Source organism: Mucilaginibacter mallensis (assembly GCF_900105165.1).
Taxonomy (GTDB): domain Bacteria; phylum Bacteroidota; class Bacteroidia; order Sphingobacteriales; family Sphingobacteriaceae; genus Mucilaginibacter; species Mucilaginibacter mallensis.
This window is the reverse complement of the sequence record NZ_LT629740.1, coordinates 5,767,149-5,824,819: the sequence shown is the minus strand read 5'-3', so window position 1 is coordinate 5,824,819 and position 57,671 is coordinate 5,767,149. Positions and strand designations below refer to the sequence as shown.

At 41.8% G+C, this 57,671-nt stretch carries 56 protein-coding genes, 1 tRNA gene and 1 pseudogene (1 of these 58 only partly in view); 31 read left to right on the top strand and 27 right to left on the bottom strand.

Annotated features, from left to right (window positions below):
- The 6 genes from BLU33_RS24035 to BLU33_RS24005 form a co-directional block, all read left to right on the top strand.
- On the top strand, nt 1-845 hold the 3' portion of the coding sequence (locus BLU33_RS24035; protein ID WP_091379528.1) for an alkene reductase. 235 nt of this gene lie to the left of the window's left edge; the window shows 845 of its 1,080 coding nt (coding positions 236-1,080); its start codon lies beyond the left edge, outside the window; its stop codon occupies nt 843-845.
- A 71-nt stretch (nt 846-916) separates the two neighbouring features.
- Entirely contained in the window at nt 917-1,891 is a 975-nt protein-coding gene (locus BLU33_RS24030; protein WP_091379524.1) for a helix-turn-helix domain-containing protein, read from the top strand.
- Nucleotides 1,892-1,914: 23 nt separating this feature from the next.
- Nucleotides 1,915-2,820 carry an alpha/beta hydrolase gene (locus BLU33_RS24025; protein ID WP_091379521.1) on the top strand — a complete coding sequence of 302 codons (906 nt, stop codon included), beginning with the start codon at nt 1,915-1,917 and terminating at the stop codon, nt 2,818-2,820.
- A gap of 2 nt (nt 2,821-2,822) precedes the next feature.
- Complete coding sequence (locus BLU33_RS24020; RefSeq protein WP_232009350.1) at nt 2,823-3,239, top strand: pirin family protein; 417 nt, start codon at nt 2,823-2,825, stop codon at nt 3,237-3,239.
- Nucleotides 3,240-3,549: 310 nt separating this feature from the next.
- Entirely contained in the window at nt 3,550-4,416 is an 867-nt protein-coding gene (locus BLU33_RS24010; protein WP_091379518.1) for an SDR family oxidoreductase, read from the top strand.
- Nucleotides 4,417-4,435: 19 nt separating this feature from the next.
- On the top strand, nt 4,436-5,356 hold the full coding sequence (locus tag BLU33_RS24005) for a helix-turn-helix domain-containing protein (protein WP_091379515.1): 921 nt from the start codon (nt 4,436-4,438) through the stop codon (nt 5,354-5,356).
- Between the two features lie 243 nt (nt 5,357-5,599).
- On the opposite strand, the gene BLU33_RS25255 is transcribed toward BLU33_RS24005, so the two are convergent.
- Entirely contained in the window at nt 5,600-5,833 is a 234-nt protein-coding gene (locus BLU33_RS25255; RefSeq protein ID WP_394331787.1) for a hypothetical protein, read from the bottom strand.
- Between the two features lie 197 nt (nt 5,834-6,030).
- Here BLU33_RS25255 and BLU33_RS25250 point away from each other — a divergent pair, with 197 nt between their 5' ends.
- On the top strand, nt 6,031-6,168 hold the full coding sequence (locus BLU33_RS25250; RefSeq protein WP_157682358.1) for a hypothetical protein: 138 nt from the start codon (nt 6,031-6,033) through the stop codon (nt 6,166-6,168).
- A gap of 111 nt (nt 6,169-6,279) precedes the next feature.
- Here BLU33_RS25250 and BLU33_RS24000 read toward each other — a convergent pair whose 3' ends face one another.
- Entirely contained in the window at nt 6,280-6,855 is a 576-nt protein-coding gene (locus BLU33_RS24000; protein ID WP_157682356.1) for an RNA polymerase sigma-70 factor, read from the bottom strand.
- A 127-nt stretch (nt 6,856-6,982) separates the two neighbouring features.
- Between BLU33_RS24000 and BLU33_RS23995 the strand changes: the two genes are divergently transcribed.
- The 9 genes from BLU33_RS23995 (at nt 6,983) to BLU33_RS23955 (ending at nt 18,795) form a co-directional block, all read left to right on the top strand.
- Nucleotides 6,983-8,158: a FecR family protein gene (locus tag BLU33_RS23995; protein ID WP_091379509.1), complete on the top strand. Its 1,176-nt coding sequence runs from the start codon at nt 6,983-6,985 to the stop codon at nt 8,156-8,158.
- Between the two features lie 207 nt (nt 8,159-8,365).
- Nucleotides 8,366-11,791 carry a TonB-dependent receptor gene (locus BLU33_RS23990; RefSeq protein ID WP_172829292.1) on the top strand — a complete coding sequence of 1,142 codons (3,426 nt, stop codon included), beginning with the start codon at nt 8,366-8,368 and terminating at the stop codon, nt 11,789-11,791.
- An 11-nt stretch (nt 11,792-11,802) separates the two neighbouring features.
- Nucleotides 11,803-13,521, top strand: a complete 1,719-nt coding sequence (locus BLU33_RS23985) for a RagB/SusD family nutrient uptake outer membrane protein (RefSeq protein WP_091379502.1) — start codon at nt 11,803-11,805, stop codon at nt 13,519-13,521.
- A 61-nt stretch (nt 13,522-13,582) separates the two neighbouring features.
- On the top strand, nt 13,583-15,205 hold the full coding sequence (locus tag BLU33_RS23980; RefSeq protein ID WP_091379499.1) for a hypothetical protein: 1,623 nt from the start codon (nt 13,583-13,585) through the stop codon (nt 15,203-15,205).
- Between the two features lie 294 nt (nt 15,206-15,499).
- Complete coding sequence (locus BLU33_RS23975) at nt 15,500-15,694, top strand: DUF2188 domain-containing protein (protein WP_091379495.1); 195 nt, start codon at nt 15,500-15,502, stop codon at nt 15,692-15,694.
- A gap of 2 nt (nt 15,695-15,696) precedes the next feature.
- A complete protein-coding gene (locus tag BLU33_RS25730; protein ID WP_091379492.1) occupies nt 15,697-15,897 on the top strand; it encodes a KTSC domain-containing protein in 201 nt (66 codons plus the stop codon).
- Nucleotides 15,898-16,293: 396 nt separating this feature from the next.
- The gene (locus BLU33_RS23965; protein WP_091379489.1) at nt 16,294-17,532 is read left to right on the top strand and encodes a tyrosine-type recombinase/integrase; all 1,239 of its coding nucleotides are present in this window, start codon (nt 16,294-16,296) and stop codon (nt 17,530-17,532) included.
- A gap of 110 nt (nt 17,533-17,642) precedes the next feature.
- Entirely contained in the window at nt 17,643-18,149 is a 507-nt protein-coding gene (locus tag BLU33_RS23960) for a helix-turn-helix transcriptional regulator (RefSeq protein WP_091379485.1), read from the top strand.
- 1 nt (nt 18,150) lies between these two features.
- Nucleotides 18,151-18,795 (top strand): nucleotidyl transferase AbiEii/AbiGii toxin family protein, encoded by a 645-nt coding sequence (locus BLU33_RS23955; protein WP_091379483.1) that lies wholly within the window; start codon nt 18,151-18,153, stop codon nt 18,793-18,795.
- 69 nt (nt 18,796-18,864) lie between these two features.
- Here BLU33_RS23955 and BLU33_RS23950 read toward each other — a convergent pair whose 3' ends face one another.
- The 6 genes from BLU33_RS23950 to BLU33_RS23925 all read right to left on the bottom strand — a co-directional run bounded on the left by BLU33_RS23950 (nt 18,865) and on the right by BLU33_RS23925 (nt 23,307).
- Nucleotides 18,865-20,244: a phage integrase SAM-like domain-containing protein gene (locus BLU33_RS23950; protein WP_157682354.1), complete on the bottom strand. Its 1,380-nt coding sequence runs from the start codon at nt 20,242-20,244 to the stop codon at nt 18,865-18,867.
- A 178-nt stretch (nt 20,245-20,422) separates the two neighbouring features.
- Nucleotides 20,423-20,497: transfer RNA gene (locus BLU33_RS23945), tRNA-Val, on the bottom strand.
- A gap of 116 nt (nt 20,498-20,613) precedes the next feature.
- Entirely contained in the window at nt 20,614-20,925 is a 312-nt protein-coding gene (locus BLU33_RS23940; RefSeq protein WP_091379477.1) for a hypothetical protein, read from the bottom strand.
- A gap of 128 nt (nt 20,926-21,053) precedes the next feature.
- Nucleotides 21,054-21,557: a shikimate kinase gene (locus BLU33_RS23935; RefSeq protein ID WP_091379474.1), complete on the bottom strand. Its 504-nt coding sequence runs from the start codon at nt 21,555-21,557 to the stop codon at nt 21,054-21,056.
- A gap of 1 nt (nt 21,558) precedes the next feature.
- Nucleotides 21,559-22,743 carry a BT_3928 family protein gene (locus BLU33_RS23930; RefSeq protein ID WP_091379472.1) on the bottom strand — a complete coding sequence of 395 codons (1,185 nt, stop codon included), beginning with the start codon at nt 22,741-22,743 and terminating at the stop codon, nt 21,559-21,561.
- 24 nt (nt 22,744-22,767) lie between these two features.
- Nucleotides 22,768-23,307: a DUF1599 domain-containing protein gene (locus tag BLU33_RS23925; RefSeq protein WP_091379468.1), complete on the bottom strand. Its 540-nt coding sequence runs from the start codon at nt 23,305-23,307 to the stop codon at nt 22,768-22,770.
- Between the two features lie 97 nt (nt 23,308-23,404).
- Here BLU33_RS23925 and folP point away from each other — a divergent pair, with 97 nt between their 5' ends.
- Entirely contained in the window at nt 23,405-24,256 is an 852-nt protein-coding gene (gene folP, locus BLU33_RS23920; protein WP_091379465.1) for a dihydropteroate synthase, read from the top strand.
- Nucleotides 24,257-24,506: 250 nt separating this feature from the next.
- Nucleotides 24,507-25,121, top strand: coding sequence for a hypothetical protein (locus tag BLU33_RS23915; protein WP_157682350.1), 615 nt, complete (start codon nt 24,507-24,509; stop codon nt 25,119-25,121).
- Nucleotides 25,122-25,123: 2 nt separating this feature from the next.
- Here BLU33_RS23915 and BLU33_RS23910 read toward each other — a convergent pair whose 3' ends face one another.
- Nucleotides 25,124-26,869: a PAS domain-containing protein gene (locus tag BLU33_RS23910; RefSeq protein WP_091379460.1), complete on the bottom strand. Its 1,746-nt coding sequence runs from the start codon at nt 26,867-26,869 to the stop codon at nt 25,124-25,126.
- A gap of 54 nt (nt 26,870-26,923) precedes the next feature.
- Nucleotides 26,924-27,454, bottom strand: coding sequence for a 5' nucleotidase, NT5C type (locus tag BLU33_RS23905; RefSeq protein WP_232009349.1), 531 nt, complete (start codon nt 27,452-27,454; stop codon nt 26,924-26,926).
- A gap of 159 nt (nt 27,455-27,613) precedes the next feature.
- Between BLU33_RS23905 and BLU33_RS23900 the strand changes: the two genes are divergently transcribed.
- Together BLU33_RS23900 and rimM are read left to right on the top strand one after the other, a co-directional pair.
- Nucleotides 27,614-28,150, top strand: coding sequence for a 30S ribosomal protein S16 (locus BLU33_RS23900; RefSeq protein ID WP_091379457.1), 537 nt, complete (start codon nt 27,614-27,616; stop codon nt 28,148-28,150).
- A 173-nt stretch (nt 28,151-28,323) separates the two neighbouring features.
- Nucleotides 28,324-28,848, top strand: a complete 525-nt coding sequence (rimM, locus tag BLU33_RS23895; protein ID WP_091379453.1) for a ribosome maturation factor RimM — start codon at nt 28,324-28,326, stop codon at nt 28,846-28,848.
- Nucleotides 28,849-28,967: 119 nt separating this feature from the next.
- Here the strand turns inward: rimM and BLU33_RS23890 are convergent, their stop codons facing one another.
- On the bottom strand, nt 28,968-29,711 hold the full coding sequence (locus tag BLU33_RS23890; protein WP_157682348.1) for a hypothetical protein: 744 nt from the start codon (nt 29,709-29,711) through the stop codon (nt 28,968-28,970).
- A gap of 498 nt (nt 29,712-30,209) precedes the next feature.
- Between BLU33_RS23890 and BLU33_RS23885 the strand changes: the two genes are divergently transcribed.
- The 5 genes from BLU33_RS23885 (at nt 30,210) to rplS (ending at nt 32,533) form a co-directional block, all read left to right on the top strand.
- A complete protein-coding gene (locus tag BLU33_RS23885; protein ID WP_091379447.1) occupies nt 30,210-30,641 on the top strand; it encodes a hypothetical protein in 432 nt (143 codons plus the stop codon).
- Nucleotides 30,638-30,838, top strand: coding sequence for a helix-turn-helix transcriptional regulator (locus BLU33_RS23880; protein WP_091379444.1), 201 nt, complete (start codon nt 30,638-30,640; stop codon nt 30,836-30,838). Before BLU33_RS23885 ends, BLU33_RS23880 begins: the two co-directional genes overlap by 4 nt.
- A gap of 28 nt (nt 30,839-30,866) precedes the next feature.
- A complete protein-coding gene (locus BLU33_RS23875) occupies nt 30,867-31,277 on the top strand; it encodes a VOC family protein (RefSeq protein ID WP_091380953.1) in 411 nt (136 codons plus the stop codon).
- Nucleotides 31,278-31,337: 60 nt separating this feature from the next.
- The gene (gene trmD, locus BLU33_RS23870; RefSeq protein ID WP_091379441.1) at nt 31,338-32,015 is read left to right on the top strand and encodes a tRNA (guanosine(37)-N1)-methyltransferase TrmD; all 678 of its coding nucleotides are present in this window, start codon (nt 31,338-31,340) and stop codon (nt 32,013-32,015) included.
- Between the two features lie 170 nt (nt 32,016-32,185).
- A complete protein-coding gene (gene rplS, locus BLU33_RS23865; protein WP_091379438.1) occupies nt 32,186-32,533 on the top strand; it encodes a 50S ribosomal protein L19 in 348 nt (115 codons plus the stop codon).
- A gap of 500 nt (nt 32,534-33,033) precedes the next feature.
- Here rplS and BLU33_RS23860 read toward each other — a convergent pair.
- The 4 genes and pseudogenes from BLU33_RS23860 to BLU33_RS23845 form a co-directional block, all read right to left on the bottom strand.
- Nucleotides 33,034-33,687: pseudogene (locus tag BLU33_RS23860) on the bottom strand (phosphatidylserine decarboxylase family protein); the annotation flags it as partial.
- A 57-nt stretch (nt 33,688-33,744) separates the two neighbouring features.
- Nucleotides 33,745-34,587: a phosphatidate cytidylyltransferase gene (locus BLU33_RS23855; protein ID WP_091379432.1), complete on the bottom strand. Its 843-nt coding sequence runs from the start codon at nt 34,585-34,587 to the stop codon at nt 33,745-33,747.
- Nucleotides 34,584-34,796 carry a putative signal transducing protein gene (locus BLU33_RS23850; protein ID WP_091379429.1) on the bottom strand — a complete coding sequence of 71 codons (213 nt, stop codon included), beginning with the start codon at nt 34,794-34,796 and terminating at the stop codon, nt 34,584-34,586. Before BLU33_RS23850 ends, BLU33_RS23855 begins: the two co-directional genes overlap by 4 nt.
- Nucleotides 34,796-35,728: a CPBP family intramembrane glutamic endopeptidase gene (locus tag BLU33_RS23845; protein ID WP_091379426.1), complete on the bottom strand. Its 933-nt coding sequence runs from the start codon at nt 35,726-35,728 to the stop codon at nt 34,796-34,798. The genes BLU33_RS23850 and BLU33_RS23845 overlap by 1 nt, the downstream gene beginning before the upstream one ends.
- 38 nt (nt 35,729-35,766) lie before the next feature.
- On the opposite strand from BLU33_RS23845, the gene dusB reads away from it, so the two are divergent.
- Both dusB and apaG read left to right on the top strand, forming a co-directional pair.
- Nucleotides 35,767-36,759: a tRNA dihydrouridine synthase DusB gene (gene dusB / locus BLU33_RS23840; protein ID WP_091379423.1), complete on the top strand. Its 993-nt coding sequence runs from the start codon at nt 35,767-35,769 to the stop codon at nt 36,757-36,759.
- Nucleotides 36,760-36,804: 45 nt separating this feature from the next.
- Entirely contained in the window at nt 36,805-37,191 is a 387-nt protein-coding gene (gene apaG, locus BLU33_RS23835) for a Co2+/Mg2+ efflux protein ApaG (RefSeq protein ID WP_091379419.1), read from the top strand.
- A gap of 180 nt (nt 37,192-37,371) precedes the next feature.
- On the opposite strand, the gene BLU33_RS23830 is transcribed toward apaG, so the two are convergent.
- From BLU33_RS23830 to BLU33_RS23820, 3 genes are all read right to left on the bottom strand, one after another.
- Complete coding sequence (locus BLU33_RS23830) at nt 37,372-38,526, bottom strand: acyltransferase family protein (protein ID WP_091379416.1); 1,155 nt, start codon at nt 38,524-38,526, stop codon at nt 37,372-37,374.
- A 164-nt stretch (nt 38,527-38,690) separates the two neighbouring features.
- Nucleotides 38,691-39,773 carry a YXWGXW repeat-containing protein gene (locus tag BLU33_RS23825; protein ID WP_091379414.1) on the bottom strand — a complete coding sequence of 361 codons (1,083 nt, stop codon included), beginning with the start codon at nt 39,771-39,773 and terminating at the stop codon, nt 38,691-38,693.
- Between the two features lie 164 nt (nt 39,774-39,937).
- A complete protein-coding gene (locus BLU33_RS23820; RefSeq protein WP_091380950.1) occupies nt 39,938-40,666 on the bottom strand; it encodes a zinc metallopeptidase in 729 nt (242 codons plus the stop codon).
- Between the two features lie 143 nt (nt 40,667-40,809).
- Here BLU33_RS23820 and BLU33_RS23815 point away from each other — a divergent pair, with 143 nt between their 5' ends.
- Nucleotides 40,810-41,958, top strand: a complete 1,149-nt coding sequence (locus BLU33_RS23815) for an NAD(P)/FAD-dependent oxidoreductase (RefSeq protein WP_091379411.1) — start codon at nt 40,810-40,812, stop codon at nt 41,956-41,958.
- Between the two features lie 2 nt (nt 41,959-41,960).
- Here the strand turns inward: BLU33_RS23815 and BLU33_RS23810 are convergent, their stop codons facing one another.
- Nucleotides 41,961-45,617 carry an NHL domain-containing protein gene (locus BLU33_RS23810; protein WP_172829291.1) on the bottom strand — a complete coding sequence of 1,219 codons (3,657 nt, stop codon included), beginning with the start codon at nt 45,615-45,617 and terminating at the stop codon, nt 41,961-41,963.
- Nucleotides 45,618-46,040: 423 nt separating this feature from the next.
- Here BLU33_RS23810 and BLU33_RS23805 point away from each other — a divergent pair, with 423 nt between their 5' ends.
- A complete protein-coding gene (locus BLU33_RS23805; RefSeq protein WP_091379405.1) occupies nt 46,041-46,835 on the top strand; it encodes an SDR family NAD(P)-dependent oxidoreductase in 795 nt (264 codons plus the stop codon).
- Nucleotides 46,836-46,998: 163 nt separating this feature from the next.
- On the opposite strand, the gene BLU33_RS23800 is transcribed toward BLU33_RS23805, so the two are convergent.
- The 4 genes from BLU33_RS23800 to BLU33_RS23785 form a co-directional block, all read right to left on the bottom strand.
- Nucleotides 46,999-48,393 (bottom strand): hypothetical protein, encoded by a 1,395-nt coding sequence (locus tag BLU33_RS23800; RefSeq protein WP_091379401.1) that lies wholly within the window; start codon nt 48,391-48,393, stop codon nt 46,999-47,001.
- Entirely contained in the window at nt 48,371-48,937 is a 567-nt protein-coding gene (locus BLU33_RS23795) for an RNA polymerase sigma factor (RefSeq protein ID WP_091379399.1), read from the bottom strand. Before BLU33_RS23795 ends, BLU33_RS23800 begins: the two co-directional genes overlap by 23 nt.
- Before the next feature lie 126 nt (nt 48,938-49,063).
- Nucleotides 49,064-49,504 carry a hypothetical protein gene (locus BLU33_RS23790; RefSeq protein WP_091379397.1) on the bottom strand — a complete coding sequence of 147 codons (441 nt, stop codon included), beginning with the start codon at nt 49,502-49,504 and terminating at the stop codon, nt 49,064-49,066.
- Between the two features lie 85 nt (nt 49,505-49,589).
- On the bottom strand, nt 49,590-50,300 hold the full coding sequence (locus BLU33_RS23785) for a DUF4397 domain-containing protein (RefSeq protein WP_091379395.1): 711 nt from the start codon (nt 50,298-50,300) through the stop codon (nt 49,590-49,592).
- Nucleotides 50,301-50,431: 131 nt separating this feature from the next.
- Here BLU33_RS23785 and BLU33_RS23780 point away from each other — a divergent pair, with 131 nt between their 5' ends.
- Complete coding sequence (locus tag BLU33_RS23780) at nt 50,432-50,872, top strand: cupin domain-containing protein (RefSeq protein ID WP_091379392.1); 441 nt, start codon at nt 50,432-50,434, stop codon at nt 50,870-50,872.
- Between the two features lie 252 nt (nt 50,873-51,124).
- Here BLU33_RS23780 and BLU33_RS23775 read toward each other — a convergent pair whose 3' ends face one another.
- Nucleotides 51,125-51,856: a hypothetical protein gene (locus tag BLU33_RS23775; protein ID WP_091379389.1), complete on the bottom strand. Its 732-nt coding sequence runs from the start codon at nt 51,854-51,856 to the stop codon at nt 51,125-51,127.
- A gap of 135 nt (nt 51,857-51,991) precedes the next feature.
- Nucleotides 51,992-53,980 carry a phosphatidylinositol-specific phospholipase C domain-containing protein gene (locus tag BLU33_RS23770; protein WP_091379386.1) on the bottom strand — a complete coding sequence of 663 codons (1,989 nt, stop codon included), beginning with the start codon at nt 53,978-53,980 and terminating at the stop codon, nt 51,992-51,994.
- Nucleotides 53,981-54,094: 114 nt separating this feature from the next.
- Here BLU33_RS23770 and BLU33_RS23765 point away from each other — a divergent pair, with 114 nt between their 5' ends.
- Nucleotides 54,095-55,537: a hypothetical protein gene (locus tag BLU33_RS23765; RefSeq protein ID WP_091379383.1), complete on the top strand. Its 1,443-nt coding sequence runs from the start codon at nt 54,095-54,097 to the stop codon at nt 55,535-55,537.
- 223 nt (nt 55,538-55,760) lie between these two features.
- Here the strand turns inward: BLU33_RS23765 and BLU33_RS23760 are convergent, their stop codons facing one another.
- Both BLU33_RS23760 and BLU33_RS23755 read right to left on the bottom strand, forming a co-directional pair.
- Nucleotides 55,761-56,732 carry a zinc-binding alcohol dehydrogenase family protein gene (locus tag BLU33_RS23760; protein WP_232009348.1) on the bottom strand — a complete coding sequence of 324 codons (972 nt, stop codon included), beginning with the start codon at nt 56,730-56,732 and terminating at the stop codon, nt 55,761-55,763.
- A gap of 5 nt (nt 56,733-56,737) precedes the next feature.
- Nucleotides 56,738-57,547 carry an alpha/beta hydrolase gene (locus BLU33_RS23755; RefSeq protein ID WP_091379377.1) on the bottom strand — a complete coding sequence of 270 codons (810 nt, stop codon included), beginning with the start codon at nt 57,545-57,547 and terminating at the stop codon, nt 56,738-56,740.
- Between the last annotated feature and the right edge of the window lie 124 nt (nt 57,548-57,671).

Here is a 57,671-nt window from a genome sequence, read left to right as displayed (position 1 = left end):
AAGGCTGGAAAAAAATTACAGAGGCTGTTCATGCAGGCGGCAGCAGGATTTTTGTACAGTTGATGCATACCGGCAGGATCGGTCATGAAGATAACCTGCCGCGCGGGCTGCATTTGGTGAGCAGCGCGGCTGTGAAAGCTGCCGGACCTATTTTTACCGACACAAAAGGTATCCAGGAAAATTCTGAGCCAATAGCGCTCACAACCGAAGGCATTAAAGATGTGATCAAAGGACACGTTACCGCGGCAAAAAACGCTATGGCAGCAGGCTTTGACGGTATCGAACTTCACGGCGCTAACGGTTACCTGATTGAGCAATTTTTGAACCCAAACCTTAACAACCGTACCGATGAGTACGGCGGAAGTGTGCAGGCAAGGGCAAAATTTGTTACCAACCTGGCCAGGGAAATTGGCGACGCTATAGGTTATGAAAAAGTCGGTATCAGGTTTTCACCATTTTCTACTATGGGTGATCTGAAGGCTTACGCGGAAGATGAGGTTATCAATACCTATAAATATTTGGCACAGGAATTAGGTAAACTGAAAATCGCCTATATACATATCGGGTTGTCTCCCGCGGTAAAGGATGATTTTTTAAGTCAGTTAAAGGATGCTTTCGGTGGCACATTGATTATTTGTAACGGGCTTACACCTGAAACTGCCGAAAAAGCTTTGGAAAGCGGGAAAGCAGAGCTGGCCGCATTTGGACGGTCATTCCTGGCTAATCCCGATCTGCCGGAACGAATTGCTGAAAACGCAAACCTGAACCAACCTGACATGTCGGCGCTGTACACGCCTGGTTCCCGTGGTTATACGGATTATAAGCCACTACAAGTAACCGTGTAAATTTTAATCATTAAACATTGATGACGGTAAGGCGTTTACTCAGCATAAAGTCAATCTGTTAAGAAAATAGCATGGCCGTTACTTTTGAATTTGTTATTAAAAAAGGGTTTCATTTTGCCGAAGCATTTGGTAAAATGTTTGGAATGCCTGTTGCCGAAAACCGGGTTTATTTGCAGGAATCATTAGGGGACGGTTATATACAGGAAATAAAATTGAGAGAAGGCCTGAGCCTTTGTATGCATCGCTACATACTAAAAGAGGAGTTTTCATTAAAGCGCTTGGAATCAACGGGGCCGTCTAAGATGCTGACGCTTAAGTTCGATTGCAGGAAAGTCGTTTTGGAAACCGGACAGCAGGAAACGCACCTTTTTGCCCCGGGATGCGAAGCCGAATTGGGTACAGGTAATTTTTTTACCGAGGTATTCTTTCCCGCACAGCAAGAGATATACTTTTTGGTCATCAACGTGGCACGTGAACTTTTGGTAGAGTTACTTCATTTATCAGGAGAGGAGGCTGCATTACGCGATCGGCTCTTAACCAATCCATCGTTTGTGTTGAATGTATTAATGTCTGATGAGATGGAAAGCACGCTAAAAGATTTCAGTAATATAACTTTAGGATCGCCATTTTATTTATTGCGTTACCAGGCAAAAGCACTTGAATTAATTTATCTGTTGTTCGCTAAAATAACCGAAAGGGTTAATGAGGCCGAGGTTGCTGTCAACAGGGCCGATGCCGACAAGTTGTACGAGCTTAGGTCTATTATCCTTAAAGATCTGTCGGTAGCACCACGGTTGATTGATCTGTCCAAACAGATCACCATGAGCCCCACCAAAATGAAAATGCTTTTTCGCCAGGTATTCGGCGATTCTATTTACAACTATTTTCAGCGTGCAAGAATGAATGAAGCCGCCAAACTGCTCAAGGATTATTCCGTATCAGAAACGGGCTATCGGCTCGGCTTCAAGAATATGAGCCATTTCTCGCGTTTGTTTGAAAAATATTTTAAGGCGAAACCAAAAAAATTCAAAGAGGATAATTCATAACACCAATTTTTAAAAACAAGATCATGGCATTATCAAAAGAAGTTTTAGACACGATAGCATTCTCAAAGCAAAACGGATTTGACAAATTAAACCTTGCGCCGCCGCAAGAAACCAGGAAAGCGATGGCGAAGGCCGCGCAGGACCCCGGCCCCACGCAGGTTGCAGATGTGATCAGAAAAACCATTACGCATCATTCCATTCCCGTTCGCATTTATATACCTTTTGGGGAAGGGCCGTTCCCTATAATCAGTTATTACCACGGTGGCGGTTTTGTTTTGATGGGATTGGAAACGCACGATGAAATTTGCCGGCAGCTCTGCAAAAACACCGGCTGTATTGTCATGTCGGTAGCTTATCAACTGGCCCCTGAGCATCCTTATCCTCAAGGGCCTGAAAGCAGCGTTGCGGCAGCTATCTGGCTTCATGAGCGTGCTGCGGAATATAGCGGTTTAAGTGAAAGCATGGCAGTAGCCGGTGATAGTGCGGGAGGTTATATGGCGCTGCACGTCGCCCGGATGTTAACAAAGCAAGGCATTGCGCTGAAAGCACAGTTTGCAACCTACCCTGTGACAGATCATTACAGCGCACATTATCCGTCATACCAGGAAAACGGGAAGGACTATGTGCTTACCGCGGAAATCATGAAATGGTTTTGGGACAATTATGTGACCGATCCTTCCCTGTTCGAAGCAGCATCGATCCTTCGCACGGCCGATTTTTCAGGCCTGCCCCCGGCCATGATCTTTACCTGCAACTACGATCCGTTAAGAGATGAGGGAAAAGCTTATGCCGAAAAGTTGCGAAAGGCCGGCGTACCTACAGTTTATAAAAATTATGAAAATATCCATGGATTTTTCGGGACAGGTTCGATGGGAGAACAAGCGATGCAGGAAGCAAGTGCCTTTTTAAAAGAGAAATTAAACAAATAGCTATGTTTCAGATAATTCCAAATCAGGAAAAGATCGTAAAGAAAAATGGTGGGTTTGGAATAGAGATCCTTTTTCCAGGCAAAGGAACCGACTCTGATGATTCGGGTATCGGTACCATTGGAAGGATCGACCAGGCCACTGTTACCCCTGGTACTTTAGTACCCATGCACCCCCATAGAGATGACGAGATACTTACCTATCTGCGTAGTGGCATAGTTCAACATAAGGACACGGAAGGAAATGTCGAGATCATTACGAACAAAAGACTGATGATGATGAATGCAGGTTCGAAATTTCAGCACGAAGAGTTGGTTTTGCCAGAGGGTGGCGTGCTTACCGCCTTGCAGATATTTATTCGCCCAGAAATTGGCGGACAAAGTTCATTGGAGCAGACGCCAGATCAACCGATATTTCAATAAGCAGTTCGGGATTTACCTGAAATCCTATTGTTCTATTCTGCGCTTCCGGGCATCATTCGGACACATTAAGGAAGGCAAGCTTTACCCTGAATAAAACTTTAGCGACCAGGCTCACTTCATCAGGGAAGTAAAAAAGTTTTCCGGGGTAGTTCCGAAAGAACTGACAAGCTGTCCAAAAATCATTTGTGATAAGGGGATCAAGATTTTTACGTGACAAAGTAATTATGGTGAGATTTTATTTAAATAAAGTAAGATTTTGTTCATTTTGACAGCTTTCCTTTCCTGTAATTTGTATAAAAAAATATTTCATATGATATTAATTACAGGAGCTACCGGTAAAATGGGAGGCATAGTCATCGAAACAATGTTGAAAAATGGTATATCGTCCAATCAGATTGCTGCTTTGGTAAGAGATGAAGATAAGGCTACCGCTTTAAAAGCAAAAGGTATTGATGTACGGATCGGTGATTATGACAACCGCCATTCGCTGGATGAAGCGATGAAAGGAATTGACAAAGTACTTCTTGTGTCCGGGTTAGATACGAGTAAGCTTGTAGAGCAGCACCGCAACGTAACTGATGCCGCAAAAGGTGCTGGCGTTAAGTGCCTGGCCTATACAAGTAATTGCCTTAAGGATAGAGAAACTTTGGTCAATAATATAATGCGGACGCATTTCGAGACAGAAGATCTTATTATCGGCAGTGGTATGAATTATCTTATTTTCAGAAATGTATTATATATGGATTCAATGGCAGGGTATATGTTGGGCAAAGATGTGCTGGAAAAAGGCATTAACTTACCTGCGGGCGATGGAAGAGTATCTTACGCCCTTAGAAGTGATGAGGCGGAAGCTATCGGCAATGTTTTATCAACCGATAATTGCGCCAGCCGAATCTTTAATTTTACCAATACCCGTACTTATTCTTTTGAAGATGTAGCCAATGCACTCAGTGAACTTTGCGGAAAAACCGTTACTTACACACCTTTGACGATGGATATTTACATAGCCGAAGCCAGAACTAAAGGTGTGCCAGAGCACGCACTGGAGATGATAGCGCCATTTTATACTGATATTGCAAATGGACAAGGAAGCACGGTCAGCACCGATTTAGAGGAAGCATTAGGGCGTAAGCCAGTAGACCTGAAATCAGGGTTGAAGTTGTTATTAAACTTATAGAACTTAAGTAAACTACCTGATGAGCCAACCCACACCGTTACATATTAAAACCATTTCGGAATACCACCGGATACTAGGCTTGCCCAAGCCCTTGCACCCGCTGGTGAGTTTGGTCAGGTTTGAAGACATGCCTTTTAAGCCTAAGCAAGCGCCCCGGGCAATCGTCCATAACTTTTACAGTGTAGCATTAAAGAAGAGCTTCCATGCAATTTTGAAGTATGGCCAGCAGGAAGTGGATTTTGATGAAGGAATTTTATTGTTCATGGCACCAATGCAAGTTCTATCTATTGAAGGTCCTTTCGAGACAGCAGCAAGCCATCAGGGCTGGCTGCTGTTAGTACATCCGGATTTATTATGGAATACGCCATTGGCTAAGAAGATTCGGCATTATGAATATTTTGATTATAAGGCTAACGAGGCGTTGCACGTCTCAGATGCGGAAGAACAAATTCTTATCAGCATCATGCAAAATATAGCAAATGAATATAAAGCGAGGATCGATAATTTCAGTCAGGACGTAATTATCGCACAATTGGAACTTCTGTTTACCTATGCGGATAGATTTTATCAGCGTCAGTTCTTAACCCGAAAGGTAAGTAATCACCAAATTGTCAGCAGACTGGAGGAATTGCTAAATGATTATTTCAAAAGTAATAAATTACCATCCGAAGGTATGCCACCAGTAACCTATTTTGCAGACAAACTTCATCTATCGCCAAATTATTTAAGTCGTTTATTGAAAACGTTAACAGGTCAAAGTACTAAAGATTTCATTATTAGCAAGGTACTCGACCTGGCAAAAGAAAAACTGTCAACTACTAACTTGACAATGAATGAGATTGCATATGGATTAGGTTTTGACCATCCTCAAACATTCAATAAATTGTTTAAAAGCAAGACAGGCTCCTCCCCGCTTAAGTTTCGCCAATCTTTTAATTAGTACAATATTTATTGTAAAACTACTCTAAATATTTTAATAAGCTCCCGATATGTGAATGATCTTATGCGGCTTAACAATTGATTCATTTCATTCCATTGAATATTTCGGCATCCATGACCATCCTGTTCTGTGCCCATTAGGTCGATGAGTTGTGTTGATGAAGATATTTTCAATATTTAAATCAACAAGTTAGCAGGTCAAAGTGTAGCGAAATGTTCTAAACCCTTTTCCGAAACGCGTTGATCAACGACCCGGGAATATCCAGTCTTTATAATATAACCCATTGGTATGAAATTCATTAAGCGTTGCTGTAGTTATATCTTTTATAGATGCCCCGGCATTATCAGGTCCAATTTGCCTCCCAACTATATTATTCAGTAAATCTACGGTTTGATCTGCTTGATCCATTGCATTTGTACCAGTAAATGACCTTTGAGTGAGATCAGCGCCAGGCTCTTCTTCGTGAGCATCACCCACCTGTTTTGCAATATCTTTTCCATATTCACTTGTAATAGTGGCTGTTATTCACTTTATTTGAATATTTCGGATAATTGTCTTTGTTTTGATACTGCCCTTATTCTGTTACAAGATTATAATAAAACAGGATTTATTTTGTTACATAAATAAAGTAAATTTGCCTTTATTCTGTTACATTCAATATAAGTTTAGCTATTATGGCCTTTAAAAGAAGTATTGAGAATTATCTTAATCGCTGGAAATTAAATGCTGCACGTAAACCGCTTATTATAAGAGGCGCACGTCAGGTAGGCAAAACCACGTTGATACGTGAGGTTGAAGCTGCGGCCTTTTGAAAAAAAGATATACTTAAGTCTTCAAGTCCTTTAATTGTTTTTTAAGATAGTCGTATATCCTGTGTATAAGAGGATACATAGTCCAGTACTTAAATTATTTTCTTTTGATTATTAATATTTAAATAATAAAATAAAAACAACGAAACGGGCGAAAGCAGTCAACGAAACCCTCAATAATCGCAATGCTTTCCGCATGTGCTGCTCAACGGTATTTTCCGAGATATTTAACTGACGCGCAATCTCCTTATTACTGAGTTGTTCCTCCCGGCTCAGTTTGAAAACCTTTTGACATTGCCGGGGAAGATTATTGATGTTTTTATAGATATACGTTTCCAGCTCCTTATATTCAACTGCGGATTCCTCGAAATAGCTTTCCATATCCAGTTTTTTCACCAGATGTTCTTCGTATTTGAGAAATATGGATTGATGCCGGTAGTGATCAAGTACCTTGTTTTTAAGAATAGTGTATAAGTAGGCCGGCAGCGATTTTATGAATGAAGACTTTAGCCGCAATTTGTAAAAGGCGATAAAAGTATCCTGAACCAACTCTTCTGAAACAGCCCTGTCGTTCGTCTTCCGCATAGCATGGTCGAGTAAAACAGGCGCCTGTCGTTTGTAGATTTGTTCAAACGCCAGATCACTACCGTTTTGCCAACTCGAAAGTAACTCCTGGTCAGTCAATTCCACAATAGTATATAACGGTTTTGAAGTGTAAATACAATTATAGATATTTTCTTTTTATAATTTAAAAAAAATAATTTGGGGAAATAACGGTTAGGGGAAATTTATCCGTCATGTTGGTAATTACACGATTATGGATCATCAACGACTTATTTACCTTATTGATCAATACCTGAAAGACAATGCTAAGCAGCAGGAAATTAATGAATTAAATGATTGGTATGCTACGGTGGACTTTGGTGATAAAGCACTGGACGATTGGATCAGGGAAGAATACGGAATGGAAGCGATCACCAGCAGGATGTTCGGCTCGTTCCAGAAAAGGATAAAAGATGAAAAAAGATTGCGCTTCAGGATAGTCGCGTTGCGCTGGGTGTCAGCAGCAGCAGCCGTATTGATTTTTGCATCAATTATTTTAATTTTCCGGAATAGTACAAAACCTCAAATAGTCGCTAAGAACCAGCCAAGCGTAATTAAGCCGGGAACAAACACCGCTATCTTAACGCTGGGCAATGGTAATAAGATTGTTTTAAAACAGCAGCAGGTGGGCAAAATAATTGCTCAAAGCGGGGTGGTCATCAGCAAACAGCAAAATGGATTGATCACTTACGCTTTGACACTACTGCCGGCGTCTCAGAAGGATTCCAAAATTGACTTTAACAGCATCGAGACACCGCGCGGGGGTGAATACCAGATATTACTGCCTGACGGCACAAAGGTATGGCTGAACGCGGCAAGTAAATTAACCTACCCAATCCGCTTTGCCGGGAAAGAAAGAACAGTTAAACTCACCGGTGAAGCTTATTTTGAAGTTGCGCACAATGCCCACCAGCCTTTTCATGTATTATTCAGCGGGCAGGACGTAAGGGTTTTTGGCACTCATTTTAATATAAACGCTTATCGGGATGAGGCTGAGAGTAAAACAACTTTGCTACAGGGTAGCATAGCGCTTTCCAGCACAGTTAACCACCAGTCAGTATTGTTAACGCCCGGACAGCAGGCTGCCTCCTTGACCGGCTCAGGCAAATTCACTTTGCAAAGTGTTAATACGCAACAGGTTGTTTCCTGGAAGAATGGGTATTTCCAATTCGACAATTTTAATATAGCAACCATAATGAAGGCGCTTAGCCGGTGGTATGATATAGATGTAAAATATGACCAGGTAAATTTGGCCGAGACCTACGGCGGTACCTTCTCCCGGGATTCCAACTTGCAGGACATCCTAAATAATATGTCAGCGTTGGGAAAGGTCAGTTTTAAAATGACGGGCCGAACAATCCATGTAACAAATAAAAAAGGAGGACTATAGGTTAGCTTTTAACCATAAAATAAACTGAGGAAAAAGTCAGGGACGTTTGCACCGCCCCTGACTATGTCAGTCCAGGACTGAATCAGGTAAAAAAACCAGTAGGAATCACCAATTAGTTCACTTTAACCTAACATTCAAATGTATAAAAAATTTACTGAACCAAAGTTCAGGTGTAGATCGTGTATACCATCCGATATCATCCTTAAAATGAAACTGACTGTTATATTATTCACCTTAGCTCTTATTCAGGTGAGAGCAGAAACATTCGCGCAGCACTTGTCGCTGAATGTACGCAATGCATCCCTGAGTACTGTCATAACAGATATAAGAGAGCAAACTGCAATTGATTTTCTTTATAAAAATTCAGACATTAAAGATTTCAAGCCTGTAACCCTTGATCTTAAAGATAAATCATTATCGGAGATACTGGATGCTTGCTTTAAAAATCAGCCTGTTACCTTTAAAATAAACAACAAAACAGTTTTAATAGAACCGAAGCCGGCTGTAAATCCTCCACCGCCGCCTATAATGAAAACTAACGAGGTTAACCAAGCGATTCACATTACCGGTAAAATTATTGATAGCGCAACCCGTCAAACAATTCCAGGTGTTACCGTCGCAGTCGTCGGGACTTCCGCGGGCACAGTTTCTGACAGTAACGGCTCCTTTGCCATCGACGTAGCCAACGCCAATACTGAACTTCGATTTTCATTTATTGGTTATAAATCGCAAAGTATCGTTGTAGGGTCACAAACCAACCTGACGGTTATCTTAGCCAGTACAGATAGTAAATTGTCGGAGGTAGTTGTAGTCGGATATGGAACAAGAACCAAAGGTGCTATAACCGGTGCGATATCTACTGTTAAATCGGAAGTATTTGAAAACCGCCCGATCAATAATGTATATGATGCACTTGAAGGCGAACTTCCCGGCGTAACCATCACCCAGGGTAGCGGCCAGCCCGGCGCTCAGGGATATACATTGCAGGTTAGGGGTTTTTCTACTATTAATGCCTCCACAAATATCGGGGGTAGCGACCCCTTAATCTTGATTGACGGTGTACCGGGAGATATGAGCACGTTAAATCCAAGGGATATTGCATCGATAACAGTGTTAAAGGATGCTGCCGCAGCCATATATGGTAATAGGGCTGCAGATGGGGTTATTTTGGTGACCACTAAGCAGGGAAAGAAAGGACCATTGCAAATAAATTATACCGTAAACGTAGGTATAAAGCAGCCAACCTATTTGAAAAAAATGATGAATACCCTGCAATTCGCCACATTCATGAACAATGGCCTGATCAATGCCGGGCAACCAGGCTTCCCGAATTCCGTATTTACCAATATACAGAATAACGCGCCTGTTGATACAACAAAGGGCTGGAATTTCGGGGTAACGGGTTATCCAGGTTTTTATGGCACTACCGATTGGAATAAAGTGATATATAAAGATGGGGTTCAGGAGCAGCACAACTTATCAGTTTCAGGCGGTGGTGAAAAAAATACTTTTATCGCTTCTGCCGGCTATGATCACGATGGCGGTATTCTACGATATGGTACCAATTTCTCGGATCGTTACAACCTGCGGTTTAATGATGATATGCAGTTGTTCAAAAATTTCGATCTGCAAACACGAACCGAAATTCAAAATACTATTACCAAGACACCTACCGAGATCAATCAGGGATACGACAGCCCCTTGTACCAGGTGGCCAACCAGTTCCCTTACCAGCCGGTGTTCAACCCGGCAGGTAACTTTTACGGCTATCAGGGATATGAGAACCCCGCGCAATCGCTCGCGCAGGGCGGGCAGACAACCCAATGGTTTACCGGGGTGCATACCAATTTCCTGGCTAACTATAAACCGGTCGAAGGATTAACTATTACCGGCCAGGCTGCTGTAAATCTCGATTTTTTAAATTCAGACGCATTGTTACCAACGTACACCCGTTACAACTGGGCCAATGGCGTACAGGACATCCGCAATACGCCAAACTCGGCAACCTATACCAACGGCCGCACTACCTATCAACTTTTCCAGGTTTATGCAGATTATGATAAAAAATTCGGCGATAGTAAGATTGACCTGACGGCAGGTACTTCGCTGGAAAAAACCAATAATGAAGGACAATCGATAACCGGTTATAATTTTCCTAATAATGACATTTTAACATTGAACCTTGCCGATAAAACCAGCCTGGCTTACGTTAATTTTACCGGCGACCTGAATAACCAGACGCTGGAATCATATTTTGGCCGTTTAAGTTATTCGTTTAAAAACAAATTCATCCTTGACATTACCGCCCGTACTGATGCCAGTACCAAGTTTGCGGCCAACGAGCGTTGGAGCCAGCTATTTCCTTCGGCAGCGTTAGCTTACAACATAAGCGAGGAGAAATTTATTAAGGACCTGGATTTTTTCGATCAGTTGAAGTTACGCGTGTCTTATGGCAGGGCCGGTAACCAGAACCTGAGCACACTGGGTTTATTTGATTACATCCCATTAATTACCTATGGTGGTATATACCCTCTTGGTTCTCCAAACGCAGGAATCCCTGGTGCAACGGCGGCACCTGCATCAACAACCAGAACATGGGAAACGATCACCAACAAAAACATCGGTATTGATTTCCAAATACTTAAATCAAAGCTGACCGGTTCATTTGATTACTTTAATAAGGTCAATAATGATATGCTGGTAGCTGTAGGTGTTCCTGCTACGTTCGGCGCCACACCGCCAACAGAAAACCAGGGCCGGTTAGTAACCAAAGGTTTTGATGCTTCTGTCACCTGGAAGGACCAAATCGGCGAACTGCGCTACAGCATCATGGCCCAATTAAGTACCAACTCCGATAAACTGGTTAGCTTGAAAAACAGTAGCGGTTATATCGAAGGGTTAAATTATGCACGCCAGGGTTATCCGATAGATTCTTATTTTGGATATGTGTACAACGGAATTATTCAGAACCAGGCCCAGCTAACTGCCTATAAAAAGCTCCAGGGCGTACCACAGGATATACAAATTGGTGATGTGATGTATAAAGACGTTGATGGCGACGGCGCATTAACCGAATATGGCAACCCCGCAAAAGGTCAGAATGGAGACATGGTCTACCTGGGCAATGCTATTCCGCAATACACCTATTCAGCCAATATATCGGTACAATACAAGAACTTTGATCTGGCTGTATATGTTCAGGGAGTTGGCAAAAGAACAGTTCAATATAGCGGTGATATCGCTACGCCAAATGAATTCTATTACAACTCTCTGCAATACTATTTTGGAAAGACTTGGACACCGCAAAACACGGGTGCTCAATATCCGCGATATATCCCCGGAAGTTTAGGTTATGATGATATCAGGAACTATGATTACCATACCTCATCTCTTACGCTGCAAAATGCCGCGTATTTAAGGTTCAAAACCATTACACTTGGCTATAATTTTCCTACCTCTTTTGTAGAAAAGATAAAAATGAAGTCGGCCAGGATATACCTGAGCGGTGCAAACCTGTTTACCATATCCAAAGGTACATTAGGTGGCAATTTTGATCCGGAAGACGGTTCAGCAAGTGCATTTACCTATCCTTATTACAGGGTATATTCTATGGGTTTAGATGTTAGATTTTAACAATTAAGAAGATGAAAAAAAATATATCAAATATTTTGAGACAAAAATACCGTTTTATTTTGCTGACGCTACTTGTAACGATCGTTGGACCTGGCTGTAAAAAGCAGCTTAACGTAGTGCCACAGGATCAAATTACAGATGTTGTGTTTTGGAAAACTGCGAGCGATTTTAAATCAGCAGCAGATGCCTTATACCAGGGCCTTGACCGCTTTGCATTTGATGATACCTGGTCTGATATTGCATTTAATAATCCGAATACCATCAGCAACGGCACACTGACAGTGTCGCAAAATGGTACAAGTAATAATAACGGTGCAATCTGGTACTACAGTTATCAATACATTCGGGATGCTAATAACATCGTGGCCCATGGCGCTGCGCTTACCGATGCGGCTATTAAAAATTATGTTGCAGAAGCGCAATTTTTTAGAGCATATTATTATTGGAAGATAATGGAAATATATGGTGGCGCACCATTGATCACTACTGTGCCTACAGTAAACGATCAAGCTATGTATACGCCGCGCTCTACCCAGCAGCAAACAGCTGATTTTATTATCAGCGACCTCAGCGCCGCGGCGGCTAATTTACCCCTTCAGTCAAATTTATCTTCGCCAGAAATTGGCCGTATTACCAAGGGAGCAGCATTATCATTGCTGGCCCGTGTGGCGCTTTATGAGGGTACCTGGGAAAAATATCGTGGCCTATCTGATGGCAGCAGTTATTTCACACAGGCAATTACGGCAACTAAAGCGGTGATGAACAGTGGCGTGTATGCTTTATATACCGGCAGTGGCGCGCAAAGCTACAGGTACAATTTTATTGAAGCAGGTGATGATTCTAAAGAATGTATACTTGACCGCCGTTATGCAAGAGGAATATTAGGGCAGGAATATCCATATGATTGTGATGGACAAGGTTACAACCCCACCAAAAAATTATCCGATATGTATTTGGACACAGTAGGTGTACCTATTACTAATGCTGATTCTAAATTCCAGGGCTATGCGACCATGACCTCCGAATATCAGCTTCGTGATCCGCGTATGACGATGACGATGATCATTCCGGGTAAAAAAACAGTTCGTGTATTTCATGCTACTGTACCTGTTGCTAATTATCCTGATAATCCGCAACGAAGCCCAAGTACAGGTTATATCTTGTACAAGTACATGTCAGAAGACCCGGTTGCCAATAACTCAGGCGAAATGGGTGATGCCAGCTTGTTTGATTTTGACAGGCACCTCATACGTTATGCTGAAGTATTATTGATCTATGCTGAAGCGACATTTGAATCCACCGGCCAGTTGAGTGATGGCGACCTGAATCTTTCTATCAATCTTTTAAGAGATCGTGTGGGCATGCCTCACCTTACCAATGCTTTCCTTGCGGCACATGGTATGGATATGAATACAGAGATCCGCCGCGAGAGGACGGTGGAACTGGCATTGGAAGGTTTTCGTTATGATGACATCCGCCGCTGGAAAACAGCAGAAATAGAAATGCCTGAAAATGTAATGGGCATAAAAATAAAAGGATCGACCTGGCAAACCTATCCGTTGTACAGCACGCCTACTTACCAGGCGAAGGCAGATGCTAACGGCTTTATGATAACAGAATCGGGCCGGACATTTGATCCGGCCAAAAATTATCTTCAACCTTTACCTACACAAGAGATTAATTTATACCAGACTGCCGGGCATACGCTACAGCAAAATCCCAAATGGTAAATTATTTTAAGTTGAACAGGGCAGCTAAAGCGGCTGTCCTGTTTGATAAAAAGACCTATTTATGAAAAAAATAATATTTTCCTTGTTTTTTATATTGGCTTATCATCATCTAAGTGCGCAGCAAGCCATATCGCCACGCATCGTAAACATTGTCAATTTTATTCGGGATATAGAGCCGCGCGATCCAAATGTTACTAAGGATGTACTCTACCAAACGGTAGTCAATCAGATAGCGCTAATGAAAAAACACCATTTAGGAGGAACTTTTTTATTGCAATACGATGCGCTTATTGATACGCGATACCAGAAACTGTTAAAAAGTTTACCAAAAGATAGCTTTGAAATTGGCGCCTGGTGGGAACTCCCGCAGCCGCTTATTGAAAAAGCCGGGATTAAGTGGCGTGGTAAATATGCATGGGACTGGCATTCTAATGTGGGTTTTTCAGTAGGTTATACCCCTGGAGAAAGGGAAAAGATCATTGACGTTTATTTTGCTGATTTCAAAAAGATTTTCGGTTACTATCCAAGATCGGTGGCAGCCTGGGTAATTGACGCGCATTCGCTCGATTATATGTATGATAAGTATAAAATTGTAGCATCGGCTAATTGTAAAGACCAATATGGTACTGACGGCTTTACGCTTTGGGGAGGATATTGGAACCAGACTTATTACCCAAGTCGCACAAACGTTTATATGCCGGCTCAGAACGAAAGCAAGCAACTCCCGGTACCCGTTTTCAGAATGCTTGGCAGCGACCCGATAAGGCAATATGACGATGGCAGTTACGTAACAACGCTGGAACCTGTTTATCCACACGCCGGAGGAAATGAAAAATGGATCAATTGGTTTTTATCCGCTTTTGCCAATGACCCCGCGCTCGGATTCAATTATACCCAGGCCGGTCAGGAAAATTCCTTTACCTGGGATGCGATGCACAGCGGATTAGAAATGCAGATGCCGATTATTGAAAAATTACGGGATGATGGAAAAGTGCGGGTTGAAACTATGGAACAATCAGGCCTGTGGTTCCGGAAGAAGTACAAAGTAACGCCGGCAACCACCTTTACTGTTACAAAAGACCTGGAAGGAAGTGACCAAAAGACAATTTGGTACGACAGTCGATTTTACCGTATCAATGTCGCCTGGAAAAATGGAAATTTACGCATAAGGGATATACATCTTTTTAACGAAGATATACCCGATAAATATTTAAAAGGTGTAACCACAACTAATCAAAGTTATTTCTTTACCCTGCCTGTTGTTGATAGCTATCTATGGGGTAAACGGGATAAAAAAGCCGGCCTTTATTTGATGACAATAGACAATGGGAAAGAGGTTCCGGTTAAAGGCGGTGATCCAATTTTTACTGATGTAAGTAAATCAGAAGCCCATATATCATGGCCGGTAGACAATGGAACATTTGAAATAGCGCTTGATGAAAACAGGATAAAGATCACTGCTACAAGTAACCATGATTCAAATTGGTTTTTTGAACTGAACGTTGATATGGATGCAAAGACCACACTAACTTCAATAGAAAATAAACAGGTTAATTTTGATTTTGGCGACCATACCTACCATATAAAAGCAACAAAAGGAGATTTCGAAAAGCCGGAAAACGGAGCTGTTTTACGTATAAAGCCGGAGAACAATACGATTGCCATAGATCTGGCAGGTCATTAAATATTACGGATGTCAATTAATTCATATTATGAAAAGCAAGAAGATTATTGCTGCAATCGTTTGTTATTTATTCTGGTTTTCACCAGTACATTCATTAGCTATTGCTCCAGTCGTTTTTTTCAAACAGATGCTTCACATGCGTCGCTGGGAATAATAAGGGATGTCCAGTACATTCTAATACAACAAAGCTGGTAGCCTGTTGCCCGGAAAAGTGCCGTCATCCGCGATTATTATTTGTGTCATAAGTGTTAAACAAATATCCTGCATAATAGTTATTTACTAAAAGGAGGTTTTATGCCCTGGTATAACGGCTATTATCCGCCATCATATAAGAACCAACCGAAATATCTCCGCGAAAAAGCGGTAGAGATCGCCAACGAGATCTTGGGAGAAAGCGGCGATGAAGGAATCGCTATAGCGACCGGCCTGAAACGTGCACGTCAATATTTCGAGGAACACCCGGAAGAAAAACCGGAAAGCGAAAACTGATCATGCCTTCTGCCGTCATAGCCTCTTATAATTATGACGCTCCGAACGAAACGTTGGAGATTCGATATCACTCGGGAAAAGTCTATCATTACCTCAATGTACCGGAAAAGGTATTCAAAGAAATGCGATCCACCATGGTCAAAGGTATTTGGTTCAACCGCCACATTAAGGGTAAATACCCCTTTAAAGAAGTCACGCCTTGATTAAACCAAAATACGTTGTTTTAACTAAGGCTTCTTATTGACCGGCTCAATGTACGCTAATTATTATCTGACAGGAAATCAGTAAACGACTAAAAAAATAACCACTGCGAGCAGCAGCAAATGTTGTTGAATTAAACGAAAAACCGTCACCATTCCGTCATTGGTTTATTTGCAAAAACAAAAAAATGTTCATAAATTAGCTCTAAGCAAGTCAAAAACGCAGTTTTTGCTCAAGATATTATCAGCCCAAGTCGACCGCTCATAATCTTTACGTCAGGTTCAGCAGATTTTCTTGTAGAACTTAACGAAATATCGTTTCTAACATCATATTAGCCATTTTTCAATTCGAGGTCACAGTTTCTTAAATACTGTAATCTTGCGGTTAAATCAATAATCATGGCAACAGTATCAGCATTAATTTACAAACAACAACAAAAGAATGACGGCACTTTTAATGTAAAAATCAGACTTCATCATAAGAACGAAAGGCGACTTATTAAGACCCAGTATTACGTATCACAACGGCATCTGGATGACAAGTTGAAAATTACAGATCCAATTATTAATAATTTAACGAGCGACACAATTTACAATTATCGACGGACTATAAGTAAACTCGGTAGAGCACTTAAATTAATGTCTTGCGACGATCTTAAAAATTATCTTGAAGGTGGAGACAGTATAGACTTTATAAAGTTTTGTGATGAACATATAGCTATGCTAAAAGAAGCAGACAGAATTGGTACAGCAAATAATCACAGGACTATAAGAAACAGTTTAGTAGATTATTTTAAGAAAGAATGCGTAACTATAATTGAGATTAATTCTAATATGCTGTTCGCCTATGAGCGCTATTTACGAACTGGAAGAATAATGAAAAGGAAAAATCATTCAGGCCTAGAAGTTATAATCAAAAAGCCTGGGTTAAGTGATAATGGATTACATAGTCATATGAAAGATTTACGAACTCTATTTAACGCCGCCCGGGCACATTATAACAATGAAGATTTAGGTATTTATCAAATAGAGCATAACCCTTTTAAAAAATACAAGGTTGGTTCATCCCCTCTAACTAAGAAGCGAAACATTTCCATTGATGCATTAAAAAAAATAAGAGACTGCATTACAGAACCTGGTAGCAGGGCCAAGCTCGCAAAAGATCTCTTTATGCTTTCTTTCTATTTATGTGGAATGAACGCTGTTGATATTTACAAGCTAAAAAAAGATAACCTCCAAAATGGAAGGGTTAATTATAATCGCTCTAAAACAGTTCGTCAAAGAAAAGATAATGCATTTATAAGCATTAAAATTATAGAAGAGGCGCTGCCATTATTAGATAAATATGTGGAGCAACTACATCTGAAATATAAAAATAACTTAGGCTTAGATACTGCACTTAGCAAAGGGATGAAGGAATTACGGGAGATTACTGGAATTCCTAATATAACATTCTATTATGCGAGACATACCTTTGCAAATACAGCCCGTAATGCTTGTGGAGTGAGTAAAGATGATCTAGATTTAACCTTAAACCATGTTGATCAAAGGCATAGAATTCTTGACATTTATTTGGATAAGGATTGGGGTATCGTTGATGAAGTACAGAAGAAAGTGGTTGAGTTTCTCACTTATTAAAGAATTCAACTTTTGGCTGTCAATTAAGTCCAAAAATTATTAAAAATAAGAAATTGAGAATATAATTTGTGCAACATAACAATATAAACAAATTTGCTTATATTTGCAATATGGAAACTGCACTTGAAAAATACAAAGGAATTCATCCAGGAATTATTCTTGAACGGGAGCTTAAGAAGAGAAATCTGAAAAAAGGCCCTTTCGCACTTTCATTACATGAGTATCCTCAGACTTTAAATGGCATAACAAAGGGTCAGCGCGGATTGACGACGGCGCTTTCTTTAAAGATTGATAAAGCTTTAGGTCTAGAAGAAGGAACTATGTTGTTGCTTCAAACATATTATGAAATTAAGAAAGAACAACAAAAAGGTAACTCAGGAGAATTGCCTGATCTTTCTATTATCCGGAAAACGTTATTTTGGGATACAGATATCACTAAGATCGATTGGGAAAATCAGTATAAGGCAGTTATTCAACGAATATTTGAACGGGGAAACAACGATGAAAAAAAAGAACTTCTCAGGTTCTACGGAAAAGACAAAATTAAAGAAGTTACTGGCAGTACCCGAATCGCAAATAATAAAATGCTGGTAATGGGACACCTCAAAGCAAAATAATATGCTCTATTGGAATACTGTTAGTAGCCTGCTAAAAACCTCCCTGATGACCTTAATGGGCGCGGAGGAGCTTATAGACTTTCGACTCGTAGGCGGTACGGCATTAAGTCTGTATCTGGGACACCGGTTATCGGTAGATATAGATTTATTTACAGATGCGAATTACGGTTCTATCGATTTTGATGCCATTGAAAAATTTCTTAGAAAGAACTTTGGGCATGTAGACGGCGAATTTGGCGGCAACCCAGGTATGGGAAAATCCTATCTTATAGGAACCGATGCCAATAACGTTATTAAACTGGATTTATACTATTCTATGGACCCCTTTTTTCAAGATGCAATAGAAGAAGATGGGGTACGTATGGCAACTGTTGAAGAAATAATTGCCATGAAGATAGATGTGGTGCAAAGAGGTGGCAGAAAAAAAGATTTTTGGGATTTACACGTGCTGCTTAATCAACATACCATTACTGATATGATCAATCTTCATAAGCAACGTTTTGAATGGACACATGATGAACCTTTAATTCGAAATAACTTTACGGAGTTTGCTGAAGCCGATCTCGACTTAGATCCCATTTGCTTAAAAAATAAGGAGTGGGTATTTATCAAAGAAGATATAGAAGCCGCAGTTGCTAATAGATAATTTAATATTTTCTTCGTTGAAATTTAAAACAGGCCTAACTTGGCCTGTTTTAAATTTGTAATGATTATGTTAATGCCCCACAAGTTTCATAGCCTTCCTTTGTTGCTCTGGATTGGCAATGGTTGATTTTTTTGATATATCTTTTGGTGGCTTACTCGGCACCTCGTTTGCTTCACTTGGGGGTGGTGCTTCACTATTTATTACGAATGCAATTACCGCCTCCTGAACTTCATCAACTATAGTCCAATCCTTCTCCAGGTAAATATCTGTGGTACGTCGGCCATGATCGACGTGATTTAGCGCAAGGGCCACGTCATCTTTGGATTTCCGGCATTTGTTGCGCGCAAGATTGCCGAATGTGTGTCGGCCCCAGTAAAAGGAAAGATCAGGAACACCAATAGATTCACCTATGGTTTTCAGACCTTTATTCAGAGCCTTGTTTAAATTTCCTATCTCGCAATATTCTAAACGCAACCGATTATTATATTTTTTAATTAATGATATAGCCGGTTCAGGAACTTTTAAGCTGATAAACGCGCGGTCTTTACGTTTTTCTTTGGTTTTGGATCGCTCATATTCCAACCTGCCATTGCTAATTTTAAAGTCGCAATTGTAAAGATCGACGGCATTCATACCACACATATAGAAAGATAGCAGGAAAAGGTCATAAGCAACACGAATACGACCAGATTCCGGTGCTTCGAATTTAATAAATGCGCGGAGTTGCTCCGCAGTTAGATTACGTTTGCGTGTTTCACTCAGTTCGGGCAGCTGATATTCACTGAATGGGCTAAATTGAATTGGCACAATACCGAGCGATGGTCGATTATAGTATTTACGGGCAGCATTAAACAATGTGCGTAGATCGTGCATATAATTATGCACGCCTGCATCACTTGAGCCCTTGGACATAATGGTGACCTGTTTTTTGAACTGATTCAAACGGGTGATCTTACGCGGCGACCGCAGAAAGCGCTCAAATGACAAAAGGAAATGCGGCGTAATTTCTTCGGCTAAGAGACGAACCCCACCTAGGAAATCAATTAGCGAGTAATAAACCGTCCGGAAACCGGTTGCTGTTTTCCCTCGGCCCTCAGCTACTAAATTGTCGATATGCAGTAAACAAAATTCAAGAAAATCAACGCGTTGAGAGCGTTTTTCCAGAAACACTTTAATGTCTTCAACGGTCATATAATCGACCTTAACGCCGAGCCGTGAGACTGCTTCACGGTAATCGTCAAGTGTGTTGTAGAGGTCTTTTAGGATGATTGTGTCCTTCACCTCGTAATCTTTGGAGAGCTTTCTCTCCGTCACATAATGGGTGGTATCAATGTAGGCTCTCTTTCTTTCCTGAGTAATAGAGATCTTTACATTGTAAGTTCCATCCTTCTTTTTGTGGTGTTTAAATACTTTAATGCTAAAAGTAGCCATAACGTTTTCATTAGCCATGGAATTGTTGTAACACATTTGTAACACAAAACCGTGAAGTTCGACAAAAATTGTTGCTAAACTGAGTTATGGATGTCTTGCCTCTGATGAGAATTCTTAGATGCAAAAACCGTGTTTTTGCTATCGTAGAGGCCATTTTTAAGTAAAAAAGGCCTTGCAATTGCAAGACCTTTCTATGTGGGAGTTACTGGGTTCGAACCAGTGACCCTCTGCTTGTAAGGCAGATGCTCTGAACCAGCTGAGCTAAACTCCCTTGTTTTGGGACTGCAAATATAGGAGCATTCGCTTATTGTTCAAAAAATATTTTAACTTTTTTATATCGGTTTGATTTTAAGCCAATTAAAATTGACTACCACCTATAAAACATACTTACATTGCTATATTTTGGCCTGGGCGGGGGTCGTCGGGGAGTATTTCCATTTCAGGGCAATCCATATAATCGGCATACCATTGTATGGCGCCTACTACATCAAGCGCGTCTTCAGCTACTATGTTAATGGTTTCAAAAGCATATAATTTACTATGGGCATAGCCATACAGCTGTATCTCGTTTTCATGCGGACTGAATCTTTCCTCACTCAAACAAAATACTCTGATCTTTAAAGCGGTATCCCTTGAGTGAATAACATCCCTGCAAGCATTTTTTGGGTCGGTGGCTAGTAAATAAACGTTGTGGTCCATAAAGAGTGCAACAATGTAATTGACCGATAGTTTTTTTAGATGGAGGAAATATGTTACTCTAACAGCCCGTCATGCCGAACTTGTTTCGGCACCTCACAGGAAAAAGCGGCTTGCATAGTGTAGACCATTCAGGAGTTCACCAATTCTTCCAAATATTCCGGGCTCATGTGCAGGCCATCGGCTATAAGGGCGGCTTTGAGGTAAAAATCTTCGCGCTCGGCCAGTTTATCGGTTATAAAGGCGATGAGCTCTTCGCCATGTTTATCACGCAATAGGGGGCGCTTGGCTTTGCCGTTCTCCAGCCTGTCGGCAAGGGTTTTGGGCGATAGCTTGATATAAACTGTTTTGCCATTCGCGTTCATCCAATCCATATGATCGAAAAAGCAGGGCAGGCCACCGCCTGTGGATACTACCGCGTTTTCAGGATATTTGGTTTGTTTTAATACGGCTGATTCCAACTCACGGAATGATGCTTCGCCAAAACTTGAAAAATATTCAGCTATGCTCATGCCCGCCTGTTCCTCAAGCACATGGTCAAGGTCAATAAACTCATAACCCAGTTTAGCGGCAAGCTTGCGGCTCCAGGTGGTTTTACCGCAGCCCATAAATCCTACAAAAAATATCAGGCCCATCTTATTGTTTCTGCAAATATTGTTTTACCAGGTCATCATACTTTGGCAGGGAATGATAATGCCATTTGTTGATGATAACCCCATTCTTTAATAATAACACTCCCGGGTTGGCGCGCACCATTTCCTTAAGCGGCACTTCATCAACATAAAATATTTCGCTTACCAGCTTATGCTCTTTAGCGAAAGCCTCAGCAACGCCCGCAGGGCTCGAAGTGAGCAATACCGTACGTATATTGTAGTTATGGATAAGATCCAGAGCCATAGCGTTAATGCGGTTTATGGCATCGGCGTTGCTATCGTTTAAATCCCAGGCTACTATCACAAGGCTGTAAAACGGATTGCTCAGCAGCTCATTGGTATAATCGTTACGCTGTCCGTCGTTAATAGTGAGGTCCTGAATTTTCGGCGTATAGCCTTTCTTTATCAAACGTGATTCCGGCTGACCCACTATTTGCCAGTTATTATCCTTCCAGATATTACTTTTGATATACTCCTTATCGGTCATTGTTTTGGTAGCATGGCTAGCCTTGTTTTGCAGGTGATAGGTCTGCTCAAACTCATCAGGCTGTGCACCGGGCGGGGTTTTCATCTCGTCAGGGATACTGGCGCCAATTTTATAAGGCAGAAAATCAAGCACCGGTAAAAAGTTGTAGGTATATAAGCCCACACCAATTGACAGTATTACAGCCATTATTAAAAGGCCATCACTTGTTTTAGGTGAAAACAACGGGTTTATTTTTGCACGATGTTTAAATAATAGCAGTATCAACAGTAATAGAACAAGATCCTTGCTGAACGATTGCCATGGGGTAAGCACAATAGCATCGCCAAAGCAACCACAGGTTTGTACCACTTTAAAGTATGCCGAGTAAAAGGTCAGGAACGCGAAAAAGATGATGATCAGCAACAAGCCCCAGGCCACCTGCTTGCCGCGCACGCCAATAAGCAGCGCAAAGCCCAGTATCATCTCCATGGCGCATAAAAACACGGCCATAGTAAGCGCAAGGCCATCTAAAAAGGTAATATGGAACACCTCAAAATATTCCTGCAATTTATAGGAAAAGCCCAGCGGATCATTAGCCTTTATCAGCCCTGAAAAAATAAAAAGCAGGCCAACCAGCAACCGTGGTATCCACACCCATGCGGGGGCTGCGGTATTTTTTTTTGTCGATCTTCTTTTTGCCATATCAATCAGCCTTACCAGGCGCGATTAGGGGTTCAATTTTATTAACGCAAAAACAGCATAGTTCAGCATATCCTGGTAGTTAGCTTTTATACCTTCTGATGCCAGTGTTAGCCCTTTGTTATCTTCAATTTGTTTTACGCGTAATATCTTCATTAAAATAAGATCAGTTAATGAGCTGATGCGCATGTCGCGCCAGGCCTCGCCATAATCATGGTTTTTGGCCAGCATCAGGTCCTTTGTTTCCTTTACTTTTTCATCATACAAAACGCTTACCTCATCAGCCGGCAGCTCAACCGGTGTTTCGGGGCCACATTCCAGCTGCAGCATAGCCATAACGCAATAATTCACAATACCGATGTATTCGCTGGTAATATCTTCATCCACTTTCGATACCTTTTTTTCCTCCAGTGTGCGGATGCGCTGCGCTTTGATAAATATCTGGTCGGTTATTGATGCCGGGCGCAATATGCGCCAGGCTGTACCATAGTCGTGGGTCTTTTTTATAAAAAGCCCTCTACAAGTGTTAATTACTGCGTCGTATTCGGTTGATGTATTACTCACTATTAAATGTTATGGGTTGTGTTGTTGCCGGCTTTCCTTTTTCTAAAGATATAAAGTAAATTACACCCGTAAAATTTTTCAACCATCAACAAAAATTTCAGTGGCTAAAGATACATTTTTTCATAAAAAGGCAACCCTGAATGCGGGCAGTAAACTCATAGATTTAACTATGCCAAAAGTTATGGGCATAATTAACCTTACCCCCGATTCTTTTTATGCCGATAGCCGCAAGCAAGATACCAGTTCGGCCCTACAGCAAGCCGAAAAAATGCTGACTGACGGTGCCGCCTTTTTAGATATCGGCGCTTACTCCTCACGACCGGGCGCTGAAGATATTTCTATCCAGGAGGAAATGGACCGGCTGTTACCCGTGGTTGAGGAAATTGTTAAGGCATTCCCTAATGCTGTTTTATCGATTGATACCTTTCGCGCGCAGGTAGCTGAGGCAACTATAAAGGCCGGGGCGCATATCATCAATGACATTGGCGGCGGCGGGCTGGATGCCGATATGTTTGCCACTGTGGCACGCTTGCAAGTACCTTATATTTTAATGCACATGAAAGGCACGCCACAAAACATGAACCAACTGGCGCAGTACGAAGATGTATTTAATGAGGTGTTTGACTATTTTACCAATAAATATTACCAGCTGAAACAACTCGGCGTAAAAGACGTGATCCTCGATCCCGGCTTTGGTTTTGCTAAAAAAACAGAACATAGTTATACGCTGATGAACCGCTTGCAGGATTTTAATGTACTACAATTACCCGTACTGGTGGGTATATCGCGCAAAAATATGATCTACAAAACCCTTGGCATTACCGCTGTCGAGGCTTTAAATGGCACCACTACTTTAAATACCATAGCACTCACCAAAGGTGCGAATATTTTGCGGGTGCATGATGTGAAGGAAGCGGTGGAGGCAGTTAAGATTTGGGAGATGTGCAGGTAGTTGTTGGTGCGATTTTAAAAGCGAGGGCAATGTGCGATTCCTTCCTTGGGGAAGGGGAGGTAGGGGTTTATCCAGTATTTATTTGGCGCAGAAACCCCTCCCTGCCTACGCTCAGTCATCCGCACCCCTCCCGTAGGGAGGGAATTACCAGAATAAATGAGAGACGACTAAACCTTCTATAATTATTATACTCCAATTTTCATAATTGACCTTCATAACTGAGTATATCATCAGCCTAAAACCTATAAAAATGATACGCAAACTTTTAATCCTGCTGGCAGTAATAGTTAGTGCCGCTTATGCCTGCGGCGCACAGGGCAGGTACAAAATAAACCTTAACGCTTCAAACACTAAAGCAGTTGTTAGCTCGGTAGATATAGTGGTGAACAACACTAACATTTGTGTTAGCATGCGCGGCAAAATAATTGTCGACCCTAATAATAACGCTAACGGGCAGGGTGATATAGCCATTACCTATTACGACCAATTTGATGGCCCTGATAATAAAGGCAAGCTAAAATCTATCGGTGATGTAGCCATTACTTATTATGACCGATATGATGGTTTTGACAACATTGGCAAACTAAAATCCATAGGCAAATTGGCATTTACATATTACGACAGGTTTGATGGTCCCGATAACCATGGCAAACTAAAATCTATCGGCAATACCCAAATAACTTACTATGATAAGTACGACGGTTTTGATAATATTGGCAAATTGAAAACCGTAGGCAATACCACTATCACTTATTACGACAGGTTTGACACCTCTGAAGCTATGGGCACAATAAAGCAGATCAGCGGAAATACACCTAACCTTAATATCCGCCGTTTGCAGGAATTTAATGCGGATAACGATTAATTCTAAGGCAGATTGGAGGTGAACGAGCTATCAACAATTAAACGGATAACGTCGTCAATTTCGCAGCCTACGGTTAGCAGGTGTTCAATGATCTCCTTGTTCTCAGGATTATAAAAATCCTCCTTATCAATAATATTGATCAACCCCAGCATGGTTGCTACCGGCTTACGCAGATCATGCGAACTGATGGAGGCAATATTTTGCAGCCGCTTATTTTGATCGGAGATGGCTTTGTTAATTTTTATACGCTCGGTTATATTACGTGCAAAGCAGCCTACCCCGGTAATTTTCCCCTCGGAGTTATATATCGGGTTAAAACTTACTTCAGAAAATATAGTTTCGTTGGTTTCAGGATCAATAGTTTCATCAATGGCCACATACCTGGTACCGTTAAAAGCAGGCTTGTATAAATCATCCCACTTTTTAAAGACTTTTTCATCAAAGTCGCCTTTTAGGTAAATACTATCGCCTTTTACCGGTATGGTGCCGGTTGCTTTAAAATACGCATCCCTAAACGCCTGGTTCATATACAGGTACCTGTTATCCCGGTTTATCGACCATATCAGGTCTTCCGTATTATTGATCAGCGCTTCAAGGTTGTTTTTTGTCCAGATGATCTCTTTTTGGGCATTATTACGTTCTGTTACATCCTGCCCAACCCCCTGTGCTCCGGTAACCTGCCCATCTTCATCCGTAATAGCAATAAACTCCCACTCCGTATCGTGTATATCACCTTTTTTTCCTACTTTTTTAGGTGACAGTTTGATAACTTCGCCGGGGTGGGTTATGCAATCGACAAAAGCGTTCCTGCATAGCTCTTCTTCTTCGGGTACAGATGTTGTAGTAAAGTGGGCACCTATGATCTCATCACCGGTGTATCCAAATGTTGTCAGAAATTGCTTATTTACAAACGTGTGATTGCCGTTAATATCAATTCGCATCAGGAAATTGGTTTGCGAATCTATCAGCGAATTCAAAAACTGTTCGCGCAGTTTCACGTCTTCCCGTGAGCGTATTTTTTCGGTGACGTTCACTGCCACCACTATACGGCAATCACGATTTTTATAACGGATGCCGTCGCCATTTATATCAGCAAAAATTATGCTGCCATCTCTGGCCATATGCTTCCAAACCCCCGATTGGTTAAACCCGGATTTTGTTTGTGTTATCTCCTTCTCATCTAAAAAATTATCCAGCTTTTCACGTTCCGATCCGGGGCGAATGTCCTGTATGGTCATGGTCAGGAATTCCTCTTCGGTATATCTGTAGGTTTTTATCGCGGCAGTATTAACCTTTAATATACGAAGCGTGCTCAATTCGTATATCCACATTGGGTTGGGGTTGTTATCAAACAGTATACTGTAACCATCTATGGCATGCTCCTGGTTATACTTTTCTTCCTCTTCGCGTTGGATATCCTTCACTACGCTGAGTAAGATCAGGTGGCCCGTTTGCTCATCAATAAACAGGCTCCGGTTTTCCGTTACCCACCTTTTGCCCGCTTTGGTTATAATACGATAACAGAGATTAACCGTATCACCATCATTTAAACGATCGGTTGCAGTTTGTACCTGTTCTTTATCACGCGGATCAACAAGTCGTTGCCATAAGCCGATATCCTGCTTAAAATCAGCAATAGTATAGCCCGTAAGGCAATCTATACCTGTGCTAATAAATGTATATTTCGCCTCATCCCGGTCATAGGCTAAAGCACAATCATTTAAAGCTGCAAGTATATGGTTGAGCATATGGTAGTTAAAGCTTAGTTAAGCTATAAAGTTAGTTAATTATGTAATCAATAATTACAATAATTTATCGGCAACCTGCTGCCAGTTATCAACACGCTCATAATCGTTTATGAGCAAATTATGCGGCGATGAATACAATAACTTACGCCCGTCGAAATCAGCAAAATTGCGGATGCGGTCGTCAATAAATATATCGACATTAACAATCTTCAAGCCACAGAACATGATGTGTGTCCATGATATAAAAGGGAAATGCTCGTGCAGCCAGTCCAGCTTATCAGTCAATGAATTCCTGAACTCCATGGCTGCCGACACAACGAATACCTCATATTTTTCATTAAGTTCCTTTATCACACGCTGGCTATCGGGCATTACCGGTATATCCCTGAAAAAACCAGGCTCATTAACATATTTACGGTTGGTGCCTATTAATTCCTCTGGCAACATCAGGGCAAACTCCTTGCCGTGCATATTTTCAAGTAAAACTTCAAGGTTATGCTCGCGTTTGTATAGTGTGATGAATTTATCAATGGTATCGGCCATTACCTCGTCCATATCAATGGCTATGCGTTGTTTCTTATTCATACTTTAATATTAGTATAAATTTTCAAAAAACACGGCGAATTTTATTCATCTATAAATATTTAGTTATAAGCATTTTAATATATTATTTTTTTGTTTACCTTTGCATCCCCGCTGAAAGAAACTCCGGGGACAATGTTGAACACATAAAAATATTAAGAAATGGCAACTAAGATCAGACTACAAAGACACGGTAAAAAAGGAAAACCTTTTTACTACATCGTAGTGGCAGACGCACGCGCACCTCGCGACGGTCGTTTTATTGAGCGTTTAGGTTCATACAACCCAAACACTAACCCAGCTACTATCGACATCAATTTCGACAAAACTTTAGATTGGGTTAACGATGGTGCACAACCAACCGATACCTGTCGTGCTATATTAGCTTACAAAGGCGTATTGTACAAAAAACACCTACAAGGCGGCCTTAAAAAAGGTGCTTTAACTGCTGAGCAGGTTGAAACAAAATTCCAGGAATGGCTTGATCAGAAAGAAGGAAAGATCACTGGCAAGAAAACTGGTTTAGTATCAGCAAAAGACGAAGCCCGTAAAACTGCTTTAGCTGCTGAAGCTAAAAAGAAAGAAGAAAGAGCTGCTGCTATTGCCGCTAAAAATGCTCCTGTTGCTGAAGTAGTAGAAGAAACTCCTGCTGACGAAGAAACTGAAGCACCAGCTGCTGAAGCAGAAAGCGCAGAATAATTTCTATAAGAATTTAACAACATACGTGGGCGAAGTAATCTGATAAGGATTCTTCGCCTTTGTTTTTTATACCCCATTTAACCCCCACCCAGCCTCCCCCTAAGCTTAGGGGGAGGTGTCGACCAAAGGGAGACGGAGGGGTAGGGTAAAAGCGATATTTAAAAAGATATTTTATGAAGATCGAAGATTGTTTCAGGATAGGCAGCATATTAAAAACCCGCGGGCTTAAAGGCGAGCTGCAATTATATGTTGATTTTGATAACCTGGCTGATATTGATATCACCGCGATATTTATTGATGTGGCCGGCAAGCTGATCCCTTATTTTGTTGAATCGATAAAATATCCGATGAAGAATACCGCTTACCTGTACCTGGAGGATATTGATACCATTGAAAAAGCTACCCCGCTTGCAAAAAAGGATGTTTACCTTAACAACAAACAAAAACCCAAAAAGAAAAAAAGCGAGTTTACCCTAAAGGACCTGAAAGGCTTTACCGCCATTGACGAAAACGAAGGCGAGCTGGGCATCATAACCGAAATAAACGAATACCCGCAGCAACTGATAGCCAACGTAACTTACAAAGGCTGCGAAGTGCTGTTTCCATTAAATGAAGATATTATTAAAGGCATTGATGTTGTGAAAAGTATTGTGTTTATTGATCTGCCGGATGGATTGTTGGAGATTTATTTGGATTAGGGGGAAAGAAGCAAGAGTTAAGAGTCAGGAATCAGGATTTTAGCTATATCCCAATTTAATAAATGGAAATATTGATACCTGTTGTGTTGGCAACGGTATTTATACCAAGCGATTTTACCTCATCGGCAATTAAGGTCATTATAATACCAATGGATGCCTTTGTTACTAAACATGGCTACACTTATAGGCAATCCCACGGTTTTTGGTTCTGCTTTTGTTCTTAAATAAACCATGTAATAAACATATTCAACCGGTGAATTTATCTTAAAAAGCGGATTGGAATCCAAAGGAGCAGATTGCCCCTGGGTAAAAATAGGTATTGTATGCGGTCTACTACCGAATTGATCTTGGAAAGAAGAGTCTTTATTCATGCCCTTGTCAGTTATTAATATCGAATCTATTAGCTTATTATTTCTGTAATAAATTGAGTAAAAAGTGAATCTTAACTTATTTTTTTCCATGTCGCAAATCAAGGTCGTTAAAACAGGAATTGTGTCATTTATATTTTGAGGAGATGTTTTTTTTACGTTTTCTATTACCTTAGATAGTCCGTTAATTAATCGCTTCCTTGTTTTTGCTATTAAAGAATTAAAATCCGCGTTTTCATCGATAGATTTACCCACGATTGAATAAGCATCGTAATCTTTTCCATAGGAATAAATTCCCGCCATGCAAAAAACAAAACCCTTATATGATTTAATTTTGCATCCAAGAAAATAGGAGCCATCTTCGTGGGCTATTTTTGAATCAGCTGCAATCCAAATAGTATTGTCTTGAATAAAACATGCAACAGATGTCCCATGTGCTATTTGGCCCATGGAACACATAGGGCTCAACAATAATAATAGTATTATTATTTTCATGTGGTTTGGGTTTAGTTAATAAACCTACAAACAATAAATCACAAAGAGTAATTTTTGCCTACCTCCTACTCCAGCGTAAAATATAAAATTTTAAGCTAAAAAATCAAATACCCTTTGTCCCAACTGATATGTAGCTACCGATTTAGATTGCTTATCTTTTAAAGGACGGGGGCTACAGACACCCCCGTTTATTCCCAACATTTGTTTACATTCGTTTTCACTTAAACCTTAAAACAATGGACGGCGCAACACTCGGCTTACTTATTATGTATTTAGTTTTCGCAGGAATAGGGATATTGGTATCCGCACTAATTATGAGAGCTATATTTAGTATTCCTACAATAGTTAAATTACTCACTCAAATTGAGATAAATACACGGAATAAACAGCAATAATGTACAACATTCTTTACATAATGTAAAGTTTACTTACATTTGTCCCAACTGGTATATAGTTACCAGTCTATTTGACATTTGGTAAATCAAACTTTACAAAATCATGAAATCACGCTTTTTATTTCCGTTTTGGTGCCGGTATTTGGGCTGGTGCTTGTTTGTAGCGCATGTACCTGTGGTACTGTTCAGGAAACATCTTGGTTTTTATGCGCATAATCCGGGAGAGGGTTTGCTGAGCAGCGAGCACCTGTTCTTTATGGCCACTACGCTGCTGATGGCTATTGGCTTGTTTTTGGTTGCTTTTGCAAAAGAAAGGATAGAAGATGAGCAGATCTCCCAACTGCGGCTGGATTCATTACAATGGGCCATCTATGTCAACTACGTACTGCTTATCGTCAGCTTAATTTTAACTAGTGATACCCAGCATATCCTGTTCCTTAATTTACTGGTACCGCTGGTATTCTTTATAGTGCGCTTTCAGTGGAAGATCTTCCAGAACAACCGTTTACTTAAAAGGGATGGGGACCTGCGATGAAAAATAACATCCGCGTTGAGCGCGCCATAAAAAACATCACCCAGGCCGAGCTTGCCGAGCTGATCGGTGTATCGCGACAAACCATAAATACTATCGAAAGTAACCGCTATGTACCCTCGACTGTACTGGCATTAAAAATTGCCCGGGTATTTGGAAAACCTGTGGAAGAAGTATTTATGCTGGATGACGAAGATTAAACTATTTTTGAATATTAATAAGCCAGATATGGAAACTAAAACAGCTTTTGCTCCTATGTTAACCATTCGTAATGGTGTAACCGATATTGATTTCTACAAAAATGGCCTTGGAGCCGTTGAACATATGCGGCTTAACAATGATGATGGCAGCATACATGTAGCAGAATTAATGATAGATGACGCGATGTTCCACCTGCATGAAATTTACCCTCACTCTAATGCGTTTGATCCGCAGGCACATGCCGGTGTGATCACCCTGGGGCTAATGACTGCCGATGTGCATGGACTATTCGATAAAGCTATCGCCGCAGGTGCCACTGTTATCTCCCCCGTTGAAGATTATGAGTACGGCTACCGCCAGGGCACACTGCAAGATCCCTTTGGGCACCAGTGGATATTACAATGCCGGATACCAGCCTCGCCCGACTGGAAGGGATAGCGTTTTTAGCTTTCAGCTTTAGTCTTTCACCTTTCTGCTTAAACAAACTATCTTTGCGCCATGCGTTTTGATATCATTTCCGTTTTGCCTGGTTTGCTGGATAGTCCGTTTGCACATTCTATTTTACAGCGTGCGCAAAAAAAGGGCATTGCCGAAATTGTTGTACATAACCTGCGCGACTATGCCACCAACAAGCAAAAAAGCGTTGATGATTACCCTTACGGTGGTGGCAGCGGCATGGTAATGACTATTGAACCTTTCGCCGCCATTATTGAAAAGTTAAAAGCCGAGCGCGATTATGACGAGATCATCTTCATGTCGCCCGATGGGGAAACCTTGAACCAGCAGATCGCCAATCAACTATCTATAAAAGGCAATATCATTATACTGTGCGGGCATTATAAGGGCATCGATCAGCGCATCAGGGACATATTTGTTACGCGGGAAATCTCCATTGGTGATTATGTACTCTCGGGCGGAGAACTACCCGCGGCTGTTTTGGTTGATGCGGTGGTAAGGCTGATACCCGGCGTATTATCTGATGAAACTTCGGCATTGTCTGATTCCTTTCAGGATGGCTTGCTTGACGCCCCCGTTTATACCCGCCCGGCGGAATGGAACGGCCACCGTGTGCCCGATATATTATTAAGTGGCAATACCCCCGAAATTGAAAAATGGCGCTTTGAGCAGGCCGTAGAGCGTACAAGGTTGAGAAGGCCCGATTTGTTGGATGAGTAGTTGATTGAGTGAGTGGTTGATTAGGTTATTTTTCAATAACTATTCACTTAATCCAACCTAATCAACCATTCAACAAAAAAAATCAAATCGCACTTTTTATTTCCAAAAAAACTCCGTATAATTGCAATCCGATTTTTACGGGTTAAAAATCGCTTTTAGAGCTTAAAATCATGGATTTAGTAAAATTTGTAGAAGAGCAAACAGTAACAGTTAATCAATTTCCGTCGTTCAAAGCCGGTGATACTGTAAGCGTACATTATAAAATTAGAGAAGGAAATAAAGAACGTATCCAAATTTACCAAGGTGTAGTTATACAACGTAACAGCGCTGGCGTATCTGAAACTTTTACTGTTCGTAAAATTTCAAACGGTATCGGCGTTGAGCGTATCTTCCCTATCAACTCACCAAACATTGATAAAGTAGAAGTTAACAGCCACGGTAAAGTACGTCGTGCTAAACTTTACTACCTGCGCGCGCTTACTGGTAAGGCAGCTCGTATCAAATCAAAAAGAGTTTAACCCCCTAGCCCCCTAAAGGGGGAACAATATAGCATTCGCCTTCCCGGGTCATTCCGGGGAGGTTTTTTTTGTTGATTACGATTTTTCATTAATCCTCCCGTAGAGACGCAAAATATTGCGTCTCCCATTAGACAGGCTCATCACATGTACACAGAGACACAAAATATTGTGTCTCTACAATTAAAAGCCATTAGGTCATCCTTCTTTTCGCGCAGCGAAGAGAAGGATGACAAGCGCAGTCCCCATAGCTATGGGGGATCAGGGTGAGTCAAATTCGCCACCAAACAAAAAAATCCCTGCCGTTAAGGGCAAGGATTAATATTATTGGAAAGCAATGCTGCTAATTAAGATATCTTTTTGCCCGATGCCTTAGCAGGCGCTTTAGCCTTTGCAACCTTAACAGGTTTTTCCGGCAGCTCAACATCTGCAACAACCTCTTTAGGTTCAGCTGTAGTTACCTTAGTTTCAGCTTTTATAACCTTAGCACCTTCGGGCGGGGTTAATTCAGCCAATACTGTTCTGCCGCCTTTTACCACATCATTTATGTTTACTTTAACTTTGGTGCCCAGCGGTAAAAATATATCCACCCTCGATCCAAACTTAATAAAGCCGAACTGCTCGCCTTGCTGCACCTCATCACCTTCTTTTACATACCAGCAAATACGGCGGGCTAAAGCGCCAGCAATTTGCCTGAACAATACCTGAGTACCTGCACTGTTTTCAGTAACAACCGTGGTACGCTCATTTTCTGTTGATGATTTTGGGTGCCATGCCACCAGGTATTTCCCCGGGTGATATTTAAAATATTTGATAACACCACTAATAGGGTTGCGGTTAACGTGCACATTAATGGGCGACATAAATACAGAGATCTGTATACGCCTGTCTTTTAAAAATTCCGGCTCTTCTGTTTCTTCAATTACTACCACCTTGCCATCGGCAGGGCAAAGTACCTGTGCTTCATCCTGGGTAATAGTTAGCTTGGGGCTGCGGAAAAACTGTAGAATGATGAGGAACAACAAAGCCGATAATATGTATATAAACCACTTAAGCGCATGCGCCTGTGGTAAATAAAACTGTATTACCGCGTTCAACACAAATATGAACAATACGGTTATGGCTAGCGAGGTATATCCTTCTTTATGGATGGTCATGTTAAATCTTCTTTTTGTTTGTATCGATATATAACGCACAATAATTGTGCAAAACTACTAATTTGTAATGAAGTACAGGTAAGCATAAACAACAGGAACGGCTAAAAATAATCCGTCGAACCTATCGAGCAAGCCACCGTGCCCCGGCAGTATGCCGCCGCTGTCCTTAACGTTAATACTGCGCTTAAACATGGATTCCACCAGGTCGCCCATGGTGCCGAAGGTGCCTATTATAACCGCCATACCTGCCCACTGCGTCCAGGTAAGATCAGCATAAAAATGACTGATAATTAAACCTACACCTGCGCTTATCAATACACCACCAATAAAGCCCTCCCAGGTCTTTTTAGGCGAATGGCGCTCGAACAGCTTGTGTTTACCAAAACCCATACCTGTAAGATAAGCACCGGTATCATTGGCCCACAGCATCAGTAAAAATGCCATAGGGAAATGAAAGTTAAAACCCTCAAACCTGCCTGCATAAGCCAGCGCGTGGAAGAAGGTAAACGGCAAAACCGTAAAAATAATGCCGAGAAACGTGTAGGCAATGTTATTAAACGGCGCATCCAGTTTGCGGAACAGCTCCCATATAAATATGCCGCCAAATAGTACCGGGGTTAAAAACATCAGCTTGTACACACATCTGCCTTGCGATAATGCTGGCAATGCAAAAGCATCCTTATAAGTAAATAAAGCAAAGGCAATGTATAATAAAGCGCCGCATAACAGGCCCATTGGCAGGTTTGGTTTTGCTGTGCCCTGTTTTATCAAGCCATAAAATTCATACAGGCAAAACAGACTTAAAACCAGGTAAAATGCACCGAATACATAATGCCCCAACAGCACCGATGCCAGCATCACAATAATAAAAAAGAAGCCCGTAATGGCGCGTGTTTTCATAGATCTATTTGATTGAGGATAAGCAGTTCAATGGCATGGTTAAAATCCTCATTATGTACATAAACTTCAACGTTCCCGAAATTACGATAAGATGAATCCTGTTTATTAAGCAATACCGCTTCAATAGCATGCTGTATAAGCATTTGCTTTACAATCTCCGACTGATAAAAATTTGTTGATTTGTAAATTTTAACCCAGTTTTTTTCCATTATGCCTGCACCGGCTTTTTCTTTAGTGCAATGTCCCGGTAAACCCAAAACAAAAATAAAACAATTATAAAGCTAATTATATACCCTGCTGAATTAAATACATGCTGGTCGTCAGGACTGATGCTGATTTCTTTATGCTGATACAGGTAGGTTATTACCACAGCGGTGCCATTATTTATAAAGTGCCCCCAAACTGATGTCCATATACTACCGCTCCAGGCCACAAAATAGCCGAACAATACACCCAGCATCATCCTCGGCAAAAAACCAAAAAACTCCATATGAAAAGCGCTGAACAATATGGCGGTTACCCAAATAGCCACGTGCACATTTTTCGTCCATTTTTCAATGATAGTTTGAATGCATCCCCTGAACAAAAACTCCTCAACTACAGCCGTAAACAAGCCTATGAACAGCAGATCGAATATCATTTGCCAGATGGTATTCATTTGCAGCATGGCATTGGTTAGTTTTTCGGCATTATCCTCACTCTCGCGCATCCATTGTAAAAAATGTGGTAGCACCATTTTCGCGTTTATATTCGATAAAAACTCAATCAATGGTGATGAAATAAACATAATGGCAAAAACCAATAACATCAATACCCATGAAAATTTAAAGTTCGACCGGATGTATTGCTGTGGCTTTGGTGTAACTACATAAGCAAAAAACAGAGCGGCAGCTAAAATAGGCAGCGTTGTGCTGGTTAACTGCAATATCCATAATGCAGGGATAGCATGGGGCACTGCAAGGTTTGATTCGGTTATAGCGGTAAAGGTACTATAGCCATATAAACCGGTTATAATGCCCAGGCCAATGGCAGTACCAATAAGCAAAGCCACCAAAAGCGTAGCCAAAATCAATAAAAACTGCAATGCCGGATGTAGTTCACTACTGCTGTTATCCAGGTCTTTATATGGAATATTTATCATCCGGGTTAAAATTTGTATTTTTGCAACGAATATAAGGCATGAGCGTACAAATTGGAAATATTGATTTAGGTGAATTCCCGCTATTGCTGGCGCCGATGGAAGATGTGAGCGATCCTCCCTTCCGTTATGTGTGCAAGCAAAACGGTGCGGATATGATGTATACGGAGTTTATCTCGAGCGAGGGATTGATCCGTGACGCAGCAAAAAGTCGCCAAAAACTGGATATTTTTGAATATGAACGCCCTATAGGAATCCAGATTTTCGGCAGCGATATCGACCATATGCGCGAAGCTACCGAGATAGCCTCATTAGCCGGCCCTGATCTGATGGATATCAACTACGGCTGCCCGGTTAAACAGGTGGCTTGCCGTGGGGCAGGTGCCAGCTTGTTACAGGACATAGACAAGATGGTTGCCATGACCAAAGCTGTGGTTGAAGCCACGCATTTGCCTGTTACCGTTAAAACCCGTCTCGGCTGGGATGATAATACTAAAAATGTTTATGAAGTTGCCGAGCGTTTGCAGGATGTAGGCATAAAGGCTCTTACCATACATGGCCGCACCCGTGCGCAAATGTACAAGGGCGTTGCCGATTGGGCTCTGATACGTGATATTAAGAAGAACCCCCGCATTCAGATCCCAATTTTTGGCAATGGCGATATTGACTCACCTGAGAAGGCTGCCGACTGGCGCATGGAGTTTGGTGTAGACGGCATGATGATAGGCAGAGCCGCTATAGGGTATCCGTGGATCTTCAGGGAGATAAAGCATTACTTCAACACCGGCGAGCATTTAGATAAACCCACTATTGCCGAAAGGATTGATGCCTGCAGAACCCATTTAACGAAATCTGTTGAATGGAAGGGCGCTAAAACCGGTGTTTTTGAAATGCGTAGGCATTACTCCAATTACTTTAAAGGCATAGATCACTTTAAGGAATACCGCATGAAACTGGTTACAGCGGGCACACTGGATGAAGTGAACGAGATTTTATGGCAAATAAATGAAAATTATGCGCCCGAAATGGCATAATTTTGTTCCGGATAATTATATATTTGAGAAAACTAAAATATCCTCATGGTTACTACTATAACTGATGGTGTTAAAGTTTCAGTGGAAACGATCTATCAGCCGGAATACTCCAATCCAGCGAACGACCACTTTATGTTCGCTTATAAGGTAAAAATCGAGAATATGAGTGATTATGCTGTGCAGCTGTTAAGCCGCCACTGGTATATATTCGATTCCAACGGCGCCAAGCGCGAAGTGGAAGGCGAAGGCGTAGTAGGCCAGCAACCATTGATCGAACCCGGTCATTCCCATGAATATGTATCAGGCTGCAACCTCAAAACCGACATGGGCAGCATGAAAGGCGAATACCAGATGATACGCCTGATGGATAACTTTGTATTTGATGTAAGAATACCTGAGTTTTATCTCATCACTCCTTATAGGATGAATTAGTCCCTGCCTCCCTGATTTAATGAACCGTCATCCCGAACTTGTTTCGGGATCCCACAATACCAGCGGCTTGCAAGGTGTAAACTTTACAAGTGAGGTGCTGAAACAAGTTCAGCATGACTTCTCCGCACGTCATTGCAAGGTTCAAAACAATCCCCAACTATGCAGGTCAATATTCACCCTCTATATCACCTTATTTACCCCCGGTATCCTCACAATAACCGCCGCCAGTAAAAACGAGCCGATCACTGCGCCAGGCGCCACAATAGCCAGTTTTATCACCGGATCAACCATCCAAGTGCTCAGCAATAATGATAAGCCAATCAATATCAGCGGGTGAAAAATATACACCGCGAATGTATTGCGCGATAGTGTGGCTAAAAATTTAGATGGCTTGTTCCACTTATACATGCTGATACCGGTTAGGGCAACCATAATACAAACACCAATGATCTGCTCATAAAAGCTGTACAGAAACCCAAGCAGGGTCCAGCCGCCATTAAAATCCGTGCCGGGAGCATGTGTTACTTTTTGTATAATGCCCAATACCGGGAACAGGATCACCAGCATGCCAACAGCTATCCACATAAAGCGTTTTGCGAGTTTAAAGTCGAGCTTTTCGGCAAGATTACCGCGGCGGGCCAGTATGCCTATGGTAAACATGGCTATGTATTGCGTAAAATGCCCAAACTGAAAGCCAACAGGCTTCAGCACCCATCCCACAGGGAATATCAGCCTGACAAAAAACGTGATGAGCCCTAAACCTGCAGCAAATAGTAAAACAGGCCCAGCCTTTAGCTTGGTAATAGATCGGCTGCCTGTGAGCTTTAAGTTATATAAGGCGACAAATAGCAGCGTAAATAATAGCAGCGCTACAACAAACCACAGCACCCCAAATTGTATCCAGCCATCATAACCGCTCAAAAACTGCATAAAGGTTACCGGGTTATGATCGCCATAGTGGTATACCATAAAATTAAGTACGGGCGATAGGATAAGCGAATAAAATACCAGCGGTATACCTAGTCTTTTCAGCCTGTCCAATAAATAAACCTTAGTCCCTTTGCGTTTTAGCGATGGCTCCACAAAATAAGCTGATAACAGGAAGAACAGCCCCATAAAGAATGATTGGTTGGTTGATACAAACATAGTCATGGGCATTAACGCACCCTCGCTGGTAGTAGGCTGCCTGTAATACCACCCGCCCGGGCCACCATAGGTAATAAACGAATGGTGCAATATCACCAAAACAGTAAGCAGCACTTTTATATGATCCAGGTAATAGATCTTCTGCGATGGGATAATTGCAGGCTGGTCGGTTTGCAGGGCAGTTGACATGAGGCTATAAGTATTTAAAAATCAACACAATATTAAGCATCTGCAAATTAAAAAAACGAGCGTTGGTCGGTAAATATGTGCTGGTGGTCAAATATATACCAACAAAAAAGCCCCGCCTGGTTAACAGGCGGAGCGTATTATGGGTGTAGTATAGGGGTATTATATTATTTTTCGTGCTTTTGTTCAGCATGCGGCTTTGGCGCAGGTTTGTGCTGTTGTTGTTGTTGCCTATGCTGCTGCTGATTATGCTGTTGCTGATTATGCTGCTGCTGGTTGCGCTGTTGCTGCTGGTTATGTTGCTGCTGTTGCACATGTTGTTGCTGCTGATTATGCTGCTGCTGTTGCGCGTGTTGCTGCTGTGCTTGCTGTTGATCTTGTTTTTCAGCATCGTTAGTTTTCACGGCATTATTATTTGCATGCCCATCCTGTTGCGCATTAGGCTGTTTGGCAGCATCGTTATTTTGATGACCATTGTTTGCAGCATTATTGTTCGCATTGTTATTATTGTTGCGCGGGGCTTTCTGGCCATCAGGCGTAAAATGGCTGCCGCCAACTTTGTTCATGGCTGCATTATTTGGCTTGCCATTGTTAACAGAGGCAAACTGGCTTTTATCCTGGCTGGCAGTATGCTCATGTGATTGCTGCTGACTTGTTGGAGGCACATGCTGCTCTTTCATGGCTGCCATTTCTTCGGGGCGTGGTTGTGCTGTAACACCACCGGGGCCATTAAAGCTGTTATGGTTATTCACCGTAACATTATTATTAACTATCACCGTTTTATCTACATAAGTATTATGCACTACGGTAGTATTTACGTTAACTACCGCGGTATTGTAACGGAAGGTATTGCCTGACCATGCTCCGCCGCCAAAACCAACGCCGCCATAGCCATAACCATAGTTAATACCACCATAAAAACCGACATGTCTTCCCCAGTAACCAGCGTGGAAGCCATAAACACCACCGGCATATCCCCAATACGCGGGAGTCCATAAATAACCGGGGGTTGGTGGAGCTACCCAAACACCGGGCACCCAATAATAATCCTCGCTATCATTATCATAAGCCCAATAACCAGGCACCCATAAATAGCCATCGGTAGGGCAGGCCGGTTGTACGTAAACCGGTAATGCCGGTGGCGCAACATTGGCCGAAATTGTAACTCCAATACTAATTTGTGCATGCACTTTAGGGGCGGCAAATAATACTGCCGTTATAAGTAAACACGCTTTTGCTAATTTTTTCATAATCGTTTTTAATTTATGTAACTACACTGTGACAATATTTAAGTTTGAAGGTTTAGATTAGAATTCAATTAGAATTTCAAACCCACCAAAAATCGGCCAACAAAAAACCCGCATAAAGCGGGTTCCTATCATTAAACTATTGCTCCCCTTTAGGGGTTGGGGGCTTAATTCCGCCTGTTCAGTAAAAACGATGCGTAATACATTAAGGTAGCCAGCGCGCTGAGGGCTGCAACAACATAGGTCATGGCGGCCCACCAAAGTGCGTCTTTGGCTTGCTCATGCTCCTCGCGGGTTTGCATAATAGAGTAATTGTTATTCAACCATGCTAATGCGCGCTTGCTGGCATCAAACTCAACCGGCAGTGTAATAAAACTGAACAGTGTTACCAATGCCAGCGCGGCAACACCTATGGCCAGCACAAAAGGGTTATGTGTAAAAAACAACAGCATCACCCCTAAAAATAAGGTCCACTGTGTTAAGGTTGATGCCACGTTGATAACCGGCACAAGTGATGTGCGCAAGCTCAGCCATGCGTATGACCGGGCATGTTGTACGGCATGGCCGCATTCATGCGCCGCAACGGCCGCCGCAGCTACACTCCGACTATAAAATACATCCGGACTAAGGTTAACCGTCTTTGTTTCGGGATTATAATGGTCGGTTAATTGCCCTTCAACTGATATTACCTGTACATCGTAAATGCCATTATCCCGCAACATCTTTTCGGCTACATCGGCACCTGAAAGGCCGGAAAGCAGGCCGATCTCTGAATATTGCTTAAATTTGCTTTTGAATCGCCATTGCACAATAAAACTTACTATCGCAATAACGATCATAAGGAACCAGGCCGAACCCGGACCAATATATCCTGTAATTAATGCTATCTGATTCATATTATTTTTTTGTATATTGACTATTTCAAAAAGCATTCCACATGTAAGTCAAAATTCAAAAGTGAAAATTCAAAAGCTGGATTTTGCTTAAAATGGAATACTGATCAGGTAACCCGGGCTTTGAATTTTTAATTTTTTGACCTATGAATTCGGAAACAACATTTTCATACTGGGAACGCAGCGCTTTTATTGACTATGCCGATGTAATCATTATCGGGAGCGGATTAGTGGGCCTGAGCGCCGCCTTACACTTAAAAAAGCAACAACCAGCCTTAAAGGTATTGGTTTTGGAGCGCGGCTTTTTACCCACCGGCGCAAGCACCAAAAACGCGGGATTTGCCTGCTTTGGCACTGTATCAGAGCAACTTGCGAGCTTAAAGCAATCATCAGAAGATGAGGTTGTGGGCATGGTTGATTATAAATGGCGGGGACTGCAGCGCCTGCGGCAAAATTTGGGCGATGCCAATATAGATTTCCATCAAAACGGGGGCTACGAGTTATTTATGACCAGCGAAACCCGGCATGCCGATGAAACCATCGAACGGATTCCTTACCTCAATAAACTATTACAGCAAGCTATTGACCAACCTGACATTTATGCAGTAGCCAATGCTAAAATTGCCGATTTTGGCTTTAAAGGTGTTAGCCGAATAATTTATAACCCCTATGAAGGCCAGATAAATACAGGAAAAATGATGCGTACTTTACTGCAAAGGGTTTATGAAGCCGGGATACTGGTTTTAAACTCCTGCGCAGTAACAAAGGTTGAACGGCTCGGTGATGGCATCCATCTGTCCACATCGCAGGGCAGTTTTAAAACGGGTAAGCTTATACTGGCAACCAATGCCTTCGCCAGTCAGCTGTTCCCCGGTTTAAAGGTAGTGCCGGGGCGCGGGCAGGTATTGGTGACCAAACCCATAACCGGTTTAAAGCTTAAAGGTACCTATCATTTTGATAAGGGGTATTACTATTTCAGAAATATTGATAACCGCATACTTTTTGGCGGCGGCCGCAACCTTGATTTTGATTCGGAGGCCACATGGGAGTTCGGTCATACCGAAACCGTAAAGCAACAACTCTACGCCTATTTAAATGATGTTATACTGCCCGGTCAGAACTTTGAAGTAGACTACTGGTGGAGCGGCATTATGGGTTTTGGCGAGGATATAAACCCCATAGTTAAACAAATTGAACCCAGCATATTCTGCGCGGTACGCTGCAACGGCATGGGCATAGCCATGGGTAGCTTAGTTGGTGAAGAGGTGGCACAATTGGCGTTGGCTCATTTGTAGATTTACCTGATAAGCGTAATATAACCACTCAGCTTAGGGCTTTTGCCCCCCAGGTCAATCACATAATAATAGGTTGATACGGGCAGTTTGCTGCCATTATAATTACCATCCCAAGGCTTACTGTAGCCCCGTGAGTTATACAACAATATGCCATACCTGTTGTAAATATTCACGATGCAATTGGGGAAATTAGCCAATGCCGGTATATCCCACAAATCGTTAATACCATCCCCATTAGGTGTAAAAGCATTGGGGATAGCGATGTCCGCTGTCAGCATAATTGTTATTACTATGGGGTTGCTAACTGCTGATACGCTACAGCCACTGGCTAACATAACCGTACAGGTAACTACATCACCATTATGGAGCGTTGTAGTAATAAAATTAGAGCTGCTGACACCCACATTCTTATTGTTCACCATCCATTGATACACTACAGGATTAATACTTGATGTAGCTGTAAACGTAACCGGTGTACCCGCGTATACCGTGGTGGCAGAAGCCGTAATACTCACCGCTAATGAATTAGTAATAGTTACCGCAATTGGGTTTGATGTTGCAGTTAAAGTAGTAAGGCATGCGCCTCCCGCATTAGTAAGTATACAGGTAACTATATCTCCGTCATTAAAGCAATTACTGGTAAACACAGGGCCGTCAGTACCCACGCTTGCGCCATTTACTTGCCACTGGTAGCTGGGGTTAGTGCCGCCATTGGTAGGTGTAGCGGTAAATGTAATATCTGTTCCGGCCGGTACGCTATTGCTGGTTATGTTTTGTATTTTAAGTGCCGGGGTAACATATGGCGATGCTGTTATAGTCGCATTATTTGAGGTAACCGGGCCCTGTGTACAATCGCTATTATTGGTGAGGGTACAGGTTATAATATCGCCTGTGTTTAATGTAGTACTGGTAAATGAAGCACTGTTGGTGCCTGCAGGCTGCCCATTCACATTCCATTGGTAAGTAGGGTTAACCCCTCCATTTACTGCCGTTGCTGTATAAGTAACCGATAAACCCTGGCATGAACTATAAGTATCTGGCGATATACTTATTGATGGTATAACATATGGATTAACCGTTAATGTTTGCGTTTGTGGCCCTGAGCCATCATTGGCTGTAATGATTGATGTGCCGGGCCCAACAATATGAATCATCCCTGCTACAATAGTGGCAACAGCGGTATTGCTGCTGGTATAGGTATATGTGCCGCTGCCGCCTGTAGCACCGGGGTCAAAATCAGCAGAGCACATTGTTTTTGCGGGGATGGCAGGAAATGAAAATCCAGCAGCTAATACTGTAATATTTACAACCGCGCTCCCGCTGCCACTTGTATTGTAGGCAGTAATGGTATAATTTGTAGCAGGCGAAGTTACTGTTGGCGTACCACTGATAATACCTGTTGTGTTATCGAATACCAGGCCGGCCGGCAGGGGCTTATCAATAGTATAGCCCGTTAATGCTATTTCCCTGATCGCGAAGTTGGCTTCATCTGATATATATAAATTGCCGTTATGATCTGCAACTATACCAAATGGGGCATTAAAGTTGGCTGATAACCTGTCGCCATTTTTAAGACCGGAAACATCTGCAACACCGGCGAAGGTTGTTACATTACCTGCCGGGTCCATTTTACGGATAAGCGAATTAAAGGTATCCGCTATATATAAATTGCCTGATGCATCATAGGTAACCCCTTCTGGATATCGAAAATTTGAGGCTTTTGCTGTTCCATCATTTGCCCCTTTAGTACCATCACCTGCAATGGTTGTAACCACGCCCACCGGAGTTACTTTCCTTATTAATTCATTGTCCGCGTCGGCCACTATAATATTGCCTGATGCATCAAAGGTTAAACCAGCGGGATTATAGAAACTGGCGGAAGAACCAGTTCCGTCTGCCGAACCGATTGCCGGGGTACCCGCCAGGGTGCTAACCGTGCCAGTAGTGGTAACTTTACGAATCTCATCATTTACATAATCTGAAACATACAGGGTCCCGGCATTATCAACAATTACATCATTAGGAAAATTAAAGCTGGCATTACTTGCTGTCCCATCATTAACACCTACAAAACCACTACCGGCGTAGGTAGTTACCGCGCCATTAGGCGTTATTTTCCTGATCAGCTGATTCCCTGAATCAGCCACATATATATTGCCCGCGGCATCTACTGTTAATCCGGTAGGATTGGTGAAACTTGCATTTACACCGGTACCGTTTACTGCACCAGCAACGCCACTCCCCGCAACTGTACTTACCAGGCCCGCAGGAGTTATCTTTCTTATCTTATTGTTTCCATTATCTGCAACATAAATATTGTTTGCATTATCAACAGCTATCCCCCTGGGGTCATTAAAGCTTGCTGCTGTGCCTAACCCATCTGCCGAACCGACTGTTCCTGTACCTGCAAATGTGGTAACCTGGCCATATGGGTTTGGTGGCACTGCGCCACCAGTGTTGGTTGGGGCCAATGCCGTAATGGTTGTATTTACGGCATAAACCTGTGGGGTTTGGTAGCTTATTATTGGGGGATTAAGAATAGGTGGTGGTGCTGTAGCCGTTACTGTAATGTCTACAATTGTACTGCTGCTACCACTTGTATTATAAGCAGTAACCGTGTAATTAGTTGACGATGAAATAGCTGTCGGCGTACCGCTGATGATACCGGTTGTTGGATCGAAAGTTAAACCCGGGGGCAATGTTTTATCAATGGTATAACCTGTAATAATTATTTTCCGGATAGCACTATTCCCGTAATCATCTACCAGCAGAAAGCCATTGGGATCAACCTGCACATCATTTGGGTGATAAAAACCGGCTGCAGTACCTATGCCATCGGCATAACTTATTGTATTTGAACCTGCAAGAGTAGTCACATTACCTTGTACATCTATTTTACGTATAAGGCTATTACCCAGATCAGCTACATAAATATTCCCTATCGCATCAACTGCCACTCCAGATGGAGAATTAAATGTTGCCGAAATGCCATTACCATTTAAAGCGCCTGCGTTGCTATTACCTGCAATTGTAGTAACAAGGCCGGCAGGGGTTATTTTTCTTATCCTGTTATTTTGCTGATCGCTAACATAAATATTCCCCGCGGCATCTGTGTTAACGCAATTCGGACTATCAAAACTGGCAGCAGAGCCTTGTCCATCGGCATAACCGAAACCACTGCCGGCTAAGGTAGTTACCACTCCCGCAGGTGTTATCTTTCTTATCAGGTTACTCCCATCGTCGGCTACATATACATCCCCTGCGGCATTCACTGCAACTGAGTATGGGTAATAAAAGCTTGCTGCTGCGCCTTTACCATCTGTCGAGCCCTGGCTGCCCCCTGCAAATATTGATACTGCCCCACTTGGCGTAATTTGTTTTATGGCGTTACTTGCTGCATCGGCTACGTATACATTCCCGTTTTTGTCAATGGCAACACCATTGGGCTGATTAAAGCCACTCGCGAATACTGTTACCACACCAGCCGGTGTGACTTTTTTTATCTCGTTATTATCCCTGTCGGCAACATATACATTACCGCTTGCATCTTCGCAAATACGGGTAGGGCCATTAAATACATTGCCATTTGGGCCTCCTGCAAAAGTTGTAACCTGCCCGTAAATAGTAGCCGGCACAGCGCCGCCTGCATTTTTAGGCATCAATGTACTAATTGGAATATTTACTGGATAAACTTGAGGGGTTTTATAACTGATACTGGGCGCCTGTGCAAGAGCATCAGCACTAAATATTAATGACAATAAAACAAATTGCAGATATCTGCCACAGTTTAAAATTGTGACTTTATGCTTAGCACCGCGTTTGATATTTAACATTAAGGGTTAGAATGGGCTATAAATTTAATTTATTTAATACACATTACAGCCGGCAATAACCCCTACAATGCAAAAAATATATTAAAAACCTATATGCCCCCATTCTTAAGTTTATATTATTGCAGCAGAAGGTAAATTAATTACTTAATTAAAAATATGTTTAACAAGCGACGACTAATGCTATAGGTTTTACATGGATATTATATAGTTAGAAATCATATGCCATAATTTAGCCGAAAACATTTAAACATGGATTTACAACTTAAAAATAAAATAGCCTTTGTAAGCGGCTCAACAGCGGGCATTGGCTTTGCAATAGCCCAGAGTTTATTACAGGAGGGCACAGAAGTTATCATCAACGGCCGCACACAGGACGGCGTTGGTAAAGCAGTTGAAGAATTGAAAGCTCTGGTTGCAGGTGCAAAGGTATCGGGCATACCAGCCGATTTTTCTAAAGCTGATGATGTTAAACACTTAATCGATCAGCTGCCTGATATTGATATCCTGATCAATAACGCGGGTATTTTTGAGCCCAAAGCTTTTGAGGATATCCCTGATGAAGATTGGTTCCGTTTTTTTGAGGTGAATGTATTGAGCGGTGTACGTCTATCGCGCCATTTTTTGCCAAAGATGCTGAAGAAGAACTGGGGGCGCATTATTTTTATCTCCAGCGAATCTGCCGTTTTTATACCTGATGAAATGATCCACTACGGTATGACCAAAACAGCGCAACTAGCTATCAGCCGCGGTTTAGCAGAACTAACACAGGGAACTGAGGTAACAGTTAACGCTATTTTACCGGGACCAACAAAATCAAAAGGAGTAGGAGGTTTTATTGAGGACCTGGCAAAATCAGGCAATGTATCAACAGATAAAGTTGAAGAAGATTTCTTTAAAAACATGCGCCCTACATCATTGCTGCAAAGGTTTGCAACGGTTGATGAAGTAGCCCACACCGTGACTTACTATGTTAGTCCGCTGGCTTCGGCTACAAACGGGGCATCAATAAGGGTTGAGGGCGGTTTGATCCGCTCTATTTTATAAGCTATTATTTATCGGTACCCGGCATTTTAATATTGGGTCACAGGGTCACCCTGAGGTACTCGAAGGGTAGGCGTAAAGGCCTTTGCCCGCATGCTTCGAGTGCCTCAGCATGACACCCTTTTTTAATCTTCCTAATACCTATGATTTGGGTATCGATCAATTATCAATGTTTGCTTTTGGGCGGATCAAAATTAAATTTCAGGTTTAAGCCCCCAGAGCCAAATAACAGGTGTTCATCACCCATCCCGTTGAGCGGATATTTGAAGAATGGTTCAATTATCAATTGATTTTTACCAACTGGATAGCCTACACCAAAGGATACATTAAGCATCTGCGCAAAATAAAAATTATCGAACGATTTATGGCTCGCATCTCCCGTTTGCTGTACAGATGATCCGTTAGTATAATTATATATGGTGTTATAGGTTTCATTAATAAATGTACCCGAACTAAAACCAGCCGAAACATATGTATTGCCTTTTTGTGGGTTAAACACATATTTCAGGTCTACAGGAATATCCAGGTTAACCAAATTCGCATTCAAATTGGTTGATGCAGGCGCAACTGAGTATAGCATATTTGAGGCGGTTGTAAAATTATGCGAAGCTGCAGCCATTAATGCCATAGGCACAACTGCGGTAGTATTATTGGCATAGCTTAAGGTATTTTGCCCTATAGACACACCGGTTGAAAGCCGCAGGTTATCTGTTAACCTGATATCAGCTGTTCCACCAACGCCGGTATTAAATTGCTTGTTACTACCTTTGGCATAGTTTACATAAGTGGCCGCGTATATGGCAAACGCTACCTTTTTATCAATTGGCTTTTGTTCTTCGGTATTTTGTGTGGCCCTGTTTTGTGCGTCCTTATCAAAAAGCGCCTGCATGCCTTTGTTTACCGGGTTATTGGCAACTACTTTGGGCTGTTCTTTTTCAGCAGGCGCTGTTGCAGGCCTTGTAGAAATAAGTTTTAAAGGTGATTTATTATCTGCAATGGCAGTAGTTATATGGCTATTTATAGTATCAGGTGATTTCGCCTTATCCGCACGTTGATAAGCCACATCTTTTTTGACGCTGCTATCAACCTTAGCTGTGAATAATGTACTACCCGCATTTGCAGATAAACTGGAATTATTTACACCGGCTTGTACAGATGGGGTATTTTTAACAACGCCATACGAATGCGCTGCAACTGTAGTCTGCTGCTGATAAGCAAGGTTAGCCCCTGAATCTATTACTTGCTTTTTATCATTAGGTATAGCAGCTGTTTTTGAGATGGTAGTTGTATCAGTAATTTCTCTCTTTTTATTATGCTGGGCAATATTTTGTTTACCCGATTCATGAAAATTCAGCCATAGCCCAAGCCCTAATGCCATTAGTAAAAGTGCCGCCACACCTGCAATACGCCACAGCCAGAATATAACGCGGTCTTTCTCCCCCTTCTCAGGGTATTTCTCCCGGAGCAGCAGCCAGCCTTCATCAGCGGTGTTGTCTTCGTAATTATCAAACACCTGCTTAATGCGTTTCTTTAAGTCATCATCTAACTGATCGTCGCTCATTATATGTAGTGATTAATAATAACTTTCTTAATTTTTCTTTCGCTCGCGTAAGGTATACCCTCGACGAGCTTGTTGCTATCCCCAGCATTTGTGAAATTTCATCGTGATTGTAGCCATCAATTTCATACATATTAAAAATAGTGGCATGTATAGCAGGCAGCTGGCCCAGCAGTTTTAAAATATCCTGCGCATCCAGGTTATCAGCGGTACTAACAGAATGTTGCACCATCATGGCATCATCCAGGTCTGTATTTAGCTGGTGCTTTAGTTCTTTTCGGCGCCTATCAATGGCTGTATTAATTACAACCGTTGCCAGCCAGGCTTTAAAGGGCCGGGCCGGATTATATTCGTTTATATTTTTAAATATTTTTATAAATGCATCATTTACAGCCTCTAAGGCATCATCTCTGTTAATACTGTAGCGCAAACCAATGCCCATAGCAAAGCCATAAAATTGAGTATACAACATTTCCTGGTACTTTAAACTACCTTTTTTACATTGCGCTATAAGCTCTTCTTCTGCAATGCGGGCCGGTTTTAGCATTAACCTGTTCCTTGTTAATATTGATTATCGCCAGATCTTTAAAAAAAGATACAGGGCCCTGTTATTTTAAGACCCTGTACCCTTTCGGAATTACAAAATTATCTATTCACCGGTATGAATAATAATTTAATTGGTGGTCTTTTTAAAATTGTATTGCAGTTTTACGGTATCACCATAAATTATATAAATACCTAATGTTGAGCCATCATAGGTATAATTATATACACCCGATAGGTGATACTTGGTAAAAGGTGCAGCTGCCGAATATGTTGCATCAACAAACTGAATATAGTAAGCATTTGCCGCATATGAACCATAACTACCTGCATGCAGGGTAGAGGTATCGCCGGTAATGGCAAAGCCAGTACTTTGCGCCATGGCTAAATTAAGATTAGCCTTTAGCGTATCGTACTTTAAGTTTGTTTTGTTATAGTGAACACGTAAAAACTGGCCGGTAAAATTCCCAGTTGGTAAAACAACAGGGGTCGAATTGTTACTTGTTTTTGAACATGCCGTGATCAACAAAACCGCCATTAAGGGCATAAGGTAAATTAATTTTATCTTCATATTATAGTATTATATTATAATTACATTACGGCAACAGCAGTCATTACGCTACATGTAACCCTGTTTTATTAAATATTTGTCGCTCTTAATAAGAGGCATTCGTAATAATATCCGCTTTTAGTGCTGCAGTACCTGTGCCTGCTGCAAGGCCGTGCAGCCAAACCGTATAAACCTGCCCGTTTTGAATAGTAATATTACTTAGCGTAGCTAAAACAGTACTGGTTCCGCTTTTTAGCACCTGGAAACTATAAGTAGTGTTATTACCATTAACCGGCAAAAACGATGATGCGCCTTTGTAGGTTTTGTTTGAAACCAACACTGTATTATTTGCCGACAGATCAACCGCGCCGGCATCCGGACTTACATCAACAAACCTGATGCTTGCTTTTCCGCTTGCAGGCTGCGAAATGGTATCCTTCAGCAAAATAAAATCCGGTTTGGTATAGGTATTCCCCAGAAATAATGAATAAGCAACACCCTGTTTTAAACCAATCGTATCTGATACAATTACTGATTGCGAGGCATAATTATACAACACAACCTGGCGGGTGCCTGTGTACGCATTAAAGTAACCAACCCAATCCCCATAATTGTAGGGTTGGGAGGTTACTCTGTTTGTGTTTAGGTAAAGAATTTCTGCTGGCGCATCCGGTGAACCTTGAACAACCATTAATTGGGCAGTTGGCACCGTTACATATGTGTTATGATCCTTTAAACAGGAAAGCAACATAATAGATAACAAACTCACAAAACCAACACCTGCCAAAACCGACTTTAATTTTTTTGAACTTTTCATGACGAATAATAGGAGTTAATTATATTCATTACGGGTGCAAAAACTAAAATGCTACACCAGGCCGGTAAGTTTTTACAATTTCCAATAGATAATTATTACATTTAGCTATCTTATTTAAACCATAAATCACGATGTTCCCATTTATTAAAGAAACTATCCGCATGGGCGGCCTCGAGCTTGATTTTTTGCTGGATGGCGATGACACCGACGGCACATTGGTGCAGTTTGAAATGATTGTACCACCAAATGTAAAAGTACCTGCACCGCATTTTCATGTTGAGGTAGATGAAACGCTGTACATACTGGAAGGGACGATCACCCAAACCGTCGGCACCGAAATAGTGGAATTGAAAGCGGGCGACCATTGCTTTGTAAAAAGGGGTGTTGTGCATGGCTTCAATAATTTGCACAATGAAACTGCCCGGGTGCTGTGTACGCTTTCACCGGCATCTATCGCCCCGGCTTACTTTCGTGAAATTGCAAAGGTGATAAACGCAGGCGGCCCGCCTGATATGCAAAAAGTACTGGCTATTATGAAAACCTATGGCCTGGAGCCGGTAAGGCCTGTTTAACAAATGGGAGACGCAAAATTTTGCGTCTCTACATGAGATGAAAAGATTTACGCGTAGAGACACAATATTTTGTGTCTCTGTATCATCAGTATTCGGAAGATATATTTTCTTACAATTATTGAGCGTGGGGTCACCCTGAGGCACTCGAAGGGTAAGCGTAAAGGCCATTACCCGCATACTTCGAGTGCCTCAGCATGATTCCCTTTTTATTTATGGTGTCTCCATACGAAATGCTTAAAACGGATTAACCGCTTACAGCGTAGCCCCGTTTTTAACCAGCTTAGGCAAGTCCTTTTGCACGGTTGATATCAGCTCATCCATAGCGCTTTGGCACATTGGCAATATTTTGTCGGCTGTCATTTTAGGGATGCCACCGGTAAGCGTATTCATATTTCTTGATTTCGCCGCTTCTTTTATGGAGAATATCTGGTCGCCATCTTTATTGTATAACGATATATCAGAATGCGCCTCAATTTTAACTACGCCCATTCCGGCAACTCCATATTTCACTAATGAAAAATATACATATACCTTCATCACGCCATCGCATTGGTTAAATATTTTTATCAGCTTTCTTTCGTTGGCATGGCTCACAAAAGGCAAAATAACTTTATAGCCATCAACAGGTAAAAAGTAATGCTTGTCATCATAAGCACCTTTGCTGTTATCGCCGCCTATAGGGATGAAAGCCTTGTAAGCATCATTATTGGCAACCTCGCCCTCCGGTAAAAGCAGGAAGGGGAAATTGGACGCGTAATTATTAAAAAAACGGGTGTGGAAGTTTGATAATAATGGCGCAAGGTTAAACTTCGGGTCGTCGTTCAACTTGCTTTGAATATCTACATCTTTAGACGCGCTAAACTCCGACAGGTCGATTTGTTTGTTCATGTAAAATGTAACAACTGCTACCTTTTTATTTTGGGCATAGCTGCCGACATTTATCAGCATTAAAAATACTGGAATTAAGAATAATGACTTTTTCATTTTATTGAGGGGGATCTTATTAATCGTTACTTTCTTCAACGCTCCGAAGATAATTAAATTCCCTCAGCGGGCTCATTAATTGCAGTAGAAGAAGTAAGATTTGAAACTTGGCTGATAAATCAAGGTTGTGGGCCCTTAATTATATACCGGTTTACTGTTTAACTGAATGCAATAATCGGTTATCCATGCGCCAGCGGCATCCACATATACAATGTTGGGCTTGTTGTTTTTGTTGATTATACCAGCTTTTATCCATTCGTTAACCTTAGCAATAATGTATTTGTTACCAGATATAGCCAGATCGGTTATACTCTGATTTTTTTTGATCACATTAGTAAGCAACATCACACTATTAATAACAGGATTTAGATCCTCGTTCTGAAAATCATTACAAACCAATGCAGCTTCCTCACTACTTTGCGTAAGCTGCCAATCCAAACGGATCAAATCATTTTTGCTTACTCCATCCTTCATCGACGTAAAAAACTGCTCTTCGGCAGCTACAAGGTTCGTGATCTGGTTAGTAGCGGCGTATTTTCTGCGGAAATTCAGGAAAGTTTTCCCGGCATCGGCCATGGAGTTGGAGTCGATCATTTTATCCGGGTAGCTATATTTTTCAAAGGCGATGAGCACCTTTCCCGCCAGGTCATTCAATTTTATCTGGTCAATACTTTTACCCTTATTATTATAAATATGATCTTTACCCAATACGCTTACAATAGAATCGGCAACATTGCTTGCCGAAGCCTCAGTTGGGCAAAAATGACTGAATGTTAAGATGATAAATTCTTTTTTATGATGATCTAAAAATGTTTTAACAGAATCAAGAATATCATTAAAGCGCTCGCCATACCCCCCGCCGATAGCATCGCCCATACAATCAGAGGAGCTATGTTTTATGTAGAACTGATTTTTATACTTACCCACCCGTAGGTCAAACATCCTGAGACCTGCATTTAACTGGCTGCCGATATTTTGTGTTTGCGTAAGCGTATTGCAGGGATTGATAGAACCCGCCTGCGCGCCACCGGTACCGTTTAATGCCGACATGCCTGCATCATGTGAACCCGGTATCACAATATCCTTAAGGGTTAAATTACCCTTGGCCGGGAACAGGAAATCCTCCATCCAGCGCGCGGGATTGTAATTGGTAAAATAACTGAGGTACAATTTTTTATCCATGCCGACAAATGCCAGTATAAACTTTTTATCATCTACTGTGCAAATAGATACGGGGTTTGTTGTTGTAAAAAAGTCGGGTAAAACACGCTCATTATTAGGGCGCCCCTGCTCGGTTTCGGTGGCGTAATACAAATGATTATCCTGTTTGTAGCCTTTCCAGATGTAAAAAAGCCTGGTGGTATTAAAGGAATGATATACTGCTGGCGATACCTGTGTTTTTGATTTGCCAACCCGCACATCAGCCGACCATGTTTTAGCCACAGGATCAAAATCGGAATAATAAACACCCTGATCGCTGGAGCTCTTATAACATATCCTGATTATATTAGTTGAAAGCGTTACCACAAAGGGATATTCCCCGCTCTTTTTACCGGGTATCGTTTGCAGATCGGCAGGCTTAAGTATGCCATTATCGTCAGCATCAATTACAGCTATTGCCATATCATATTTACTATCAGTATGCGATGCTATAACCAGTCTGCCATCAACCGTTGACGCTGTAATGCCTGATCTCAGTTTTGCCGGGGTGTTAAAGCTTAGTGTATGTATACTTTCCGTATTAAAAGAAGTATCGCTGTTATTAATCATATATTTTAACGAACCATCTGTACTTAACCATAAGGCATATATGTGGTTATTAACCACCCTGAAAACCGGCGCATAGGCGCTTTCTTCGTTTCCGGCTGTGGCTTCATTTGCTGAGAAATTGGTGCTATTCTGGTTGCCGATGTAGCTCACATGGATATTCCCGGTTGATCCGGCATCCTTCCAGGTTACAAAATAGCCGCCTTTAAAATTGGTAATATCAATAGCTTTATCGGTATGGGCGGCAGGCAGGAAGTTAATGGGCTGACTAAAGCTCAGATCCTGCGCATGCAGGCTTATTAAACCCGCGAAAATAATAAAGTATATAAGTGCAGCAATAACTTTTAAGACCTTCATAAACCGGGTTAAAAGGTGAAATAACCAGCCATAATTAACTGACTATTAAAAAATTGATTTATAAATACTTTTTCTTATGGTGAATTTATAATATTTTTATTAAAAAATAAGCCTATGTCAAAAATCCTTATCACATTTTTATGTGCTGTGCTTTTTGTTCAAACAGCCAAAGCACAGGACGCCAACTACTGGTCGTCGGGTTATAATCCGGCAGGTTATTTAACCCCGGGCGCTGTAGTAGCCTTTAACCGCGATAGTGGTGTCATGTTTTTAAACCCCGCCTTATTATCACACAACACTAAAAGTTCAGCATCCATCAGCGGAACAGTATACCAATACGGCGATATCAAAATAAAGAACGGCGCGGGTACCGGTTATGATCTTAACTCCACATCGGCCAGTATTATTCCACAAATGGTATCGGCAGTTATAGCTATTAAAGGCAATCATCCCTTCACTTTGGGCTACGCACTTACCCATACCCCGGTAATGAGTTTCCAGGCTACACAACAGCGGGATGCTACGTTTAATGTGCTCAATGACTCCTACAGCCCCGGCCCCGAGGTTTACCTCGGGCAGTATAAAAACATTAACACCACTAATGAGACTTCGGGCATTATAAGCGGAGGATTTAAGATCTCCAATGATTTTTCTTTTGGCCTGTCGGCCGAGGGCGATCTGCGTAAGCAAAGCTACAATACCGATATCAGCTCAAGAGCGTTATATAACAGCAGCAGTGACGAAGAGGGCTTGCCACCCATCGCCACAACGCTGGAATCATACCTCGCATCATATTATAATGTGGGGATCAGGTTTAAAGCGGGTTTAGCCTACGATGCCGACAGGAGCCATGTTGGTATTACTGTATCATCGCCTTTATTACATATAGCAGGCAGCGCAAGTTTACTGAGCGACCAACAGGTTAGCGACTTAATAATTGGCCCAAAGGATACGCTTAACCTATTGGCTAACACAAGGCAGCAAAGCTTAAAGGTTAAGTATAAAATGCCGTTGAGCACAGCATTTGGCTATGCTTATGATTTTGATAAAGGGCAGATATATTTTGCGGCCGAATACTTTACCAAAGTAAATGAGTATGATATAATAACACCACGCAATGCGACCTTTATTAAAGGCGAACCACCATCCGATTATAATGGGACTGAGGTGTTACAATTTGAAGATGCCCGCAAATCGATCTTAAATTATGGTATAGGGGCAAGCTATATGATAAAACCAGAGGTAACCGGCTTTATATCACTGCATACCGATTATAATTATGCTGATAACAGCTTATATAAAGATGTGGGCAATGGTTATACTTCAAACACGGCATATTATAATATTTACCATTGCCAGATAGGTGCCAATATTAAAAAACGAAAATTCAACTTCCGGGCAGGCTTATTACTATCATACGGCACAACGGATAAGTATATGCAAACCGTAAACTTCAGCAACCCTAATGAAGGCAATACTTTGCTGGGCGATCCCGGCAATACCAAGGCCTCCTATTTTGGCGCGGGATTGCTGTTGTCCTATATCCACAATTTGTAAGTTGAGTTGAGTCTAAAGTCGAGAGTCCTAAGTCTAAAGTCCACTGGTGTTCGGAAGACTTATTTTCTTACGAATATTGAGCGTGGGGTAAGCGTAAAGGCCTTTGCCCGCATGCTTCGAGTGCCTCAGCATGACTCCCTTTTTTAATCTTCCGAACACCTATGGTATCAAGTCAAAAAAATAACATTTAGATTTAGGACTAAAGACTGTCGACTCATGATTACTAACTTACAACTACTATTTTGCCGCCCGCCTGGTTACTTTCCATCAATTCATGGGCTTTAACTATATCATCGAGCTTAAATACCTTACTAATATTTAAACTTATTTCGCCAGCTTCAACAGCATTGATAAAATCCTGGAGCAGGGTGTCGCTTAAATTAGCAGCATCACCCATGTAAACGGTTAGGCGGGCCAGGGAGGGGATATCGCCCATTGGGGTGAACTCCTTCATGGTCCACTGACCGCCGAGTATGCCTGTCATACACACCACTCCCCTTGGGCGTACGCATTTTAGCGAATCTTTAAGTGTAGTAATACCGATGAGTTCAAGTACGTTATCAACGCCTTGTGGGTAAATGCTTTTTAGTTTTGAACTGATATCGCCATCATCAACTAAAACATGATCGGCGCCATTGCTTTTCAGGAGCGCTTCCTTGTCAGCATTACGGGTAGTGGCTATTACAGTTAAGCCATAGTGCTTGGCTAACTGGCAGGCCAGCATCCCGATAGATGAAGTGCCGCCGCGGATAAGCAATGTTTCACCCTTTTTAACCTCCAATGCCTCGTTTAATGAGCCCGATACGGTCTGGAACATTTCGGGTATCGCGCCCAAAGTTTCCCATGGCAGTTTGCTTTCAAAAGGAAACACAATTGCCAGTGGCAATGCCGCATACTCCGCGTAGCCACCGTCAAAATCGCGGCCCATGCCGCCCATTATCGCTGCTACCTTCTGGCCTTTTTTGTATGTGCCGGATGGGTCATTTTCCACTTCGCCCACACATTCAATGCCCTGTACCCTCGGGAATTTCACATTGGGCGAATCGCCCTGCCGGGTAAATATCTCTGACCTGTTTATCCCAAAGGCTTTTATCTTAATTAATACCCAACCGTTTTGTACTGCTGGTATTGGTTTTTCCTGTATCTGTATAACATTAGGCTTGCCTGCCTTTGTTGTTACTGCTGCTTTCATCATTGTAATTAGTTTAAAAATTCTTTAATCTCTGTTAACGCTTGTTGCGATGCTGCTGACGGCATACCTGTCAACATCCATACATGCACCTGGTTTTCATAAATGGAGAGCTTAGCGGCGGGCTGAATGGCCTTTATGCTGTTGTAAAAGTTAATACTGTCATCCTGCAGGATCTCATTAGTGCCTACCATGATCAGTACCGGGGGGAATGCGCTCAGTTCCACATTTTCAGGGCTTACAATTTCAATAGGGATATTGCCTATATAATCCTTTGCCGAACTTTTTAAATATTCCCGGCTAAGGATAGGATCTATAGCCCGGTTATCCTCATGCGATGGGTTATCGCAATGCAGACTGATCCACGGCGAAATAAATACGGCAGCGTTTGGCAGTTGGATGTGCTTTTTAAGTATTTCGCCTACAGCGGATACGATTAGACCGGCGCCCGCGCTATCGCCAATAAAATCAACTTTATAACCGGGATATTGGGCAATTAACGCGGTATATACATTCATCACATCATTCAGCGCGTTTGGATACGGGAGCTCGGGCGCTAAGGCATAATCAACAAACAGGACTTTGGTTTGCAGTTTATGCGCGAAGTGCGTAAGCATACTTTCATGCGACTGGATAGAGCCCACCGCAAAAGCCCCGCCATGCAGGTGAATAACTATTTTGTTGGGTGCCGGTTTTTCAGGTGTGAGCCAGTAGCAGCTTACCCCGTTTATAATAACATGTCCCGTTTTTACTGATGCTTGCTTAGGATAAATGCTGCCTAATTGGTTAAATTTTCCCCTGCGTGCTGTTATATCTTCCATTGCTTGTTTTTCGTTTTATTTACAATGCAAAGGTGGCTGTTATGCGGGGCCGCAGCCTATAATATAGCTTAAGAAATACCCTTAATGTAGTTTAAGGATGCTGATGTAAAGTCATTAGTCGTAA

What these genes read in the sequence shown, in the direction of transcription:
- BLU33_RS23795 (WP_091379399.1), bottom strand. Translation starts at nt 48,937, where the DNA reads ATGCTAAAACCGGCCCGCATTGCAGAAGAAGAGCTTATAGCGCAATGT.
- BLU33_RS23935 (WP_091379474.1), bottom strand. Translation starts at nt 21,557, where the DNA reads ATGGGCCTGATATTTTTTGTAGGATTTATGGGCTGCGGTAAAACCACC.
- BLU33_RS23910 (WP_091379460.1), bottom strand. Translation starts at nt 26,869, where the DNA reads ATGCTCAACCATATACTTGCAGCTTTAAATGATTGTGCTTTAGCCTAT.
- BLU33_RS24010 (WP_091379518.1), top strand. Translation starts at nt 3,550, where the DNA reads ATGATATTAATTACAGGAGCTACCGGTAAAATGGGAGGCATAGTCATC.
- BLU33_RS23770 (WP_091379386.1), bottom strand. Translation starts at nt 53,980, where the DNA reads ATGAAGGTCTTAAAAGTTATTGCTGCACTTATATACTTTATTATTTTC.
- BLU33_RS23885 (WP_091379447.1), top strand. Translation starts at nt 30,210, where the DNA reads ATGAAATCACGCTTTTTATTTCCGTTTTGGTGCCGGTATTTGGGCTGG.
- BLU33_RS23800 (WP_091379401.1), bottom strand. Translation starts at nt 48,393, where the DNA reads ATGAGCGACGATCAGTTAGATGATGACTTAAAGAAACGCATTAAGCAG.
- BLU33_RS23875 (WP_091380953.1), top strand. Translation starts at nt 30,867, where the DNA reads ATGGAAACTAAAACAGCTTTTGCTCCTATGTTAACCATTCGTAATGGT.
- BLU33_RS24025 (WP_091379521.1), top strand. Translation starts at nt 1,915, where the DNA reads ATGGCATTATCAAAAGAAGTTTTAGACACGATAGCATTCTCAAAGCAA.
- BLU33_RS23880 (WP_091379444.1), top strand. Translation starts at nt 30,638, where the DNA reads ATGAAAAATAACATCCGCGTTGAGCGCGCCATAAAAAACATCACCCAG.
- BLU33_RS23810 (WP_172829291.1), bottom strand. Translation starts at nt 45,617, where the DNA reads ATGCCTAAAAATGCAGGCGGCGCTGTGCCGGCTACTATTTACGGGCAG.
- BLU33_RS25730 (WP_091379492.1), top strand. Translation starts at nt 15,697, where the DNA reads ATGCCTTCTGCCGTCATAGCCTCTTATAATTATGACGCTCCGAACGAA.
- BLU33_RS23785 (WP_091379395.1), bottom strand. Translation starts at nt 50,300, where the DNA reads ATGAAAAGTTCAAAAAAATTAAAGTCGGTTTTGGCAGGTGTTGGTTTT.
- BLU33_RS23995 (WP_091379509.1), top strand. Translation starts at nt 6,983, where the DNA reads ATGGATCATCAACGACTTATTTACCTTATTGATCAATACCTGAAAGAC.
- BLU33_RS23950 (WP_157682354.1), bottom strand. Translation starts at nt 20,244, where the DNA reads ATGGCTAATGAAAACGTTATGGCTACTTTTAGCATTAAAGTATTTAAA.
- trmD (WP_091379441.1), top strand. Translation starts at nt 31,338, where the DNA reads ATGCGTTTTGATATCATTTCCGTTTTGCCTGGTTTGCTGGATAGTCCG.
- BLU33_RS23755 (WP_091379377.1), bottom strand. Translation starts at nt 57,547, where the DNA reads ATGGAAGATATAACAGCACGCAGGGGAAAATTTAACCAATTAGGCAGC.
- BLU33_RS23915 (WP_157682350.1), top strand. Translation starts at nt 24,507, where the DNA reads ATGATACGCAAACTTTTAATCCTGCTGGCAGTAATAGTTAGTGCCGCT.
- BLU33_RS23805 (WP_091379405.1), top strand. Translation starts at nt 46,041, where the DNA reads ATGGATTTACAACTTAAAAATAAAATAGCCTTTGTAAGCGGCTCAACA.
- BLU33_RS23905 (WP_232009349.1), bottom strand. Translation starts at nt 27,454, where the DNA reads ATGAATAAGAAACAACGCATAGCCATTGATATGGACGAGGTAATGGCC.
- BLU33_RS23985 (WP_091379502.1), top strand. Translation starts at nt 11,803, where the DNA reads ATGAAAAAAAATATATCAAATATTTTGAGACAAAAATACCGTTTTATT.
- BLU33_RS23975 (WP_091379495.1), top strand. Translation starts at nt 15,500, where the DNA reads ATGCCCTGGTATAACGGCTATTATCCGCCATCATATAAGAACCAACCG.
- BLU33_RS23960 (WP_091379485.1), top strand. Translation starts at nt 17,643, where the DNA reads ATGGAAACTGCACTTGAAAAATACAAAGGAATTCATCCAGGAATTATT.
- BLU33_RS23830 (WP_091379416.1), bottom strand. Translation starts at nt 38,526, where the DNA reads ATGTCAACTGCCCTGCAAACCGACCAGCCTGCAATTATCCCATCGCAG.
- BLU33_RS23955 (WP_091379483.1), top strand. Translation starts at nt 18,151, where the DNA reads ATGCTCTATTGGAATACTGTTAGTAGCCTGCTAAAAACCTCCCTGATG.
- BLU33_RS23815 (WP_091379411.1), top strand. Translation starts at nt 40,810, where the DNA reads ATGAATTCGGAAACAACATTTTCATACTGGGAACGCAGCGCTTTTATT.
- BLU33_RS23990 (WP_172829292.1), top strand. Translation starts at nt 8,366, where the DNA reads ATGAAACTGACTGTTATATTATTCACCTTAGCTCTTATTCAGGTGAGA.
- rimM (WP_091379453.1), top strand. Translation starts at nt 28,324, where the DNA reads ATGAAGATCGAAGATTGTTTCAGGATAGGCAGCATATTAAAAACCCGC.
- BLU33_RS23980 (WP_091379499.1), top strand. Translation starts at nt 13,583, where the DNA reads ATGAAAAAAATAATATTTTCCTTGTTTTTTATATTGGCTTATCATCAT.
- BLU33_RS23845 (WP_091379426.1), bottom strand. Translation starts at nt 35,728, where the DNA reads ATGATAAATATTCCATATAAAGACCTGGATAACAGCAGTAGTGAACTA.
- BLU33_RS23890 (WP_157682348.1), bottom strand. Translation starts at nt 29,711, where the DNA reads ATGAAAATAATAATACTATTATTATTGTTGAGCCCTATGTGTTCCATG.
- rplS (WP_091379438.1), top strand. Translation starts at nt 32,186, where the DNA reads ATGGATTTAGTAAAATTTGTAGAAGAGCAAACAGTAACAGTTAATCAA.
- BLU33_RS24020 (WP_232009350.1), top strand. Translation starts at nt 2,823, where the DNA reads ATGTTTCAGATAATTCCAAATCAGGAAAAGATCGTAAAGAAAAATGGT.
- BLU33_RS24005 (WP_091379515.1), top strand. Translation starts at nt 4,436, where the DNA reads ATGAGCCAACCCACACCGTTACATATTAAAACCATTTCGGAATACCAC.
- BLU33_RS23940 (WP_091379477.1), bottom strand. Translation starts at nt 20,925, where the DNA reads ATGGACCACAACGTTTATTTACTAGCCACCGACCCAAAAAATGCTTGC.
- BLU33_RS24030 (WP_091379524.1), top strand. Translation starts at nt 917, where the DNA reads ATGGCCGTTACTTTTGAATTTGTTATTAAAAAAGGGTTTCATTTTGCC.
- dusB (WP_091379423.1), top strand. Translation starts at nt 35,767, where the DNA reads ATGAGCGTACAAATTGGAAATATTGATTTAGGTGAATTCCCGCTATTG.
- BLU33_RS23780 (WP_091379392.1), top strand. Translation starts at nt 50,432, where the DNA reads ATGTTCCCATTTATTAAAGAAACTATCCGCATGGGCGGCCTCGAGCTT.
- BLU33_RS23855 (WP_091379432.1), bottom strand. Translation starts at nt 34,587, where the DNA reads ATGAAAACACGCGCCATTACGGGCTTCTTTTTTATTATTGTGATGCTG.
- BLU33_RS23775 (WP_091379389.1), bottom strand. Translation starts at nt 51,856, where the DNA reads ATGAAAAAGTCATTATTCTTAATTCCAGTATTTTTAATGCTGATAAAT.
- BLU33_RS23765 (WP_091379383.1), top strand. Translation starts at nt 54,095, where the DNA reads ATGTCAAAAATCCTTATCACATTTTTATGTGCTGTGCTTTTTGTTCAA.
- BLU33_RS23930 (WP_091379472.1), bottom strand. Translation starts at nt 22,743, where the DNA reads ATGGCAAAAAGAAGATCGACAAAAAAAAATACCGCAGCCCCCGCATGG.
- BLU33_RS23825 (WP_091379414.1), bottom strand. Translation starts at nt 39,773, where the DNA reads ATGAAAAAATTAGCAAAAGCGTGTTTACTTATAACGGCAGTATTATTT.
- BLU33_RS23820 (WP_091380950.1), bottom strand. Translation starts at nt 40,666, where the DNA reads ATGAATCAGATAGCATTAATTACAGGATATATTGGTCCGGGTTCGGCC.
- BLU33_RS23965 (WP_091379489.1), top strand. Translation starts at nt 16,294, where the DNA reads ATGGCAACAGTATCAGCATTAATTTACAAACAACAACAAAAGAATGAC.
- BLU33_RS23760 (WP_232009348.1), bottom strand. Translation starts at nt 56,732, where the DNA reads ATGATGAAAGCAGCAGTAACAACAAAGGCAGGCAAGCCTAATGTTATA.
- BLU33_RS23850 (WP_091379429.1), bottom strand. Translation starts at nt 34,796, where the DNA reads ATGGAAAAAAACTGGGTTAAAATTTACAAATCAACAAATTTTTATCAG.
- BLU33_RS25250 (WP_157682358.1), top strand. Translation starts at nt 6,031, where the DNA reads ATGGCCTTTAAAAGAAGTATTGAGAATTATCTTAATCGCTGGAAATTA.
- BLU33_RS23790 (WP_091379397.1), bottom strand. Translation starts at nt 49,504, where the DNA reads ATGAAGATAAAATTAATTTACCTTATGCCCTTAATGGCGGTTTTGTTG.
- BLU33_RS23900 (WP_091379457.1), top strand. Translation starts at nt 27,614, where the DNA reads ATGGCAACTAAGATCAGACTACAAAGACACGGTAAAAAAGGAAAACCT.
- apaG (WP_091379419.1), top strand. Translation starts at nt 36,805, where the DNA reads ATGGTTACTACTATAACTGATGGTGTTAAAGTTTCAGTGGAAACGATC.